The following is a 55,116-nucleotide window of genomic DNA, read 5'->3' as shown; positions in this document are numbered from 1 at the left end:
TCCGGCAAGGGACCCGTCAACGCCGAGGGACTCGACTTCTACGATCGCCTGGTCGACGCCCTCGTCGACGCCGGCATCGCACCGGTGGTGACGTTGTACCACTGGGACACGCCGCTGGAGCTCGAAGCGGAGGGTGGCTGGCTCAACCGGGACGTCGCCGACCGGTTCGCCGACTACACGGCGCTGGTCGCGGACCGGCTCGCCGACCGCGTGGAGCTGTGGATCCCGATCAACGAACCCGCGATGGTGACGTTGCAGGGCTATGCGATCGGTGAGCACGCGCCGGGCAAGACGCTGCTCTTCGACGCGTTGCCGACCGCCCACCACCTGAACCTCGCCCACGGCCGCGCGGTCCAAGTGCTCCGTTCGTACGACGCGCAAGCGGTTGGCACGGCGAACAACCACACACCGGCCTGGCCGGCTACGCCGAACGACGTAGCGGCCGCCGAGGCCTACAGCGAGATCCACAACTGGCTCTACGCCGACCCCGTGCTGTCGGGCCGATATCCGGACGCAGTCGCCGATCTCCTGCCTGTCGCCGGAGGTGACCTGGCCACGATCCACCAGCCGCTCGACTTCTACGGGGTCAACTACTACAACCCCACGCGGCTGAGGTCGCCGTCCGAGGGCAACCCGCTGCCGTTCGAGCTGGTGGAGATCGACGAGTACCCGCGCACCGGGTTCGGCTGGCCGATCGTGCCGTCCGGGTTGGGCGAGATGATCGCCCAGCTGCGCGAACGCCACCCGTCGCTGCCGCCGGTGCACGTCACCGAGAGCGGCTGCAGCTTCCCGGAAGACCTCCACGACGCCGAGCGGATCTCCTACCTGGCCGGGCACCTCGAGGCCGCTCGGGAGGCAGGCGTCCGCGGGTACTTCGTGTGGTCGCTGCTCGACAACTTCGAGTGGGAGGCCGGTTACTCGCAGCGGTTCGGCCTGGTCCACGTCGACTACGAGACGCAGGTCCGCACGCCGCGCGACTCGTTCCACTGGTACCGCGAGGTGATCAGCGGTGGGTGAGGCGCTCGCCGAACCGGTGGTCCCGGTCAGAAGGGGCTGGATGGCCTGGCTCTTCGCGGCGAACCTGGGGCTGTGGCTCGCGATCTACGCGCCCATCCAGGTCCTTCTGCCGCAGCAGGCCGAGCTGCTGGACAAGGCGAACAAGGAGCTGGTGTTCGGCATCGTCACCGGCGTCGGCGCCCTGGTGTCGTTGCTGGTCGTGCCGCTGATCGGGTTCTTGTCCGACCGCACGACCTCGCGGTTCGGTCGTCGTCATCCGTGGACGCTGGCCGGCGCTGCTGTCGGTGCCGCCGGTCTTGCCGTTCTCGCCAACGCGCCGTCGGTGTTCGTCATGACCGTGGGCTGGTGCCTGGTGCAGGCGGGGATCGGCGGCATGCTCGCCGCGCTGACCTCCGCGGTGCCGGACCGCGTGCCCGTCGTGCAACGGGCGCAGGTCGGCGGACTCATCGGCATCAGTCAGATGCTCGGCACGGTGCTGGGCGCGGTCGTCGTGACGTTGCTGGTCAGCGGGCTGACGGCGGGCTATCTGGCGTGTGCTGCCATCGTGGTCGTGGGAGCGCTCTTCTTCGTCTGGCGCACGCCGGACACGCAGCTCATCGCCAAGCCGGTCAAGCCGACGTTCTGGATCTCCCCGCGCGAGCACCCCGACTTCGCCTGGGCCTGGCTCGGCCACCTCATGATCAACCTCGGCAACGCGTTCGGGACGCTCTACCTCCTCTTCTTCCTGGGCGACGTCGTCCACCACCCGTCGCCGGAAGACGGCCTGCTGGTGCTGATGGCGCTCTACGGGGTGGCGCTCGCCGCAGGAGCGGTGCTGTTCGGCGCACGAAGTGATCGTTCCGGGCGCCGCAAGCCGTACGTGTACCTGGCGGCCGTGGTGATGGCGGTTGCCGCGCTGTTGCTGGTGGTCTGGCCCACCTGGCCGAGCGCTCTGATCGCCGCGCCGCTGCTCGGCGTCGGCTTCGGCACGTACTGGGCGGTCGCGATCGCGCTGCTGACCCAGGTGCTGCCGGCGGCGTCCGACCGGGCCAAGGACCTCGGCGTGCTGAACGTGGCCAACGCGCTGCCGCAGGTCATCGCCCCTCTGCTGACCGCGGTGATCTTGGCCGGCCTGGGTGGCTACCGCGGTCTTTTCGCGATGTCGGCGCTGGCGACGGCGCTGGCGGCGGTGTTGATGAGTCGAGTGCGATCGGTGGTTTGATGAAGGTCGAGGGCAAGCGGGTTCTGGTCACGGGAGCGTCCCAGGGGATCGGCGCGGAGGCCGCGTTCCGGTTCGCCGCGCACGGCGCCCGTGTCCACCTTGTGGCCCGGAGCGCTGAGCTGCTGGATCGGCAGGTCGAGCGGATCACGGAGTTCGGCGGCTCGGCGACCGCCCACCCGGCCGATCTCGCCGACGGCGCGCAGATCCGCGCACTCGCCGAGGACGTTCCGGCCCCGGACGTGCTCGTCAACAACGCGGGCGTCGGCCGCTGGCTGTTCCTCGACGACACGCCGGCCGACGAGCTGCAGGCCATGACCGCCGTGCCGTACCTGGCGGCGTTGCTGCTGACCAGGGAGTACCTGGGTGCCATGCGGTCTCGTGGCTCCGGCTGGATCGTCAACGTGAACTCGCCGGTGTCGCGCCTGCCGATCCCGGGTTGCGTGGGCTACCAGTCGTCGCGGTGGGCGCTGCGCGGTCTCACTGCGTCGCTGCGCCTCGACCTGCGGGGGACCGGCGTCGGGATCAGCGAGGTCGTGCCGGGCAAGGTGTCGAGCGAGTACTTCACGAACAACCCCGGCGTGGAGGAGCGGTTCCCGGCGGTCGCCAGGATGATCCCGACGGTCACGCCCGCGCAGTGCGCGAAGGCGATCGTCGACGCGGTGGAGGAGGAGCGCGGCGAGCACCTCTTCCCGTGGCAGCTCAAGGCGTTCGAGATCTCGGGGCGGCTGTTCCCCGGCCTGACCTCGTACCTCGCGTGGAAGACGGGTACGCACCGCTGACAACGGGAACTCCCCGGCCACGGAAACCGAGGGAGGACCCCATGACCGGAACGATCGACGGCCACCGGGTGCGCGACCCGCACGGCCTGCACGCCGACGCCGAGGACCAGGTGCGCCAGGCGGCTTCCGAGGTGCGGCGCCGCGTCGGCGACCAGTACGACGACCAGGTTGTCCAGCGCGCCGTGCGCGAGGCCTACGACGAGATCAGCGACCACGCGAAGATCGAGTCCTTCTTGCCGATCCTCGTCGCGCGGGCGGCCGAGGAGAAGCTCGGAGCACGGCGCTAGTCGCGCAGTCGTGGAAACGGCCCCTGCCTGCGCGGGAGGTGCAGACAGGGGCCGGGGTTGGTGACCGCGGACCGGCGACGGTCGGGGAGGGAAGGTGCACGTCACCGGCCCGCGGGAATCTGTGGAGTCGGGGAGCTGACCGGGGCCCGCGATGTAGCGGTCGGGGGTTCGCACATCGCGGGCCACCGGTCAGCAGGCGGTTTGCAGACCTGGTCGTGTCGGGGGGACGCCAGGTCGGTCGCAAACGCCCGTTAGTGGGCTCGAGCCACCGCGCGGCGGGACCGGGTGACAGGAGGGGTCACCGGGGCCTCGCGCAGGTGGCGAGCCGGGCGCGGGGCGAGTCCGCCCGCGACCAGGTGTTCGTACGCGGCGCGCCACACCGAGCAAGGAGACTTCTGCTGGCGCCAGCGGCCGGAGCATTCAGGGCAGTTGCCCTTCTCGTCCGGCTCGTGCGCTGCCAGCAGAGCACGCCATCCCTCGGTCAGCCGAGGGAGCTCGGATCGGGCCACCGACAGCAGGGACGGGGCGTCAGCGCGGCTCGCCAGCTCCGTGAGCAGGTCGAGGCGTTCCCACACAGCGTTGCGAAGAACCTGTCCGAGGATCGCGTCCATCGAAACGTCACCGTCACCTTTCCGCCTGGTCGGCGGCTTCGCGTAGCGCAGCCCTGAGCTGTACGAGCTGGTCGTGGGACAAGACTGCCGTCTCACCGGGAGGGCCTACCAGGACCACTTGGCCCTGGACCACCTTCACGGTGAGCTGGCGGTCCCGGTCGACCACGTCGCCGCAGCTGATCTGCCACGTCCGACGCTGCCCGGTCGTGCCGCGCCATGTGGAGTCGGTGTCACCCGTCTCCACAATGGAGGTGGAGTACGAGGAGGAGCTGTCCACTATCAGGTCGTTCCTCTCCGTGCTCGTTCGCTTACCGGGATCCAGATTGCGATGATTCATGCCGGAACGGGACGTCACAGCGCTGACCGGTGGGACTCTTACGGTGAGCGGTAAGCGGTGTTCGGCAGGGCCGATCAGCCCCGCCGAAGAGGACTTCTCGGGCTCGGGGACCTGCCCCTAGTCTGCCGATGACGCCCAACGGACTGTGAGGGTGCGCGATGAACACCATGAGTTCCCAGGGCTCTCCGATCCCCACCGAGGTGTGGGACCACCCGGAGATGCGGGACGCGCTGGCGCGACGGGAGATCAGCTCGGTCTACCGGCTGCTCCGGCGGCACGGTGTGTCCCAGCGCCAGATCGCGGCGCTCACGGGCCAGTCGCAGTCCGAGGTCTCGGAGATCCTCAAGGGACGCCAGGTGATGGCGTACGACGTCCTGACGAGGATCGCCGTGGGTCTGGGTGTCCCACGTGGATACATGGGTCTCGCCTATGACGAGACAACGGCAGTGAGGGTGGCCGCAGCCGCGGACTCACCCCATCCTGAGGAGGAAGAGTCGGTGAAGCGTCGGAAGTTCCTCGCGCACGCCGCCGCCGTGACAGTCGGCGCGGCCGTGTTCGGAGCGGACTCCGGGTCGTGGGTTTCCCACCCCACACAGACTCCGGCTCCGGGACGCATCGGCATGACCGATGTGCGCCAGGTCGAAGCGGCGACGCGGGCTCTGCGTGCCCTCGACTACCAGTACGGCGGCGGCTCGTGCCGTGACGCCGTGGTCGCCCAGCTGTCCTGGGGGCAGCAGATGCTCGGCGCCAGCTCCACGGACATCGTCCGCCAGCGGCTCTTCGTCGCCCTGGCCGACCTGCACAACCTCGCCGGCTGGACGTCGTTCGACACGGGCCTGATGGACTCGGCCCGCAACCACTTCGGCCAGGCGCTCGACCTCGCGAAGCAGGGCGACAACGAGGCCCTGATGGCGAACATCCTGTACCGCATGGGCCGCGTCTACCTGCACCAGAACGCCCCCGACGACGCGCTCAAGGTGTTCCAGCTGGGTCAGCTGGCCGCGCAGAACTCCGGTTCCGAACTCGCGGTGGGCATCCTCTGCGCGAACGAGGCCTGGGCCTACGCGAAGATGGGCTCCGACGAGCAGGCGCTCAAGCTGCTCGGCCGCGCGCGCGACGAGTTCTCCCGAGCCGACGTCGCCGAAGCCCCCGCCTGGGCCAGGTTCTTCAACGAGGTCGACCTCTCGTCGATGATCGGCACGGTGCACACGGAGCTGGCCCAGTCGGTGGACGCCAAGTACGCGCGGACCGCGATCCCCTACCTGTCCAAGGCGATCAACAGCTTCGGCGACGACATGGCCCGCAGCCGGTCGTTCAACCTCACCGCGATGTCGATCAACCACCTCATCCAGGGCGACATCGACCACGGCGCCAAGGTCGGTGGCCAGGCGGTCGACCTGTCCGAGGGCCTGAAGTCGGTGCGCACGAAGCAGCGCATGGAGCCGCTGCGCCAGGAGGCCGAGAAGCGCCGCAACAACCCCGAGGCCCGCGAGCTGGCCGAGCGCGTCGCGCGTTTCACCGGCACCGACACCGCGGCCTGAGCCATTTCGTTCGGATCTGTAGCACCACTTTTGGATGGCGTGGGACACGAACCGGTAACGCCAGGACCTCCGCACACGAATGCAGCATCGACGGGCGGGAATTGCACGCCTAATGTGCGGCAGGTCGGGGCGGAGGACGAGGTGCGGCGCGTGAGCATTACCCGGAGGTGGCGTTCCAGGAGAGCGCTGCGGTCCGCGCAGTTGCTCGACGAGGTGGTGGACACCCAGCTGCCACTGCTCGCGGGGTTCGACGAGGAGCGACGGCGCCGATCCGCCGACTACCTCGCGGAGCTCGTGGCGCTGGCGCAGGACTACCGCTACTACGCCAACGGCTGGATCGACAGCCGCGAGCTGGACCGCCGCGGGCAGCGGACGATGAACCGGCTGGCGCGGATGCGCGAGGAATCTTCGGCCCGACTGATCACTGATTAGTCCTTTCGTGGGCAGCTCGTCGCGCTGATCGGACCACTCACCGAGTCCAGCCCGCGTAGGGATGTTTCACGTTGAACATTTGACCGGCCTCACCAGGGCACGGTCCCGGCGTCGTCGAACAGGCCGCCGGTCGGACCGTCCTCGGGCAGCGTCGCCAGCCTGATGGCGACCTTGGCGCCGTTCGCGGGGGTTTCGGTCCCCTGGTGGCCGTTGAGATCGGTCGCCACGTAACCGGGGCAGACCCCGTTGACCTTCATCCCGGTGAGCTCCTTGGCGTACTGGACCGTGACCGCGTTCAGGAACGTCTTCGTCGGCGTGTAGCTCCCGTCGGCGTCGCCGAGTTCCACGCCGGGTGTCGTCTGCAGGGTCAACGACGACAGGTGGCTCGACTGGTTGACGATCCGCGGGTGGGGGGAGCGCTCCAGCAGCGGCAGCAGCGCGTTGGTGACGCGGACGACGCCGATCACGTTGGTCTCCAGCACCTCCCGCAGGCCGTCCGGGCTGACGACCGACGGCTTCGCGGGCCACGCCCCGGCGATCCCCGCGTTGTTGACCAGCACGTCGAGCCGCCCGAACCGTTCCTCCAGCAACGACGCGGCCGAGGTGACGCTCTCGTCGTCGGTCACGTCCAACGGCACGAAGAACGCATCTGCGCCGTTCGCCCGCAGTTTCGTCACCGCTTCCTCGCCGCGCCGACGGTCACGTGCCCCGACCCCGACGCTCATCCCGAGCGCGCCGAGGCCCGCCGCGATCTCGTACCCGATGCCCTTGTTCGCGCCGGTGACCAGCGCAATCGTCTTCTCGCTCATGACTTCGATCATGGTCGGAGGGGCGTTCGAGACCAACACCGCTTCGGTGCCGCAGCGATACCCGGCCGGTATGGATACCGTGGAGGGCGTGGAGACCAGGGAGCTCCGGTACTTCGTCGCGGTCGCGGAAGAGCTGCACTTCGGCCGCGCCGCCGAACGCCTCGGCATCGCCCAGCCGCCGCTCTCGCGCACGATCGCCCAGCTCGAGCACCGGCTCGGGGTCGCGTTGCTGACCCGCACCAGCCGCAGGGTCTCGCTCACGAACGCCGGCGAGGTGCTCCTGGCCGAGAGCAGGGCGATCCTGGGTGCGCTGTCGGCGGCCGAACGACGAACCCGCGGTGCCGCCGAGGACAGACCCTCGCTGGTGCTGGCCTCCAAGGCGGGTGGCACGGGCGAGGTGCTGGCGAAGTTGCTCGACGCGTACGCGGCCGAGCCCGGCGCCGTTCCTGTGGAGGTGCTGCTGTGCGAGTCCAACACCCACCTCGCGCTGCTCGACGGACGCGCTGACGCGGCGTTGCTGCACGAGCCCTACGAGCCGACGGCGGGCCTCGACGTGGAGGTGCTCCACACCGAGGGCCAGGTCGTGGTCATGTCGTCGGCGCACCCGCTCGCGGCCCGGTCAGGGGTGCGGCAGGCCGACGTCGAGGCCCTGCCGGAGCTCGCGCGGTGGCCCGCCCCGGACGGCACCTACCCGGACGGTTCCGGTGTCGAGGTGCGGAACCTGACCCAGTTGTTCCAGATGGTCGAGCTCGGCCGGACGGTCGCGGTGCTGCCCGAGGCCTACCGCACGAGACTGGCCGAAGGGGTGGTCGCGGTGCCGGTGGTCGACGCGCAGAAGGTGACGACGGTGATCGCGTGGCCGCCGCACGCCCGGTCGCGCGCTCTCGCCGACCTGGTCCGGGTGGCGACGGGGTTCAGCTGACGGGCGCGCGGCTCAACACCACCGCGAGGCCGAACGCGACACCCATGATCGTCATCTCGAGGACCGCCCACTGCACGATCGCGGTGACCTTGTGCTGGGAGATCTTCGGCAGCAGCCGCCACCGGATGTGCGCGCCGAGCACGGCGATCAGCAGCGCGCAGACCGCCTTGCCGAGGAAGAGCAACCCGTAGCCGGTGGTGAACATCGACCGCGGGAACGGCACGACCGGGTTGAGGACCAGTTCGAGGAGCCCGTTGAACAGGCCCGTCACCGTGACCACGACTAGGCTGGTCGTGGCGAGCTTCGAGAACTTCGGCAGCGCGATCGCCAGCAGGCCCTTGCGGTGGGCGACCAGCGCCATCAGCGCCCCGAGCCCGCCGGTCCACGCCGCGGCGCCCAGCACGTGCAGCTCCATGGAGACCATCGAGTAGTCGTGGTACTTCCAGTTGGAGGCGTGTCCGGTCACCGGGATCGGCAGCAGGCCGAACATCGAGACGAGGATGCGCAGCTCGGCCGGTACGGACTCGCCGCTGCGCACGGCCATGACACCGAAGACCAGGTACACGAGCGCGCAGGCCGCGCTGAACAGCAAGCCCTTGCCGGCGCCCACGGTCGCGATGTACTCGACGGCGTTGCCGATGCTGACGTTGCTGCCCGGCCGCAGCTCGGCGGCCTGCAGCGCGATGGCCGTCAGCGCGGTGACCACCCAGACCGCGGCGGCGACGACCGCGGCCGGCCGGGCGATCCGCATGACGGGTTCGGTGTGGGTGGGCCGGTCGAAGCCGAGCAGCTTCGGCAGGATCGACAGCCCGACGACGACCGTCGCCGAGACGTCGAGCAGCACTCGCGTGACCGGCAGGCCGTACCGGACCGCCGCCCCGGCGTCGACGACCCCGGCCACCACAACGGGTGGTGCCAGCACGAGGCCGAGCGCGATGCCCGCGAGCGCGCCGGACACCAGTCCGGCGAGCACGCGGTAGGGGGTGGGGGCGGCGGTCCGGACGTCGTTCATGCCTTCGCGCCCCCGCCGCGCAGCGCGAAGAACACGCCGCCGCCGAGCAGCACCACGGCCCCGACGATCCACACCCAGATCGGCAGGCCGTCACCCGAACCGCCGCCGGACGCGGAGTCCGGGTTCGCGGGGGTGGTGGGCGTACCCGTGCCGTCCCTGGTCAGCGTGAACGTCAGCTCACCGGACACCGGGTGGCCGTCGGCGGACAGGATCCGGTAGCCGATCTTGTACTGCCCGGCCTTGCCGAGGGCGTTGACCTTCGCGGACACGGCAGTGTCCTTGATCGTCGGGTCGCCGGGGGCCTCGTAGTGGCCCCCGTTCGCGTCGACGACGGTGATCGTGTTGACCCCCGCGCCGCCCTGCACGTCCTGGTCGAATGTCAGCGTGACGCTCGACGGACCGACCTCCAGCGAGGTCTTGTCCTTCGGGTCGCTGCTGATCAACGCGTTGTGCGCCGCCGCGGGGGCGGCCGTGCCGAGCACGGCCGCACCGGCGAACAGGAACGCGATCAGCGCTCGCTTCATGCCTTGCGCCTCGAACGCAGGATCGCGCCGACGCCGAAGCCGAGGCCGAGCGCACCGACGGCCAGACCGGCGCCACCGAGGTAGCGGGCTGTCTTGTCGGAACCGGCGGCGGACGCCTCGTGCGTGTCACCACCGGTGTTGGCAGCGGGGGTCGTGCCGTGACCGCCGTGGCCGTCGTCACCGGCCTTCTTCGGGGCGAGCTTCAACGCGGGCGCCGGGTGCTCCGGCTCCTTGCCGTCGGCACCGGGGGCCTGCGACCAGTCGACGACCTCGCCGTTCTCGTAGGTCTGCTTGGTCGGCAGGAGCAGCGTGTCCTTGCCCTCCGGCAGCGTGCCGAGCGCGACGAAGAACTCCTGGTACTCGTTGACGCCGATCTTCGTGGCGCCCTCCGCGGTCCAGGTGATCGAGGTGAACGCCTCGGTGACCTCCTTGCCGCCGACGGTCACGGGCTTGTCGAGCTTGCCCTTCACGACCTCGGCCTTCCAGCCGGGCATCGGCTTGGTGCGCACCGACGTGAGCGGCGTGTCCTGCGGCAGCGTCACCTCGATCTTGGTGGTGCCGGCGTTGTCCCGCTCATTCGGGACGCGGAACGCGAAGGTCGCGCGGCCGCCCTGGGTGAACTCCGCGGGCTGGGCGCTGACGTGCGCTGATGCGGCGGTGGGGGTGCCGAGGACGGCGAGTCCGGCAACGGCGAGGACGGCGAGCGTGCGCACGCCGAATCGATTTGTCGACATGAAGTTGTGGCTCCTGATCGCCAAGGGGTTCGGAGGGGAATGCGGATGATCAGGAGTCACAGGGCGGGCCGCGCCGCCGGTTCGCACGGACGACGTCCAGGTAGTGCGCGTTCTGGACGTACGGCGTGCCGGTGAACGTCCGCGCCGGCGTCGCGACCGGCAGCGGCGTGAGCCTGCGGGGGATCAGGCGGGTGACGGCGGCGAACAGCCTGAACAGGGCGTTCTCGGCGTGGAAGAGCAGCAGGCCGGTCAGCGACGCGGCCACGAGGTGTGCCACGACCATGTGCCAGGTCAGCGTGTTGCTGTGCTCGTGGGTGACCCAGGTGAGCAGCAGGTGCTGCGCGAGCTGGGCCGTGCCGAGCCCGGCGATGACCGAGAGCTTCCCGGTGCGCCTGTCGGCGAGCGAGGCCGCCGCGAACGCGATCAGCGCCACCAGCGGAAGCGCGTGGACGAACTCCGTCAGCTCGCCGCCGCCCAGCCCGTGGGCGGTGATCGTGAGCGCCGCGGACGTCGACGCGAGCGCGGCACCGCGCAAGGTGCGCAACTCGCTCGTCCGTGTACTCACGAGGATTGAGGGTAATCGGAGGAGTTTCGACCGGTCCACGAGCGGGTAATCGGGGCCGCATGACCGTTCAATGCGACAGGCCGGGCCGTACCGACCGGGTTGTGTTCGGCGTTGCCGCAGGTCTCACGCTTGCGTTCGTGACCTGGGGAGTCATCGCCACCGAGAGTCTCGCGTCCGCGTCGAAGACCGCGCTGGGATGGATCATCCAGCACCTGGGATGGGCGTTCGTGCTCTCCGCCACCGGCTTCGTCGTCTTCGCCCTCTGGCTCGCGTTCAGCCGCTACGGCAAGATCCCGCTCGGCCGGGACGACGAGAAGCCCGAGTTCAAGACCGTGTCCTGGGTCGCGATGATGTTCAGCGCCGGCATGGGCATCGGCCTCATGTTCTACGGCGTCAACGAGCCGCTCACCCACTTCGTGAAGCCGCCGCCCGGCACCGACGGGGACCCGTTGGAGACCGCGATGGCGACCACGCTGTTCCACTGGACGCTGCACCCGTGGGCGATCTACGCGATCGTCGGCATCGCCATCGCGTACAGCAGTTTCCGCCGCGGCCGGTCCTCGCTGATCAGCTCCGCTTTCGCGCCTCTGCTGGGACGCCGTGCCGCGTCCGGCTGGGGCCGTGCCATCGACGTCATGGCGATCTTCGCGACGTTGTTCGGCTCGGCGGCGTCGCTGGGCCTGGGGGCGTTGCAGATCGGGTCCGGCCTGGAGGCCGCCGGCTGGGGAGGCCAGGTCGGCAAGGGCGTGCTGGTCGCGATCATCGCCGTGCTGACGATGGCGTTCGTCGCGTCCGCGGTCTCGGGGGTCGCGAAGGGCATCCAGTGGCTGTCGAACACCAACATGGTGCTGGCCGTGGTGCTGGCGCTGTTCCTGTTCGTCGTCGGGCCGACCGTGTTCATCCTCAACCTGCTGCCCACCGCCCTCGGTGACTACTTCCGCGAGCTCGCGACGATGGCGGGCCGCACCGCCGCCTCCGGTGGCGACGCGACCCAGACGTGGCTGTCCGGCTGGACGATCTTCTACTGGGCGTGGTGGATCTCGTGGACGCCGTTCGTCGGCATGTTCATCGCGCGGATCTCGCGCGGCCGCACGATCAAGCAGTTCGTGTCCGGCGTGATCCTGGTGCCGTCCGCGGTGTCGCTCGTGTGGTTCGCGATCCTCGGCGGAACGGCGATCTTCGAGCAGCGCGGCGGTGTCGACCTCGCCGGCCAGTCCTCGCCGGAGTCGCAGCTGTTCTCGCTGCTCGGCCAGTTCCCGCTGGCCACCGTCTCGGGGATCGTGGTGATGGTCCTCGTGGCGATCTTCTTCGTGTCGGGCGCGGACGCGGCGTCGATCGTCATGGGCACGCTCTCGCAGCAGGGCACGATCCAGCCCAAGAAGCCCGTGGTGATCTTCTGGGGCGTGACCACCGGTGCCGTCGCGGCGGTGATGCTGCTGGTCGGCGGGTCCAACGCGCTGACGGGCCTGCAGAACCTGACGATCATCGCGGCGCTGCCGTTCATGGTCGTGATGGTCGGGCTGTGCGTGTCCCTCGCGAAGGACCTGCGCTCCGACCCGATGATCCGGCGAGAGGAGCGCGTCGCCGAGGTCATGGAGGAGGTCACCGCGCACCTCGACCCCGGTCAGGTGGTCGAGGAGGCGGCGGTCAGGGCCGTGGCCGAGGTGACCGGGAAGACCCCGGACGTCTCACCGAAGGCCCCGGACGTCAGCGCACGTTCAAACGCCTGAGCAGTTCCTGCTCGAGCATCTCCAGATCCGTCCCGACGGCCCGGTGCGCTGCCTTGCGCCGGGCCGCCGGCATGCGTTCGGAAGCCCGCACCGCGGCGAGCAACTGCGCCAGTCGTGCCTCGGTCTTCGACACCCACTCGGAATCGGAAGTCCGCACACTCTCGAGCGAGTCCGAAAAGCCGACGATCCGCGCGTGCAACCGGGCGCCGTACCCCGAGTACTTCCCGATGTCGGCGACGTCGATGCCGAGCCTGCGCGCCCGGTACCTGTCGTACTGCTCGCTCAAGACCCCAGCTCCGCGGACGATGACCGGGGCCAGCACCGGAATGAGCGCGGGGCCCACCACCTTCGCGACACCGACCAGGTTCCTCGCCCGGCTGGGCGTGAAGCCCGCCTTCGCTTTGCGCGCCATTCGGGTGCTCCTCCTCCGTCACGTGAAACTTACTGTGCAGGTTGCCGACACATCTCCCCGACGCGCGACATACCCTGCATCCTGTGACTTCCCAGGTGCAGCTAGACGCCGGCGTGGTCACTCGTTGTCGGCGGCGGGTGCACCTCGAAAACGATCCGGAAATGCGCGACGCCCCCAAGGCGGCGCTTGATCCGGCTTCGGAACAACGGAAAGCGGACGCGACGAACCACCGTCGCGCGGTGGCGGACGCGCTCGGCCGGATCGCCGGCTCGGACCTCTTCGAGGTGCCGAACGGGCCGGATGTGCGCAGTGCGGACCGGGAACGCGTGACGCTCGCCGCGATGGAGATGGGCGCGCCGTACATCTGGGGCGCCGCGCTGCCGCGTGACGCGCGGGGCGGCCGTCGTGGCGGCATCGACCTGCTGGTCAAGGACACCACGGGGTACGTGCCGGTCCTGGTGGTGCGCCACAAGATCACCGACCCCGGCCAGGGCGCGAAGACCAGCCCGCTGACGTTGCCGCTGCCCGGTGGCAGCCGCACCGACCCGCACCGCAAGGTGCGTCCGCAGCCCCGCGACCAGCTCAGGCTCGCCCACGCCCAGCGGCAGCTGCAGGCGGCCGGCTACGCGAGGGCCGGACGCGCCACCGGTGGCGTGATCGGCATGGACGCCGACGTCGTGCTGTGGCACGACCTGGAAGCGCCGACGTGGCCGGGCGGCCGCACCGCGCTGTCGGAGTACGACGCGCGGTTCAGCGACCGGCTCGCCGTGGCCCTGGCCGCCGCGAACTCCAGGGAGCCGCTGGCCAGGCCCTCGCGGATCGTCGACTGCAAGACGTGCCCGTGGTGGCCGACGTGCGACAGCGACCTCAAGCAGGGCAGGGACGTCAGCCTCGTCGTGCGCGGCGAGGACGCCGTGGCGCTGCGGAAGATCGGTCTGTCCACTGTGGACAAGCTGGCGGAGCTCGACCCGGCGGCGGAAGGTCCGGTCCAGCTCGTCGGCATGCCGTTCGGCGACGCCGTGGTGCTGGCGAGGGCGTGGCTGCGCGACCTGACGCTGGTGCGCCGCGTGCCCGAGATGAACGTGCCGCGCGCGGACGTCGAGGTCGACGTCGACATGGAGAGCTTCGGCGACCTCGGCGCGTACATGTGGGGCTGCCTGCTGTCCGGGAAGGACATCGACGAGGAGCACGGCTACCGCGCGTTCGTCACGTGGGAAGCCCTGCCGTGCGACGACGAGGCGCGCTCGTTCGCCGAGTTCTGGACCTGGCTGACCGGGATCCGCCTGCGGGCCAAGGCGCGCGGGCTGTCGTTCCGCGCCTACTGCTACAACGAGCTCGCGGAGAACCGCTGGCTGCTGGCGTCGGCGGAGAGGTTCGCGGGCAAGCCCGGCATCCCGACGGTCGCGCAGGTCAAGGAGTTCATCAACTCCGACTCGTGGGTCGACCTCTTCGGGATCGTCCGCGAGCAGTTCCTGTGCGCGCACGGCAAGGGCCTGAAGATCATCGCGCCGGTCGCGGGCTTCCGGTGGCGCGACCCGGAGGCCGGCGGCGAGAACTCGATGCGCTGGTACCGGGCCGCGGTCGGGCTGAACGACGACGAGCTCGACGTGGGGCAGCGGCAGCGGTTGCTGGAGTACAACGAGGACGACGTCCGGGCCACCCACAGCCTGCGCGAGTGGATGACCTCGGACGCGATGTCCCGCCTGCCGTACGCCGGAGAGCTCTAGCGCGGTGCCATGCGGAGAGCGCCGTCCATGCGGATGACCTCTCCGTTCAGGTAGTCGTGCTCGATGATCGACAGCGCGAGCTGCGCGTACTCGGCGGGCTGCGCCAGGCGCTTCGGGAACGGGACGCCGGCGGCGAGGCCCGCGCGGAACTCGTCGGAGACCGTGGCGAGCATCGGGGTGTCGACGATGCCCGGCGCGATCGTCAGCACGCGGATGCCGACGCTGCTGAGGTCGCGGGCGGCCGGGAGGGTCATGCCGACGACGCCGCCCTTGGACGAGGCGTAGGCGACCTGGCCGATCTGGCCGTCGAACGCGGCGATCGAGGCGGTGTTGATGATGACGCCGCGGGCGCCGTGCTCGAGCTCCTCGGTCTTGCCCATCGCGGCGGCGGCGAGGCGCAGCACGTTGAACGTGCCGATCAGGTTGATCTCGATGACCTTGCGGTACAGGTCGAGGTCGTGCGGGCCGGTCTTGCCGACCGTGCGGGACGAGGGGCCGATGCCCGCGCAGTTCACCGTGATGCGCAGCGGGACACCGGAGCCCGCCGCGGTGTCGACGGCGGCCTGGACCTGTTCGCCCGAGGTCACGTCCGCGGCCAGGTAGGTGACGTTCTCGACCGTCTCGGCCTTCTCGACGGCGCTCGGCAGGTCGAGCGCGAACACCTGCGCTCCCCGCGCCGCCAGCGCACGTGCGGTCGCGCCACCGAGACCGGACGCGCCACCGGTGACGATGGCCGCGGTACCCGAGATCTCCATGCCTTCACCCTCCTCGAAGCGGACTGCTCGCGAGGAGGTTAACGCTCGTTACCTGGACTTCAACGGTCGGTCCAGTGCAGCAGCGCCACGAGGGGCACCGCTGCCAGGAGCGCGAGGCCGATGAAGATCGTGGCGATCGTCAGAATTCCCATGCCTAGAACTGTGCCGTTCGACCGTGTTCGAAACATCGCCCGCGCCGGTAGACCTCTGGGAGGAGATCCGTGACGGTCGGCTACGACCAAAGTCGCACCCGTCCCTGAGGGTGCTCCGTTCGGGTCTGGGGCATGCGTCACTTGGAGTCACGAAATATAGTTAGCCCCGCGTACCTTTATGGGGTGTTCACCACCCGCCCCGAACTCGTCGGCACCTTCGGCATGGTCGCCTCCACGCACTGGCTGGCCTCGGCTTCGGCGATGGCCGTGCTCGAGGACGGCGGCAACGCCTTCGACGCCGCCGTGACCGCAGGATTCGTGCTCCAGGTCGTGGAACCGCACCTCAACGGCCCCGGCGGCGAGGTGCCGATCCTCTTCTCGGCGGCCGGAGCGGCCCCGCGCGTGCTCTGCGGGCAGGGCGTGGCACCCGCCGGCGCGTCGATCGAGCACTACACCGGCCTGGGCCTGTCGCTGGTGCCCGGCAGCGGTCTGCTGGCCGCCACCGTGCCCGGCGCGTGGGACGGCTGGCTGACTCTGCTGCGTGACCACGGCACCAAGACGTTGCGCGAGGTGCTGGACCGCGCGATCGGCTACGCCCGCGACGGCTTCCCTCTCGTCGAACGCGCCGTGCACACCATCGGGCTGGTCTCCGGCCTCTTCACCGAGCACTGGCCGACCTCGGCCGCGCAGTGGATGCCGGGTGGCGTCCTGCCCGCGCCCGGCGGCCGGTTCCGCAACCCGGCGCTCGCCGACACCTGGGAGTGGCTGCTCGCCGCCGCCGAGGCCGCCGGAGCCGACCGCGAGGCGCAGATCGAGGCCGCGCGCCGGGCGTGGTCGCAGGGGTTCGTGGCCGCGCAAGTCGACGAGTTCTGCCGCTCCTCCTTCCGCGACGACTCCGGGCGTGACCACGCCGGTGTGCTGACCGGTGCCGACATGGCGTCGTGGGAGGCGTCGTACGAGGACGCGCTCATCGTCGACTTCGACGAGTGGTCGCTCGTGAAGGCCGGCGCGTGGACGCAGGGACCCGCCCTGGCGCAGCAGCTGCGGCTGCTGGAGGGGTACGACCTGTCCTACGTGGACGGCAAGCCCACCGCTGAGACCGTGCACCTGGCCGTGGAGGCCGCCAAGCTCGCGTTCGCCGACCGGGAGGCCTGGTACGGCGACGTTCCGGACGTGCCGCTGGAAACGCTGGTCTCCCGCGCCTACGCCACCGAACGCCGGGCGCTGATCTCCGACACCGCGTCCCTCGAGCTCCGCCCCGGCTCGCCCGACGGCCGGGAACCGCTGCTGCCGCAGCACATCATGAGCGGTCCGTCGTCCACGGTCTCCGACCCGACCGGCGCGATCGGGGAGCCCACCGTGGCCCGCTCCGGCGTCACGCGCGGGGACACGGTGCACGTCGACGTCGTGGACCGCTGGGGCAACATGGTCTCCGCGACGCCGTCCGGCGGCTGGCTGCAGTCCTCGCCGACGATCCCGTCGCTCGGCTTCTGCCTGGGCAGCCGCGCTCAGATGTTCTGGCTGGACGAGGGCCTGCCGAACTCGCTGGCGCCGGGCAAGCGCCCGCGGATCACCCTGTCCCCGTCGATGGCGCTGCGCGACGGCCGCCCCGCGCTGGCGTTCGGCACGCCCGGCGGCGACCAGCAGGACCAGTGGCAGCTCGGCTTCTGGCTCGCGCACCGGGCGGGCCTGAACCTGCAGGAGGCGATCGACTCGCCGATGTGGCACTCGAACGCGTTCCCGAGCTCGTTCTACCCGCGTGCCTGGACGCCGGGAGAGCTCGTCATCGAGTCCCGTGCCGGCGTGGACGTCCTGGCTGCGTTGCGAGAGCGTGGCCACCAGGTCGTGGACGCCGGCGAGTGGACCCTCGGCCGGATGTCGGCTGTGTCGAGGGACGCCTCCGACGGACTTCTGCGCGCCGGCGCGAATCCACGCGGCGCGCAGGGGTATGCGGCAGGCCGTTAGACGCCGCGCTTCCGAAAAAGAGGAACGGCGCCCGATTCGAGGGGGAGGGAATCGGGCGCCGCCCCGGTCAGGAAGCGCTGGTCAGATCAGATGTCGAGGTGCGCGAGGCCGTTCAGCGGCTTCCCCGGCTCGCTGAGACCGAGCAGCGTCGAGGCGGGCACGCCGTCGACGTTCTCGATGAGCGCGACCACGTCCGGTTGCTTCCCGTTGATCGCCTGGACCTTGCCGTCGACGGCGGACGTGTCGACCTTCGCGAGGTCGCCGATCGCCGCGACGTCGCCCAGCTGACCACCGAGGTCGGGCTGCGTGTGCGCGGTGGCGTCCGCGATGTCGGCGTGTGCGGTCCCACCCAGGCCGAGCAGGACGGCGGTGCTGCCGAGGGCGACAGCGGCCCCCGCGACGGTCTTCCTGAGGTTCATGGGCGCGAAGGTGTCGTGTTCTGACCCTCTACAGCAAGCTCCGTAACTCGGGCGAGGGAAGTTCTTCATCCTTTGAGGTGCTCGAGATACAGGTAACGCTGTCTTTGGATGTGCGACGACCGCCGCGCCGGAAGTACTACCGAACGTCACTGTTCCGGTCGTATTGAACACAGCGCCGGAAACGGGCAGCACGAATCAACGCCACAAAGCGCGGCGGCTTCGAAACGGGCGGCTAGGCGATCGCGCCGGGCGGCAGCTTCAGCTTGAACGGCAGCGTCGTCACCACGGCCAGGTCGGACGCGGTCGCCTTCATGAGCGAAGGAGCGTTGCGGGCCCCGGGTTCCGGCAGGTCGAGCAGCCGGTCGACGGCCTCGGCCAGCGGGCCCTCGTAGATCCACACGGCCTGGGCCGGGCGGGCCGAGTCGCGGACCGCGGGCAAACGCCCTGCTCGCGCCTCTGTCTCCGACCAGAACAGGATCGAGTCGATGAAGCCTCTGCGCTGCTTGAACGCCATGATGCGGTCGAGCTGCCCGGCGTCGTCCCTCAGGTGGAGGAACTGGAAGCCGTTCTCGCGCAGCTCGATGACCTTGTTCAGTGCGTGGTCCATGGCGCACCTACCCCTGTGGGGTCACCTTAGGGTGACCGATCAGTCGTACGACCCAAAAGGATCGTACGGTAAGTCGATGATCGTCCGTAAGACGTACTCCGAACGAGTATCTCAATTGGTGGACGGTTGTGGCGCAGGGTAATCGTTCCCCTTCTTGGAAGAGGAAACGGCCAGGACGGCCGCTACGGTTCGCGTCAAGAACGCCAAACCGCCCAATGTGACTAGCGTCACTGTGATCCACATGTGTCGCCTCCGAGTGGTGACCTGCACAGGTAGACGTGTAGCACTGCGGGCGGGTTGTACGTACCCGCCACGCCGCAGGTCGGGGTCGGGCAGAATCTCCGTTCGTGGACTTCGAGGTCGTGAAGAAGCAGGCTCTGGACTTCAGGCGAGAGCTGCTCACGCGCAAGGAACAGCTCACCGTCGAGTTCGACTGGTACCCATACGACACGATGGCCAACATCTACCACCTCGATGCCATGCTCACGGGTGAACGAAGGAACCTGTTCGGGCAGGTCGCGGGTGGCACGGTCGCGGACATCGGAGCGGCGGACGGCGACTTCGCCTTCTTCCTCGAGCAGCGGCTGGGGTGCTCCGTCGACCTGATCGACAACCCGCCGACGAACTTCAACGGGGTGCGCGGCGCTCGCCGGATGCGCGAGGAGCTCGCGTCGGGCGTGCAGATCCACGAGATCGACCTCGACACGCAGTTCCGGCTGCCGCGCGACCACTACGACCTCGTCTTCTTCCTCGGGATCCTCTACCACCTGAAGAACCCGTACTACGTGCTCGAGGAGCTCGCGAAGCGCGTCGACCGCCTGGTCGTCTCCACGCGGATCGCGCAGCTCTCGCCGGACCACGAGACCGCGTTCGCGCACCTGCCCGTGGCGTACCTGCTCCACCCGACCGAGGCCAACAACGACGCCACCAACTTCTGGATCTTCTCGGACGCGGGGCTTCGCCGGATCTTCGACAGGACCGGGTGGGCGGTCGAGGACTACGTCACCGTCGGTGTCACGGAAGGCTCGGACCCCGCTCACGCTGACCGCGACGAACGCGCGTTCGCGTTGTTGCGCAGCACCCGCCGATGAACAGCGCTGGAGAACGACTGATGGAGTTGGACCGCCGGATCGAGTGGACCGGGGAGCGCTGCGTTCCGTGGACCGAGGACACGCAGGTGGTGTACGAGCACTACCACCGCTACGCCCTCGCCAGGGACCTCGTCGCGGGCAAGCGGGTGCTCGACCTCGCGAGCGGTGAGGGCTACGGCGCCGCCATGCTCGCCGAGACCGCCGCGGAGGTCGTCGGTGTCGACATCGACGTGCCGTCGGTGGAGCACGCGCAGCTGAACTACGGTGGTCCGTCGCTGAGGTTCGTCGTCGGGTCGATCACCGACCCGGCCGTGCTGGCCGACGCCGGGCAGTTCGACGTGATCACCTGCTTCGAGGCCATCGAGCACGTCACGGACCACGACGGCCTGATGGAGCTGGTCCGGACGCGGCTGGCGCCCGGCGGGCTGCTGCTGATCAGCACCCCGGACACCGAGGTCTACAGCCACCAGCACCACAACTGCAACGAGTTCCACCTCAAGGAGCTCACCGAGCGCGAGTTCGCCGAGCTGTTGAAGGCGGACTTCGCCAACGTGGCCATGTTCCGGCAGAACGTCGCCGTGGGCTCGGTCATCACGTCGGTCAGCTCGGCCAAGGGCTCGCTCGGCGCGCACACCGTGCGGGCCGCCGGGGACACGTGGACCGTCGAGAACGGCCTGCCGCACACCTACCTGGTCGCGGTGGCGTCGCGGGGCAAGCTGCCCGCGCTGCCCTCCGCCGCGATCATGCTCGACCCGGAGCTGTCGCTGGTCGGCCGCGCCACGGCCCGGCTGCGGGCGCTGTACGAGGACAGCCGCGCCGAGGTCGAGCAGCTCAAGGCGACCATCGAGGAGCTGGAGCAGCACCGCCAGACCGAGGAGCGGGACAAGCTGGCCGCGCTGGAGTCGGTGCGGGACTCGCACGCCGAACGCGAACGCCTCGCCGGCGAGCTGCACCAGGCGGTGCGCGCCGCCGACCGGTCCGCGGCCGTCATCGAGTGGATGCAGGACTCGTCCAACGCCCTCGAGCAGCGCGCGGTGCGGGCCGAGGCGGAGGTGCAGCGCCTGCGCAGGGAGGTCGACGAGCAGAACGCGCTGGTGCAGCGCGCGCTCGGCAAGTACCGCAGCGTCGTCGAGAAGGTGGCGCCGCGCGGCAGCACGTTGCGCGACACCTACGAGAAGGCGCTCGGCCGCCAGCCGGGCCCGGTGGAGCAGATCGCCGCGGAGCCGCGGACGCCCGTCGCCGTCCACACCAGCGACAAGCCGCTGGTCAGCATCGTCATCCCGGTGCACGGCAAGTGGAAGTACACGCGCCAGTGCCTGTTGAGCATCAACAGCGTGCACTCCACGGTGCCGTTCGAGGTCATCGTCGTCGACGACGCCTCCCCGGACGACAGCGCGGAGAAGCTCGCCGCGTGCACCGGCATCCGGCTCGTCCGCACGCCGCGCAACCTCGGGTTCATCGGCGCCTGCAACCTCGGCGCCGAGAAGGCCCGCTCCGAGCTGGTCCTGTTCCTCAACAACGACACCGAGGTCACGCCCGGCTGGCTCGAAGCGCTGGTCGAGACCGCGAACTCCGACGACAGGATCGGCCTCGTCGGCGCCAAGCTGGTCTACCCGGACGGCACCCTGCAGGAGGCCGGCGGCATCATCTGGTCGGACGCCACCGGCTGGAACTACGGCCGCAACGGCGACCCGAACGACCAGGCCGTCAACGTCGTGCGCGACGTCGACTACTGCTCGGGCGCGGCGATCCTGGTCCGCCGCGACCTCTTCGAACGCGTCGGCGGCTTCGACACGCGATACGCGCCCGCCTACTACGAGGACACCGACCTCGCGTTCGCGATCAGGGAGTCCGGCCACCGCGTGGTCGTGCAGCCCAAGGCCGTGGTCATCCACCACGAGGGCATCTCGCACGGCAAGGACGTCGCCACCGGCGTCAAGCGGTACCAGGAGCTCAACCGCACGGTGTTCGCGGAGAAGTGGGCCGACGCGCTCACCCGCCAGCTGCCGGGCCCGAGCGAGGCCAACCTCTGGCTCGCCCGCCAGCGCGACAAGTACGACCGCGGCGGCCCGCTGGTGCTGGTCATGGACCACCAGGTGCCCGCCACCCGGATGGACTCGGGGTCGGTGCGGATGCGCGCGGTGCTCGAGGAGCTCGTGGACCTCGGCTGCCGGGTCGTGTTCTTCCCCGCCAACTTCGGCGAACTGCAGCCGGACACCGACGAGCTGCGCCAGCTCGGCATCACCGTGCTGACCCAGCACGAGCGGCAGTGGGAGTTCATCCGCGAGGCGGCCCCCGAGCTGTCGTTCGCACTGCTGTCCCGGCCGAACGTCGCCTGGATCATGCTCGAGGAGCTGCGCACGCGGGCGCCGCAGTGCGTCATCGCCTACGACACCGTGGACCTGCACTTCCTGCGGCTGGAGCGGCAGGCCGTGGTCGCCGAGCGCGACGGGCAGCCCGAAGAGGCGTTCGCGTTGCGCCGCAAGGCGAACGCCACGCGCGAGCTCGAGCTCGGCCTGGTGCGCGCGACAGACGTGACGTTGGTGGTGTCCGAGGCGGAGCAGGAGTTGTTGCGGCAGCAGGTCCCGGACGCCGACGTGCGGGTGCTGTCCAACGTGCACTCCGTCGACTGGACGCCCGTCTCCGTGGGCGGCCGCACCGACGTCGTGTTCATCGGCGGGTACGACCACGTGCCGAACCGGGACGCGGCGCAGTGGCTGGCGAAGTCCATCATGCCGTTGGTGCGCAAGGAGATCCCGGACGCGATGCTGCGCCTGGTCGGGTCCAACCCGACGAAGGAGCTGCTCGCCCTGCACGACGAGGACGCCGGTGTGGACGTGGTCGGCTTCGTCGCCGACCTCGGTCCCGTCTACTCCCGTGCGCGCATGACGGTGGCACCACTGCGTTACGGCGCCGGGGTGAAGGGCAAGATCGGGCAGAGCGTCAGCGAGGGCGTCCCCGTGGTGGGCACGACGCTCGCGCTGGAGGGCATGCACCTCACGCCGGAGCAGGACGTGCTCGTCGGCGACACCGAGGAGGAGATCGCCGCGGCGATCGTCCGGCTGATGCGCGACGACGACCTCTGGTACCTGCTTTCCCGTTCCGCCAAGGAACAGGTCGCCGCCCAGTTCGGACCGCAGGTCGCCCGCGCGGTGCTCGAAGACCTGCTGAAGTAGGCAGGACACGAAAAAGGCCCCGAGTCTCCTCGGGGCCTTTTCCTTGCCGTGCGGCGACTAGCGCACCGTCGGCGGAGCGAACTCGAGCTGGTTCTTCAGCAGTTCCTTGAACTGGGCCTCCGCGCTGTCGCCACCGTCGGTGAAGACCTCCACGAAGACCATCTTGTTGTAGTAGACGTAGGTGGCGCGCAGGACCTTCTTGGCGGGGTCGGTGACGACCTTGACGCCCTTGTACGAGAGGTCCTTGTCCTCCTTCAGCGCGGCCTGGTCCTGCAGGTAGGCGGCGACGACCTTGCTCGCCGCGGCCTGGTCCGTGACCGCCAGGGCCATGATGCTGAGGGTGTTCTTGCCGTCGACCGACGTGCTGAGCGTCGCCTCGGTCATGCCCGCGGCCACCAGCGCGTCGGTCGTCTTGCCGACCAGCAGCTTCTGCGCGGCCAGCTTCGGCAGGTCGAACTGACCGCCACCGGCGCGCTCCGTGCCGGGCAGCGGCCCGTAGATCGAGTCGGCGGTCGCACCGGAGTCCGGCTTCTGCGCGGGCGGGTCCGGGATCGGCTTCACCGTCGGCGTGGCCGACGTCGAGGTCTGCCCGGTCGGCGACTGCCCCTGGTTGTTGTCCTTGTTGCCGCTGAAGAAGAAGTAGCCGGCGACGCCGAGACCCGCGAGGAGTGCCACGACGATCACGATGCCGACGATCTTCTTGCCCTTGCCGGACGACTCGCTGGCCGACTCGAAGACCTCGGGGCCCTGGTTCCACGTCGGCGTCGAGAAGGAGTCGTCACCCGTCACCCACGGAGGGGGCGCCGCGTTGCTCGTCCCGCCGCCCTGCTGCCAGCCGCCCTGGGGGAACTGCTGGGGCTGCCCGTAGTTCGGCTGGGGGAAGCCACCGCTGTTGGGCACCACCTGGGTGGCGTCCGGGTTCGCCTGCCCGCCGCCGTTGTTGACGGACACGACCTGGGTCTTGTCCGAGTTCTGCTGCGGCTGCTGCGGCTGCTGGGCCTGCTGCGGCTGCACCGGCTGGATGTACTGCGTCTTCTCCGGTGGCGGCACCGCCTGCCACTGCTGCGGCGGAGGGGGCGAGAAGGAGCCGCCGCCCTGCTGCCCACGTGTGTCACCGGCGAGCAGCGCGTCGCGCCGCTGCCGGTACTCATCAGCGGACACGCGGCCGCTTGCCAACTCAGCGTCGAGCTTCTGCAGCTCGTCCTGCCAACTCACAGTAGCCCCCTGCTGACGCGGCCTTGATGAAACCGCGCCATTGTCGCACCTGCTCACGAGAGACTTCGGGCTGAGGGTAGTTGGTCCACGCGAATCGATCCCGAACGTTCGCCGATGTGGTTATCCACTCGTAGTAGTGGGATCAGTCGATCATGAATTCACGCCTCTCCGCGCATTCCACCACTTCCCCGAAAGGCCCCTCGCCCCGCCGTTCCCGCCCGCCCACCGCAGGGCATGCGGCAGGGCGCGTTCCACTACGCCGAGAACCACCACCAGCGGTACCTGTGGGACGCCAAGAACCCTTGCGGCTACTGCGCTTTGGGTGGCACGGGCGTTCCGCTCCCGGCGGCTGTGCGGTTCGTTTCCGGCACGTCGGCACCTGGCCGTGGCCCCGGAGACCCCTGCCCGACTCCGGCGTCGACATCCTCACCGGAATCTTCGCGAGCTGCGACCGGGGGACCGCGTGATCAGCAGAAGATGAGCCCGCACGGCCTCGTGGTCGTGGTCGTCGTTGTCGGCCGCGGCCGCGAGGTCGTCGTGGTGGTGACGGGTGGCGCCGCCTGAGTCGTCGTCACCGTCGTGGTGGTCGTGTTCGTGGTGGTCGTCGTGGTCGTCGCGTTGGACGACGAGGACGCTGAGGCCGACGAAGACGACGAAGACGACGAAGACGCTGCGGACGATGAACTGCCCGCCACCGTCTGTGACGGCGTCTCGGTCTGCGTCGGCAGCAGCGACGGGGTGTTGATCAGCGAGACGCGGGCGGGGTCGCCGCCTCCCGGCTGTTGCGAATCGCCCGACGCCAGCGACCCGACATGGGGCGCGAGCACGTAAAACGCGGCGACGACAACGCCCAGGAGAGCACCGGTTGCGAGCCGACCGGGCCCACTCATCGCCGCCAACACCCCGACTGCCTATCCCGTTCACTCGGTTGGGTCAAGGGAACCGGTTGTTTTCGATTCAACCAAAGCTTTGTGAACATCACTTGGACTACGCTCTGTGACAGCAGCGCGATCGTCCTGAAAACCGCCGGTACGCGTCTAGCCGGGGAACTGGTCCGCAGCGGACATGAGCAGCTGCCAATCGCCGTCGGGTAAGACGCGCAGTCGGTCCAGCACCGCGGACATCCTAGCCAGTAACTCAGGGTGATCGGACCAGAAGGAATGATCTACTCTCAGTAGAGCGGCGAGCAGGTCACCGGGGTACAGCGCGACTGATCCGAGAGGATCGCGCTCGACGTGTTCCAGCGCCAGCAGCGCGGTCACGTCGAGGCCCACCTGGTGGGTGACGAGCAGGTGCAGCGATGTCGGTGTCAGCTGTCCCACCGGCAGGTCCCGCAGGGCGCACAGGTCCCGGTAGAGCTGGGTCGACGACGAGTCGGGGCTGCGCCAGTCGTCGTGGCTGAGGTGCGCCAGCGTTCTGTCCCGGTCCACGCACCCATGGTCCTCGCCGGAGGAAGACCTGGCGTGCCGACGGAGGCAACGGTTCGGCATTGGGTGACTGCACGGTCGAGTCCGGCAGCACGGCACTCGCGGCCTCACCGACGCTCAGCGAGTCCCGTCCGAGCAGCCGGAGCAGCACGCCACCTCGTCGTCCGCGTGGGGAGACCGCAGCACGTGGCAGTCCCACCCCATCGCCGACAACGCGACCCGCACGTGGTGCAACACGGCTCCGCACGCGAGCGACGCCGTCTGGTCGGTCCGTGTCGTCACGAGCTCGCGTCACGGCTGCGCGAGGTCCTTCGCGGCCACCTCCACCACGGCGGACACGGTCATCGCGGCGCCACGGGCGAAGTGCTCGCCGTAGGCCTCTTCACCGAGGGCCTGCCGGCACAACGCCACGCACTGGTCGTGCGAGGCCGCGAAGTTCGCCGACCTGAACAGCGGCAACCCGACCGACCGCCACACGCGGTCCGCGCCGCCCAGCACCAGCGCGGCGTGCGCGGGATGGCCGGTCACCGCCGCGATCAGCGCCAGCAGCTCCACCGACACCGCGATGCCGAGCAGGTCGTCGAACTTCGCCTTGATGTGCAACGACGACATCGCCAGCGCACGGGCCTCGGCAACGTCTCCGCGTCCCATCGCGACGATCGCCAGGACGTACAACGCGTACGCGCGCGCCCACAGCTCACCGTTCTCCTCACACACGGCCCGAGCTTCTGCGCAGATCTCCGCCGCACGGTCGAGTTGGCCGCTGAACGCCACTGTGATGGCCAGCGCCACCTTCGCCATGATCACGTTGCTGTCCAGGTGCCCCAGTTCGGCGTGACGCCGGTCGGCTTCCGACAGCAGTTCCGCGCCCAGCGGCAGGTCGTCGTCGAACACCGCCGCCGCACCCCGGACGCAGGTCGCGAAGACGTCGGCGTCCTCGTCCCGCAGCCGCGCCGCCTCGCTGCGGCACGTCTCCAGCAGCGCCGGCACCGCGGAGGTGTTGCCCTGCAACGTCGCCACGTACCCGTTGACCCACAACGCCTTGCAACGCGCCTTCGACGGTTCGGTCTCGAGCGACAGCGCCCGGTCCAGCCAGTGCCGTCCCTCGGCGAACCGACCGCAGCCGACCCAGTGGAACCACAGCGTCGCCGCCAGCCGCAGACCGGCGTCGGCCTCGCCCGGCGTCGTCAGCGAGTGCTCCAGCGCCGCCCGCAGGTTGCCGCGTTCGGCCGTCATCGCGCCGACCGTCGCCAGCTGCCGTGACGTGAACCAAGCCCGTTCACCTTGTGCCGCAAGGTTTGCGTAGTAGTCGCGATGGCGGATCTTCAGCCGTTGCTCTTCGCCGCTCGCACGCAGCCGCGTCTGCCCGAACTGGCGCATCGTCTCCAGCAACCGATAGCGCGCAACGCCGACGTGTTCTTCGCGCTGCAGCACGGATTTTTCGACCAGCCCGTCGACCGCGTCGAACATGAAATCCGCGGTCAGCGCGTCGTCCGAGCACACCGCCTCGGCCGCGGCGAGGTCGAAGCCGCCGACGAACACCGACACCCGCGCCCACAGCAGCTGTTCGCGCGGCGAGCAGAGGTCGAAGCTCCACTCCAGCATCGCGAGCAGCGTCCGGTGCTGGGGCAACGCGGTCCTGCCGCCGCCGGTCAGCACCCGGAACCTGTCGTCGAGCCGTTCCAGCAGCCGCGCTGGTGTGAGCGCTCTCATCCGCAACGCCGCCATCTCGATCGCGAGCGGGATGCCGTCCAGCCGCCGGCACAGGTCCGCCACCGCCTGCTCGTTGGCATCCGTGATGACGAACGAACCGGGAATCGCGGCGTCGGCGCGTCGGGCGAACAACGTCGCCGCGGGATGCGGAACGGACAACGGCGCCACGGACAGCACCTGCTCGCCGTACACGCGCAGCGCGCGCCGGGACGTGGCGATGACACGGAGCTTCGGTGCCGCCCGCAGCAACGTGTCGACCAGGACCGCGCAGTGGTCGACGACGTGCTCGCAGTTGTCGAGCACCAGCAACGCGTCCCGGTCGGCGAGGAACTCCGTGAGCACGGTCAGCTGCCCCCGCCCGGTCTGGTCGACCACGCTCAGCGCCTCGGCGACGGTGTGGGGGACGAGCGCCCGGTCGCGCAACGCCGCCAGCTCGACCAGCCACGCGCCGTCCGGCGGCTGCTCGGCGCGGGCGACGTGCAGGGCCAGCCGGGTCTTGCCGACACCGCCGACGCCGATCAGCGTGACCAGCCGGTGCTGCCTGATCAGGTCCGTGACGTGCTCGGTTTCCGGGCGGTCGACGAAGCTCGACCGGTCGGCCGGGAGGTTGCCGCGCACCGGCACCACCACCCGTTCCGGCAGGTCGAGACGCGGGTCGGCGGTCAGCACCGCCTGCTCGAGGTCGCGCAGCCGCGTGCCCGGCTCGATGCCGAGCTCGTCGGCCAGGACGGCGCGCGCCCGCTGGAACGCCGCCAGCGACTCGGCCTGCCGCCCGCAGCGGTGCAGGGCGATCATCAGCTGCTCCCACAGCCGTTCGCGGAACGGGTGCCGCTCGACCAGCGCGTTGACCAGCGGCGCCACCGCGGCGTGCTCGCCCAGCGCGAGGGAGGCGTCCATCAGGTCCTCGGTCGCGTCCATCCGCAGGCCGACGAGCCGCGCGGACTCCTGGCGAGTCCACTCGCCCGGCCGGCAGTCCGCGAGAGGGTCGCCCGTCCACAACGCGAGGGCCTCGCGCAGCATCTTCGCCGACTCCGACGGCTCATCGCTGTGCCGTGCTGCTGCGACGAGCGCCTCGAACCGTGCCACGTCCACGGTCTCCGCCGACGCGTTCAGCACGTAGCCCTGCTCGCGGGTCGTGATCAGCTCGCCGAGCCCGGCGTCGCGGATCTGCCCGCGCAGCCGCGCGAGGAGGCTGTGCAGGGTCTTCGTCGCGCTCGCCGGTGCCCCGTCCGACCAGAGCGCGTCCACGAGCGCACTCCTCGGCACCGTTTCACCCGGGTTCAGCGCCAGCCGGGCCACCAGCGTCCGCTGCCCCGCGCTGCTGAGCTGAACCGCTCCGTTCGGACCGGTGAGTTCGAGCGGTCCGAGCAGCCGGATGATCACGTTGTTCGTCCTGTCGTCAGCCCCCGACAAAGGCTGGAACCGCGCCAAGATAGCGCAATGGAATTCGACCCGAGAATCAACGCGCGGCGGGTGACCGCATACGCCGACCTGTGCGCCGTGCTGGCTGATCCGGTGACGTTCTCCTCCCGGAACTCGGCAGGTCCGCAGCTCGCGGCCGTGGCGGCGCTGCTGCCGCCGGAGCAGCGGCGATTGTTGGAATTGATGTCCTCGCTCAACACCGCGGACGGCGCCAGGCACGCCCGAATTCGCGGAGCGGCGAACCACGAATTCACTCAAACGGCCGTGCGCCGAATGGCTGACCCGATCAGGAATCGTGCGAGGGCGCTGCTCGACGAACTGGAGGAGGAAGTCGACTTCGTCGGCGATTTCGCCGCCCCGTTCGCGCTGGGCGTCGTCGCGGACGTGCTCGACGTGCCGGACGCGGACTTCCCGCTGTTCCGCGAGATCGTGGCGCCGGTGCTGGACCTGACGAGCGGCGAGGAGGTCAGCGCACGGGTCCTCGGGCCGTACTTCGCCGCGATGGGAGAGTTCCGCGCCTACTTCGGGCGCTCGAACGCGTTCCGCGGAGGACAGCTGTCGGAGCAGGAACGGCTGGCGCTGTGCCTCGCGGTCGTCGTCGCCGGCACCGACTCGACCACGAACATGCTGGCCAGCGCGGTCCTGCGGCTGGACGTACGGGAGCGCCGATCAGGCGGAGTGGTGGAGGAGGTGGTGCGCCTCGACTCCCCGTTGACCGGCTTCTTCCGCACGGCGACGCGCCCGGTGGTGATGGGCGGCGTGCAGGTCGGGGAGGGTGAGCACCTGTTCCTCGACTACGCGGCGGGCAACCGCGACCCGGAGGTGTTCACCGAGGACTTCGACCCCGGCAGGCCGTCCGTGCCGGCGCACCTGGGCTTCGGGCACGGCCCGCACCACTGCCTCGGCGCCCAGCTGGCGCGCCTGCAGGGCCGGATCGTCGTCGAAGAGCTGCTCGACCGCTCGTGCGAGGTGGCCGAGCAGCCCGGCGACGTGCGCTACCGCAGGCACCTGATCAGTCATGGGCCCGCGGAGCTGAGGTTCAGACCAGGGCAGCGTCGAGGGTGATGTTCTCGACGGCCGCGAGCGCCTTGGAGACCGGGCAGTTCGCCTTGGCGCCCTCGGCGGCCGCGACGAAGTCCTCCTGGGACAGGCCCGGCACGGAGGCGCGGACGGTCAGGTGGATGCCGGTGATGCCGACGCCCGCCTGGAACGAGACCTCCGCCTTGGTGTCGATGGAGGTGGGCGGCGTGCCCGCGCCGGTCAGGCCGTGCGAGAGCGCCATGGAGTAGCAGGAGGAGTGCGCGGCGGCGATGAGCTCTTCGGGGCTGGTCTTGCCGCCCGCCTCCTCGGCGCGCGCCTTCCAGTCGATGTCGAAGCTGCCCGAGCCGGAGGTGGCGAGGCTGACGTTGCCCTTGCCCTCGACGAGGGAGCCTTCCCAGTGCGCGTTTGCCGTCTGCGTGATGGCCATGGTCTCCGAGTCCTTGTCGAACGAGCTCGATCAGGGTGATGCGAGCGAACGGCTCCACCCTTTCACGGCTCGGCCTGGAGATCACCCCGTGAACCACCGTGCGGGACTGGAGAGTCCCCTGTGTGAACGTCGTGCTGCCGCCGCGGGTCGTCGCCGGGGACCGGGTCCGCCTCGTGTCACCGGCGAGCTGCCCGAGCGAGGAGGTCCTCGCCGAGTCCGTGCGGGTGCTGGAGAGCTGGGGACTCGTCGTCGAGGTGGGCGAGCACGCCCTCGACCGCCACGGCTACCTGGCTGGCCGCGACGCCGACCGGCCGGCCGGCCTCGACGACGCCTACCGCGATCCCGGAGTGCGGGCGGTGATCGCCACCAGGGGCGGCGCCGGCGCGTACCGCATCGCCCACGACCTCGGCTTCGACGCCGTGCGCGCCGATCCCAAACCGCTGGTCGGGTTCAGCGACATCACGAACCTCCACCCGGCGCTGTGGCGGCACTGCCGCGTCACCGGTGTCCACGGGTTCCTGGCGGGCGCGCGCTCGGCGGCCGCGACGCGGTCGTTGCTGATGGACGGCGAGCCCGTCGTGCTGCACCGCGACCGGGAACGTCGTCGGCGGGCACCTCGGCACCCTCGCCTGGTCCGTCGGCGCCGGACTGCCGAGCCTGGCCGGCGCGGTCCTGTTCCTGGAGGCCCCGCGCGGTCGGGCTGGGGCACGTCGACCGGCAGCTGACGCAGCTCCTCCGGTCGGGGTCGCTCGCGGGACTGCGCGGGGTCGCGCTCGGCCGGTTCCCGGGTTTCGAGGACTTCGCCGACCGCGGCTGGACGGTGCTCGACGTGCTGCGCGACCGGCTGGAGCCGCTGGGCGTGCCGCTGATCGGCGGCATCGACGCCGGCCACGGCGACGACCCGCTGTCGTTGCCGCTGGAACCGGTGGCGGAGCTGGACGCCGACGCGGGCACGCTCACGGTGGGGCCCGCAGTTCGCTGAAACGGAAGAAGTCCGGCACCCGAGGGATACCGGACTTCTTCCGAGAGCGGATGACGAGACTCGAACTCGCGACCCTCACCTTGGCAAGGTGATGCGCTACCAACTGCGCTACATCCGCACTGCCTTACGGGGGAGAACTATACAACAGCCTCAAACCGCGTCCTGCGAGGGGGGTGCCAAACCGGCCAGCAGTTGATCTACCTCGGACAACTGCTCCTTGGGCCACCGCCACTCCCACAGCGCCCGCACCTTGGGCAGCACGTCGACCGGGAGCCACGCGGCGACCTCCTCGCGGAGGTCCCAGTCGTCGAACACGTGCTCGTAGAAGCTGATCAGCGCCGCGTTCCCCAGGAACTGCTCCGGCTGGTGGAAGCACCAGTGCGCGAACCCGTACGCGCGCCGCAGCACGTCGTCGTCCTGCTCGCGGTGCGCTTCCTGGGTCAGCTGGCAGAGCTCGGAGAAGAAGACGTGGCAGGACCATTCCCCGGCTTCGGCGACAGCCCGAAGTTCCGGCACCAGAGCCGAAGCGCGTTCCCGCCAGTCCACCACGCACGTGACGATAGTCGCTCGATCTTCTCCGGCCGACCGCACGACGCCCACCTGTGACCGTCCTGTCACCGATCGCGTTGCGCTGAACAGCCCACGACTAACGGATGGTCTTGTATATCGACCTGTTCTCGACCAGGAGCAGTTCTGGCCCCTTGTGGCATGTTGAGGCCTGTGATGGTCGACGAGAACGAGGTCGACCGGGACCTGCTCGCCAGGGTGCGCGAGGGAGACGACTCGGCCTACGGCGAACTGTTCTCCCGGCATGCGGACGCGATCCGCCGCTTTTCCCTCAGGCACGTCCGCGAGGCGGCCGAAGCCGACGATCTCACCGCCGAGGCGTTCTTCCGCATGCTGCAGGCGATCCGCCGCGGCAGCGGTCCGACGGACCACGTCCGCACCTACCTGCTGACGGTCGCCCGCCGCGTCGCGTGGGAGTGGAGCGGGCGGCGCCGGGACGTGCCGGTGGAGGACGAGGAGCTGGGCCGGCGCGTCGAGCCGGTGAGCGACAACGCGAACAGCCGGGTCGAGCACAACCTCATCACCAGGGCTTTCTCCAGCCTGCCGGAACGCTGGCGGGTAGTGCTGTGGCGCGTCGAGGTGGAGGGCGAACGCCCCGCCACCGTGGCACCGCACTTCGGACTCTCGCCCAACGCCATGTCGGCGTTGGCCCGCCGTGCGCGCGAAGGCCTGCGTGCGGCGTATCTGCAGGCGCACCTCGCCGCCGACGACGGGCGTTCGTCGTGCGCGGCGATCCGGTCGAAGCTCGGCACCTACACGGCCGGCGGGGTCCAGGGCGTCGAGGAACGCCGGATCCGCGCCCACCTCGACACCTGTGCGTCGTGTTCGCAGCTGCACGCCGAGCTGAACGAGGTCTGCGCGACGCTGCGCGCCAACGCGGCGTTCCTGGTCGTGCCGGCGGCGCTGGGCCTCACGTTCGCCGGGAAGGTGCTGCTCACCAAGGCGAAGATGGCCCTCGCGGCGGCGAGCGTGGCGACGATCGGCATGGTCGGCACGATGGCCGCGGTGTTCAACGGCGGACCGGGCGTCGCGGTGCTGCAGCCGGACCAGAACCCGGTGATCGCCATGGACCTGTCGGGCTCGACCAGCTCCGAGCACAGCCGCGGCCTCGTGGTGGCCGACCCGCCGCCCGCGCAGGAGCCGCAGCGGGAGAAGCCGCGCGAGAACGTGGTCAACCCCGGTGGACAGCGGCAGGAGACCGTGCGCAAGACGCAGTCGTCCGTGCCGGTCCCGCCCTCCGAGGCGCGGCGGGCACCGCCGGTGGAGCGGGCGGAGACGGTCGTCGAGTCGTCCGGGGAGGCCGGGGTCGCGAGCACCGCGGCGACGACGTCGCGGGAGATCCAGTCGCTCAACGCGCCGGTGACCTCGTCCAGCCCGTCTTCCTCCCAGCCGTGCTCGTCCCCGCGGACGACGGTCACGACCGCCACGCTCTACCCGACGGAGCCCCGGCAGAACTGACGGTGACGATCAAGCCGGGCGAGTTCACCCACAAGGCTCGGCCCGCGCCAGGTACGGTTTGACCAAGACCGACCGAGCGTGGGAGACGGGTACATGACGCGGCTGGTGCGCGGTGCGGACGGGCGGATGTGGACGGTCCACAGCCGCATCGAGTGGCGCAACCCGCTGGAGTCCGACGACTTCGAGCACGACGTCAGCGGTGGTGCTCTGCCCGGCATCATGATGGCGGGCATGCTCGCCGTGATGGTGGTCGTGCTGATCGCCTGGACGCCGGAGCAGGTCGTCGTGCCGGCGTGGCTGATCCTCGCGCTGATCTTCCTCTTCGCCTTCTTCCCCGTCCGCTGGGCGCTGCGCCGTCCGCACACCCTGGTGGCGGAGAGCAAGGCCACGGCCGACGAGCTGCCGCCCGAGAGGTGGATCGGGCAGGTCAGGGGCCCGCTCGCGGTGCGCCAGGAGGCCTCCCGCGTCGCCCGCACGATCGAGATGCACTCGCTGCCGGACGTCGAAGGCCCGTTGCAGCCGGTCGACTGATGCGACACTGGACCGGTGCCCGAGCTACCCGAGGTAGAAGCACTGGTTCACCACCTGCGTGAACACGCTGTCGGCCGCACCGTCCACCGCGTCGACGTGGCGTCGCTGCAGGTGTTGAAGACGTTCGACCCGCCGTGGACAGCGCTGCACGGCCAGGAGGTCGTGGCCGCGCACCGGCACGGCAAGCACCTCGACCTGGAGGTCGCGGACGGCCTGCACCTCGTCGTCCACCTCGCGCGCGCCGGCTGGCTGCGCTGGGCGGACACCATGGCCGCGCCACCGCCCAAGCAGGGCCGGGGGCCGCTGGCGCTGCGCGTGCACCTCGGCCCGCCCGGTCAGGGTCCCGGGTTCGACCTGACGGAGGCGGGCACCAAGAAGGGGCTCGCGGCGTGGATCGTGCGCGACCCGAAGACGATCGCGAGCGTCGCGAGGCTGGGCCTCGACGCACTGGGGATCACCCGCACGCAGCTGGAAGACCTGTTCGCCAAGCGGACCGAACGGCTCAAGACGGCGCTGACGGACCAGAGCCTGATCGCGGGCATCGGCAACGCCTACTCCGACGAGATCCTGCACATGGCGCGGCTGTCGCCGTACGCGACGGCGGGCAAGCTGAACGACGAGCAGCTCGACCACCTGCACGAAGCGATGCTGAGCACCCTGACCGATGCGGTCGCGCGGTCCGTGGGGCAGGACGCGGCCCGGCTCAAGGGCGAGAAGCGGTCGGGCCTGCGGGTGCACGCGCGCACGGGCCTGCCGTGCCCCATCTGCGGCGACACGGTCCGTGAGGTGTCGTTCGCGGACAAGGCGTTCCAGTACTGCCCGACCTGCCAGACCGGCGGCAAGCCCCTGGCCGACCGCCGACTGTCGCGGCTGCTCAAGTGATGACGAGGACCTCCAGGGTGCGGGGGCCGTGGACCCCCTCCACCCGGTTGAGCTCGATGTCGCTCGTCGCCGACGGGCCGCTGATGAACGTCAGCGGCCGGGTGGGCTCCAGCCGGTGCAACGCCTCCGGCACCGACGCGGCGATCTGGTCCGCCCGCACGACGCACAGGTGGTGGTCGGGGAGCAGCGTGAGCGCACGCCGTCCCTGCGCCACACCGCCGTCGAGGACGATCGTGCCGGTGTCCGCTATCGCCACCGCGCACCCGGTGAGCACGCCGTCCGACCGGTCGAGCTCCTCGATGGTGAGCGGCTCGTGCAGCCACTCCACGCCGTCGACCAGCCACTCGGCCGGGACGTCCGGCGGTACGACGATCCTCTTGCCGCGCAGGCGGTCGAGCGCCTCGGGAACGTCCGTGACGACGTGCACGACCGCGCGGTAGTCGGCGACCCGTTCGGCGAACAGCTCGACGCCGCCCGGTCCGGTGTCGCGGTACCCGCGGACGACCGGTTCCGCCGCAGGCACTCGTGCGTCTCGGATGCGCTGCAGGATCTCCTCCCGAGCACTAGCCACGGTTCCTCCTCCACCAGGCGCGGAACGACTCGGACGGCGGCGCGGGCGCGTCACGGGACGACGTCCACCTCGAACCGGGCCACGGCAACGACGTGATGCGCCCGTCCCTCGCCAGGAACCGTGCCAGGGCACCGGCTCTCTGCGCCTTCTCGTAGCGCGACGCCTCCTTGAACATCCACGCGGCGGCGGCCATCGCGACGGACTCCGCCGTGCGCCCCTTGGCCTCCACGGCCTCGGCGCGCAGGTGCGTGAGGACGGACGGGATGTCGATGCGCACCGGGCAGACCTCGAAGCACGCGCCGCAAAGTGAAGAGGCGTAGGGGAGTGAGGCCGCCTGCGGGTCGCGCATGTCGCCAACCAGCTGCGGTGTCAGGATCGCGCCGATCGGTCCCGGGTAGACCGAACCGTACGACTGGCCGCCGGTGCGTTCGTAGACCGGGCAGACGTTGAGGCACGCCGAGCACCGGATGCACCGGAGTGCCTGACGCCCGACGGAGTCCCGCAGCGTCGCGGTGCGCCCGTTGTCGATCAGCACGAGGTGGAACCTCTGCGGGCCGTCGCCGGGCGTCACGCCGGTCCAGACGCTCGTGTACGGGTTCATCCGCTCCGCGGTCGAGGAGCGGGGCAGCAGCTGCAGGAAGACCTCGAGGTCCTGCCACGACGGCACGAGCTTCTCGATGCCCATCACCGTGATCAGCGTGTCCGGCAGCGTCAGGCACATCCGGCCGTTGCCCTCGGACTCCAGCACCACGATCGACCCGGTGTCGGCGACGGCGAAGTTCGCGCCCGAGATGGCGACCTTGGTGGTGAGGAACTTCTCGCGCAGGTGGACCCGTGCCGCCTCGGCGAGGTCGGCCGGTTCGTCGGACACCTCGACGCCCATGCGGCGCTGGAAGATCTCGCGGATCTCCGAGCGGTTGCGGTGGATCGCGGGCACCAGGATGTGCGACGGGCGGTCGTCGCCGAGCTGCACGATCAACTCGGCGAGGTCGGTCTCGACGGCGTGCACGCCGCCCGCTTCGAGGGCCTCGTTGAGCCCGATCTCGGCCGTGGCCATCGACTTGACCTTGACGACCTCGGTCGCCTGTTCCTCCCGGCACAGGTCGAGGACGATCCGGTTCGCCTCCTCGGCGTCCCGTGCCCAGTGGACGACGCCGCCGCGGGCCGTGACCGACTCCTCGAGCTGCACGAGGAGGGTGTCGAGGCGCGCCAGGACGTCGTTCTTGATCTGCTCGCCGGCGACCCTGAGCTGTTCCCAGTCGGTCATCTCGGCGACCGCGGCGGCCCGGCGACCGCGGATGGTCCCGGTGGCCTTGCGCAGGTTCTGCCGCAGCTGCGTGTCGGCCAGCGCCTTGTGCGCGGCCTTCGGGAACGTCGGGCTGCCGAGCCACGTCACCGGGTTGCGAGCCACGGGTCCTCCTCCGTCGAAGCCAGGATCTCCGCCAGGTGCACCGGCCGCACACCCGTGCGCAGCCGCGAGAGCCCGCCGCCGATGTGCATGAGGCAGGAGTTGTCGCCCGCGCTCACCACCTCGGCCCCGGTCGAGAGCACGCACGTCATCTTGTCCGCGAGCATCGCCGTGGACGTCTCGGCGTTCTTCACCGCGAACGTGCCGCCGAAGCCGCAGCAGTGCGTCGAGTCCGGCAGCTCCACCAGATCGAGTGCCTTCACGGCCCTGAGCAGCGCCAGCGGCTTGTCCCCGACGCCCAGCATGCGCAACGAGTGGCACGTGGGGTGGTAGGTGACGCGGTGGGGGAACCACGCGCCGACGTCCGTCACGCCCAGCACGTCCACGAGGAACTCGGCGAGTTCGAACGTCCTCGGCGGGGACTCACCCAGAGTGGGGTGGATCTCCCTGACCATTCCGGCACATGACCCGGATGGCGCAACGACGTGGTCGTAGCCGGCGAAGACGTCGGTGTACTTGCGGGCCAACGGCCTCGCGTGCTCCCGGTAGCCGGTGTTGAAGTGCATCTGGCCGCAGCACGTCTGGTCGAGCGGGAACTCGACCGAACAGCCGAGTCGTTCCAGCAGACGCACCACGGCACGTGCCGTCTCGGGGAAGAACGTGTCCGTCAGGCAGGTCGCGAACAGAGCCACTCTCACCCGCACACCCTCCCCCCAAATTCATCGGATGTCTACCCGGAGCGGTGGACCGTACGGGCGTACGGTGGGCGCGCCTCTTGCTATAGGGGCGCCCCACAGCACAGCATGTGCACCGTGGGCGACCTGTTGACCGAGCGTGCGGTGCTCGGTGTCATCGCGACTCTGGCTGTTTTGGGCCTCTTCGTGATGCTGTGCCGCGCTCGACGCGTCAGCACCTCCGTCGAGGACGCCGTGATGGACATGCTCGACCGCATGTCCAAGGCGTCGAGCGACCTCCGCGCGGGCCTGACCCAGGAGGCCGCCGACAAGGCCACGCCCCACCTGCGCGAGATGCTGCGGTGCGTCGCGGTTGCCATCACCGACGAAGAAGGCACCGTCCTGTCGTGGGACGGCGGCGCGAACGACCACTACGAGTACCTCCGCGACACGGTGGCGCGAGCCATCAACAACTGCCACAAGGAACACGTCGACCACCGCAAGCTCGGCTGCGAGCTGCAGGGCCCGTGCTCCCTGCACAGCGTTGTCGTCGTGCCGCTCGTCGTCGAGGGCGACGTGGCCGGCACGCTGATCGTGGTGTCCGGCGTGGCCTCGAAGCGCCAGATCCGCATGGCCGAGGAGACCGCCCGCTTCGTCTCGACCCAGCTGGAGCTGGAGGTCGTGCAGAAGCAGCGGCAGGCCCTCGCCCAGGCCGAGGTGAAGGCGCTGCGGGCGCAGATCTCGCCGCACTTCGTCTACAACGCCCTGAACACGATCTCCTCGCTGATCCGCACCGACCCGGCGCACGCCCGTGAGCTGCTGCAGGAGTTCGCGGAGTTCACGCGCTACTCGTTCCGCACCGACGGCCTGTTCACGACGCTGTCGGACGAGCTGACCAACATCGACCGCTACCTCACCATCGAGCAGGCCAGGTACGGCTCGCGGCTGACCGTGCGCCTGCGCATCGCCCCCGAGGTCCTGCAGGTCGTCCTGCCGTTCCTCGTGCTCCAGCCGCTGGTCGAGAACGCGGTCCGCCACGGCCTCGCCAAGAAGCCCGGCGGCGGCATGCTCACCATCACCGCCGAGGACAACGGCAGCGAGGCCCTGATCAGCGTCGAGGACGACGGCGTCGGCATGGACCCCGATCGCCTCGACGACATCAAGGACGCCCACCAGACCGGCGCGCACGTCGGCATCGGCAACATCAACGACCGCATGCGCACGGTGTTCGGCGTCGAGTACGCCCTGGTCGTCGAGACCGCGCCGAACGCGGGCACGAAGGTGATCCTCAAGGTGCCGAAGTTCGCCCGCAACGTGCTGCCGAACCTGAACCTGGGCAACCAGCTGACGGACGAGCCGATGACGAGCGAGCAGCCGGCGATCCGCGCCTGACAGCCGATCCAGCGCGTTCGCGCCCTCAGAAAGTTGCAGGGTCAAACATGCTCAACCCGGACGTTCGCCCTGCCGATTGTGGTGGTGACCAATGAACAGCCGGTCCACGAGCAACCAGGGCCGGCCGCGAGCAAAGGCCATTCATCCAGTGCAGGAACAACAAGCACCCGAACGCGTCCGCGTCTGCATCAAGTGCACCGCGAAGGGGATCAACAGCTGCAAGTGCTGACGGGGCTCAGCGCGCCGCGACCGCCAGGGTCGTGATCAGCACGACGGCGCACACGCTCCAGCTCACCCACATCCAGTAGATGTGCATGGGTGTCGGCCCGGCGGCGTTCTGCCTGCCCCGGTCGTCCCACCACTCGACATAGCGTTCGAGCCAGCGGATCGGGTTGAACGTCACAGCCCGAACCTAGCACCAGAACAGCCACTTCCTGTGTTCCAGGTCACGCGGGAGCGACCGGCCGCCGTCGAGGGTCCCGCGTGTCCTCGAAACGCACGTACTGTCGAGTACATGAGCGTCACGGACAAGATCGCTGCCCGTCTCCCGAGGGTCATGGACCGCGGCGAACGGCCTCCCGTCGTCGCGGCGGTGCGGTTGCACGGGGTCATCACCCCGCAGTCCTCGCCCGTCGCGCGCAACACGATCAGCCTCCAGAACGTCGAGTCGGCGATCAACCGCGCGTTCGACAACGAGCGGCTGATCGCCGTGGCGCTGCTCATCAACTCGCCCGGCGGCGCGCCGACGCAGTCCGCGCTCATCGCCGAGCGCATCCGCGAGCTCGCCACCAAGAAGCACGTGCCGGTGCTCGCGTTCTGCGAGGACGTGGCGGCGTCCGGCGGCTACTGGCTGGCGTGCGCGGGCGACGAGATCTACGCGCACGGCACGAGCCTGGTCGGTTCGATCGGCGTCGTGAGCGCGGGTTTCGGGCTCAACGGCCTGCTGGACAAGGCGGGCGTCGAGCGCCGCGTCTACACCGCGGGCGAGAACAAGGTGCGGCTCGACCCGTTCCAGAGGGAGAAGCCCGAGGACGTCGAGTGGCTCAAGGGGCTGCACGCCGACCTGCACGAGCAGTTCAAGGCGTGGGTCACCGAACGGCGGGGCGCCAAGCTCCAGACCGGGGAGGACCTCTTCAGCGGCGAGGTGTGGACCGGCAGCAGGGCCCAGCAGCTCGGGCTGGTCGACGGCATCGGCACCATCCGCAGCGTCGTCGCGAAGCGCTTCCCGGACGCCGAGCTGACGATCGTCGAACCGCGCAAGCCGTTGCTGGCCAAACTGGGGCTCGCCGGTGCGTCCACCCGATCGGGCGATCTCGTGGCGCAGGTGCTGGCCAGTGTCGAGGAACGTGCTCGCTGGTCCCGATTCGGGCTCTGAGCATCAGTTCGGTTTCGCAGGGCGTGTCGACACCTGCCCCGGCGTAGACACGACCGCACATTGGTGGGCAAGATGCCCGACACAGTGAGTACCCCAGAAAGAATGCCGTCCGACAACGCCGGTCTCCTCGTCCTCGCAGTCGATGACGAGGCTCCCGGCCTGAGCGAGATCAAGTTCCTGCTCGAGAGCTCTCCTCACATCCGGCGGGTCCTCACGGCGTTCGACGCCGCGGAGGCCCTGCGCATCCTGAGGGGTGACTACGAGCAGGAGGTCATGGCGAGGACCAAGGCCGGGCTGCCGCCGGTCGACGCGGTGTTCGCCGACATCAACATGCCCGGGCTCTCCGGCATGGATCTCGCACGGGTGCTCAGCGCGTTCCGCCACCCGCCCGCGCTCGTCTTCGTGACGGGGGTCGAGGAGCGCGACGCCCTCGTGACGGCGTTCGACGTCGGTGCGCTCGACTTCATCAACAAGCCGATCAACGAGGAGCGCGTCCTCAAGGCGATCTCGCGGGTCGCCGACCGGGTGGGCCGCACGTCGGCCCCGGCGGCACAGGCGAGCCAGGCGGCGCAGAACGCCGCCGAACCGACCGATGACGAGGTCATCCCCGTCGAGCTCGGCGGCACCATCAAGCTCGTGCCGCGCGCGTCCGTGCGGTACGTCGAGGCGCAGGGCGACTACGCCCGCCTGCACACCCAGGACGGCAGCCACCTGGTGCGCATCCCGCTCGCCCAGCTCGAGGAGCGGTGGGCCAACGCGGGGTTCGTGCGCATCCACCGCTCGTACCTGGTGGCGTTGCCGCTGGTGAGCGAGCTGCGGATGACGGCGAACGGCTACGCGGTCGTCATCGGCACCGGTGAGGGTGCCAAGGAGCTGCCGGTCAGCCGCCGGCACACCAAGGAGCTCAAGGAACGGATCGTGCGACCGCCGAAGAGCGGCTGGTGAGCAGGCACGACGCGGGGAAGCCCGAGCAGCCCGCCCGCGACGCCTGGCTCGGCGAGCAGGGCCGCAAGCCGCGCCGGCGCAGGGTCGTGCTCGCGGACTCCACGAAGAAGAGCGGCAAGGCCCTGCGCACGATCATCGAGCTGGAGGAGCAGACCAGCGTCGGTGAGAAGCTGGTCCGCGACCTCATCCGCCAGCAGCTCAAGTCGGCGTTCGGGCTCGCGTTCGCGGTCCTGTTCGGCATGTGCCTGCTGCCGATCACCTTCTACCTGGTCCCGCAGATCGGGGACCTGGAGTTCCTCGGCATCCCCGTCCCGTGGCTCGTGCTCGGTGTCGCGCCCTTCCCGATCCTCTACGGCGTCGGGTGGGTGTTCCGCAGACAGGCCGAACGGCACGAGCGGGACTTCGTGAACATGGTCGACCGCTGACGTGACCGCCACCGTCTACAGCCTCACCGCCATCGTCTTCATGGCGATGGTGACGTTCCTGCTCGGCTACGTCGGGTCGCGCAAGGCGAACACCACCCCGGACTTCCTGGTGGCGCGCCGCGCGATCCCGGCCAGCCGCAACGCCGCCGCGATCTCCGGCGAGTACCTGTCCGCGGCGTCGTTCCTCGGCGTGGCCGGGCTCGTGCTCAAGGACGGCGTCGACGCGCTCTGGTACCCGGTCGGCTTCACCGCGGGCTACCTCGCGCTGCTGCTGTTCGTGGCGGCGCCGCTGCGGCGATCCGGCGCGTACACGTTGCCGGACTTCGCCGAGGCCCGGCTGGGGTCGGTGAACGTGCGGCACTTCAGCACGTTCTTCGTGGTCTGCATCGGTGTGCTGTACCTGGTGCCGCAGCTGCAGTCCGCGGGCCTGACGCTGACGACGATCACCCGCCTGCCCGCGTGGCTCGGCGGCCTGGTCGTCACGGCGATCGTGGTGGTCAACGTGCTCGGCGGCGGCATGCGCGCGATCACGCTGGTGCAGGCGTTCCAGTACTGGGGCAAGCTGTTCGCGATCGCCGCGCCGACGTTCGTGCTGTTCGTGGTGTTCCTGGCCTCGCCGAACCGGGCCACGCAGCCGCTGTCCGACGAGGGTGTCGTCCGGTTCCCGCAGGCCGAGACGATCACCGTGGCCGAGCAGGTCGTGAAGGTCCGCGTCGACGAGCCGCTGAGGCTGCGGGTGAGCGGCCAGATCAACGGCAGGGACGCGGACGGGCCGGTGTTCTGGGGCCGCGGGGTCTACGAGCTCAGCCCCGGCACGACGATGGAGTTCACCGCGGGCAGCCCGGTGCCGGTGGTCGAGGGCTCGCCGACGACGAACGAGGCCTGGTCGCGGCCGCAGACCGGCGGCATCTCCGAGCTGGTCAGGACGTACTCGCTGATCTTCGCGACGTTCCTCGGCACCATGGGCCTGCCGCACGTGCTGGTCCGCTTCTACACCAACCCCGACGGCAAGGCGGCCCGCCGCACGGCGCTGCACGTGCTCTACCTGCTGGGCCTGTTCTACCTCTTCCCGACGGTGCTCGGCGTGCTGTCGAAGCTCTACCTGCCGCAGCTGCTGGTGAACGGCAAGACCGACGCGGCGGTGCTGATGCTGCCGGAGACGATGCTGCCGAACCTGGGCGGGCAGATCCTCGGCGCGATCGTCGCCGCGGGTGCGTTCGCGGCCTTCCTGTCGACCTCGTCGGGACTCGTCGTGTCCGTCGCCGGTGTGGTCTCCACGGACATCCTGCCGGGCAAGGTCCGTGACTTCCGGTGGGCAACGGTGTTCACCGGAGCCGTCGCGATCGCGCTCGCGGTGGCGCTGCCGCGCTCCGACGCGTCACTGACGGTGGCCATGTCCTTCGCGCTCGCGGCGTCCACGTTCTGCCCGCTCCTGGTCCTCGGCATCTGGTGGCGCGGGCTCACGTGGGTGGGCGCGGTCTGCGGGCTCGTGGTCGGCGGCGGCCTCGTGATCAGCGCTCAGGTCGTGAGCGTCGTGAGCTCCTACACCGGGCGCTGGGCGCCCGCGTTCATCACCCAGCCTGCGCTGATCACGGTGCCGGTGGCGTTCGCGATCATGATCGTGGTCAGCAAGGGGACCCGCAGGCGGGTGCCGGCGGACGTCAGCCAGATCCTGCTCCGGCTGCACGCGCCGGACCCGCTGGGCTTCATCCGGGACCGCGACGTCGCCCGCTTCGGGACCGCCGAGGAGAAGGCCCGGATGGCCGAGGGCAAGCGCAGGGGAGCTGGACGCGCACGGTAAGTAGCCGACTCGAACGGGTGAAAATTAATCACTCGAATCGGTGAACGGTGAACTAGGTCACGCTCAGTGCTGTTCGTCTACGGATACTGACCGTTCGCCGCATCACCCGACTGCTGGGCGCAACGGCACGAACGGAGTCTTACCTGAGTGACTCAAGTCTCCATACCGTTCTCGACCAAGAACGGACCGCACCTGGAGGCATTACGTGCACGTCACGTTGCGGACACCTACGACGAGTACCGCGAGGAGGGGCCTGTGAGCACCGTCGATCACACCCCGTCCGAGTCGGCCCCGGACGCGCAGAAGTGGGCCGACGTCCAAGCAAGCGATGACTTCGTCGAACTGAAGCGCCGGCTCCTCAAGTTCGTCTTCCCCGTCTCCGGACTGTTCCTCGCGTGGTACCTGCTGTACGTGCTGCTCGCGGACTACGCGCACGGCTTCATGTCCACCAAGGTGCTGGGCAACATCAACGTCGGGCTCATCTTCGGCCTGCTGCAGTTCGTGTCGACGTTCGTCATCACGACGCTCTACGTGCGGCACGCGAACAAGAACCTCGACCCGCTGGCGGAGAAGCTCCGCAACGAGATCGAGGGAGACGGCAAGTGAACGAGTCCAGCCCGATCCTCAACATCAGCATCTTCGGCGTCTTCGTCATCGCCACGCTCATCGTGGTGATCCGGGCGAGCCGCAACACGAAGACCGCCGCGGACTACCTGGCCGCCGGCCGCGCGTTCACCGGTCCGCAGAACGGCATCGCGATCGCCGGTGACTACCTGTCGGCCGCGTCGTTCCTCGGCATCGCGGGCGCCATCGCCCTCAACGGCTACGACGGCTTCCTGTACTCGATCGGCTTCCTGGTGGCGTGGCTCATCGCGCTGCTGCTGGTCGCCGAGCTGCTGCGCAACACCGGCAAGTACACCATGGGCGACGTGCTGAGCTTCCGGATGCGCCAGCGTCCGGTCCGCGCGGCGGCGGCCACGTCGACGATGGCGGTCTCGTTCTTCTACCTGCTGGCCCAGATGGCCGGTGCCGGTGGTCTCGTCGCCCTGCTGCTCGGCATCACGGGCACCGGCGGCCAGGCCCTCGTCATCGCCGTGGTCGGCGCCCTGATGATCGCCTACGTCCTCATCGGCGGCATGAAGGGCACCACCTGGGTGCAGATCATCAAGGCGGTCCTGCTGATCGCCGGTGCCGGCATCATGACCGTCTGGGTGCTCGGCAAGTACGGCTTCAACCTCTCGTCCCTGCTCGGTGCCGCGGTCGACGCCGCCCCGAAGGCGGGCGAGAAGCTGCTCGGCCCCGGCCTGCAGTACGGCAAGACCGGCACCAGCAAGCTCGACTTCCTCTCGCTGGCGCTCGCCCTGGTGCTCGGCACCGCGGGTCTGCCGCACATCCTGATGCGCTTCTACACCGTGCCGACGGCGAAGGAAGCCCGTCGCTCGGTCGTCTGGGCGATCTGGCTGATCGGCATCTTCTACCTGTTCACGCTGGTCCTGGGCTACGGCGCCGGTGCGCTCGTCGGTCCGGACAAGATCAACGCGGCGCCCGGCAAGGCCAACTCGGCCGCCCCGCTGCTCGCGCTGGAACTGGGTGGCCCGATCCTGCTCGGCCTGATCGCGGCGGTCGCGTTCGCGACGATCCTCGCGGTCGTGGCGGGCCTGACGATCACGGCGTCGGCGTCGTTCGCGCACGACATCTACGCCAACATCATCAAGAAGGGCCAGGCGGAGGACAAGGACTCCGAGGTCAAGGTCGCCCGCATCACCGCGATCGTCATCGGCCTCGTGTCCATCGGTGGCGGCATCATCGCCAACGGCCAGAACATCGCGTTCCTCGTGGCGCTGGCCTTCGCGGTCGCCGCCTCGGCGAACCTGCCGACGATCCTCTACTCGCTGTTCTGGAAGAGGTTCAACACCTCGGGCGCGCTGTGGAGCATCTACGGCGGTCTGTTCGTGACGATCACCCTGATCATCCTGTCGCCCGCCGTCTCCGGCACGCCGACCTCGATGTTCAAGAACGCCGACTTCGACCTCTTCCCGCTGTCGAACCCCGGCATCGTCTCGATCCCCGTCGCGTTCCTGCTGGGCTACATCGGCACGATCCTCTCGAAGGACAAGGCCGACCCCGCCAAGCAGGCCGAGATGGAGGTCCGCTCCCTCACCGGCGCGGGCGCCGAGAAGGCGATCGCGCACTAGTTCGTCGTCTCCGGAAACGGGCCGTCCTCAGCGGGGCGGCCCGTTTTTCGTGCGTGCAACCCGGCCGGTGCCGGCCGCGTATTGATTGTGAACGCGGCGGGAGCATGGGGGACACCGGAGTGCGGCGAGACGAGGAGTTCTCGGAGTTCTTCACGAGCAGGTTCGACTGGGCACGTCGCACGGCGTACGCGTTGTGCGGCGACTGGTCGGAGGCGGAGGAGCTCGCGCAGAACGCATTTGTGAAGGCGTACGCGAAATGGCCGAGCATCAGGCGCGAAACGGCGGAGGGCTACGTCCGCACCATCGTGACGCGCCTGTTCCTCGACAGCAGGCGTCGCGGCCGCGAGCGCGAACGCCCGGTCGCCGACCTGCCGGAACACGGCGTCGGAGGCGGTTTCTCCGACCCCGACGCCCGGCTGCACGCGGCGCTGCGACAGGTGGCGCCGAAACAGCGGGCCGCTCTCGTGCTGCGTTTCGTGCACGACCTCTCCATCGAGCAGACGGCGGCCGAGCTCGGCTGCTCGGTGGGCAACGTCAAAAGTCAGACGGCCAGGGGCTTGGCGACGCTCCGCGAGGCGTACGGCGAGCCCGTGAACTCGGAGCGTGATCGATGAACGTCGAAGACGAGCTGCGCGGAGCTCTCAACGTCTCCGCACCCCCTCCCACGACGACGCTGGACGTCGTCCTGAAGCGCGGCCGGCGCCGCGTGTTCGCCCAGCGGGCCGGCGCGCTGCTCGGCGTGGTCGCGGTGGTCGCCGGCATCGGCATCGGTGCCACGACGCTGAACCAGGCCGCACCGGACCCCGCACCGGCCGATCAGCCGGACTACGGGCCTGCCACCGTGGAGCACCCGCTGACGTGGCCGCGGGTCAACACACCGGCCCAGCAGCCGTACGGCACGTGGACGCCGGCGTCCACCGCTCCTCCACCGGCCGGTCGTCCGGTCCTGCGGTTGCCGCAGTGCAACCCGCGGTCCCGGAACCTGAAGTTCTCGGTGCCGACCGGTCTCCTGAAGGTGTCGGACAACGTCGTCTCCTCGTGGATCGCGGCGGTGCGGCAGCAGTTGCCGGAGAAGCAGGTCGCCGAGCTGACACCGGGTGTCGGCCGGGAGGAGTACGACTTCGACGTGACCGACAGCGGTGGCACCGGCAGCATCCGGATCACCGCGGGCAGGTTCACCGGCCCCGCTCTGCAGTACGCCGACGACAACGTGTGGGGCAGCGGCGACTGTGAACCGCCCTACCGCACGGTGCTGGCCGACGGCACGCTCATCCAGCTCCACTCCGTGCACCCGTTCGAGCCCTTCCAGACGCTCGTGCAGACCATGTTCGTGTACCGGCCGGACGGCCTGGTGATCCAGCTCGACCTGATGAACTTCGGCAGCAAGGACAAGCGTCCCGACCCGGTGAGCCAGAGCTCCTGGGAGCGGATCGGCGCCGGGAGGCCCGACCTGCCACTGACCGAGGAGCAGTTCGCGAGGCTTGGGCCCGCCATCGCGGGGGTGGCCTAGGAGGTGGACCCGTGCCGGAGGTTCACGTCCGTGCAACCTCCGGCATGGGAACATCTACGGCGTGACTGTTCCAAGCGTGGAGATCGCCGACGTTCCGGCGCAGCTGCCCGAGGGCGCCGTCCTGCTGGACGTGCGCGAGCAGGACGAGTGGGACGCCGGCCACGCACCCGGCGCGCTGCACATCCCCATGAGCGAGATCGCCGGCCGTCTCGAGGACGTGCCGAACGACGTGCAGCTCTACGTCGTGTGCCGCGCCGGTGGCCGCTCCGCCCGCGTGACCCAGTACCTCAACCAGAACGGCTGGGAGGCCGTCAACGTCGAGGGCGGCATGCAGCACTGGGAGGCCGCCGGCCGTCCGCTCGAGGGTGGCGTCGACGGCATGGAACCCGAGGTCATCTGATCGTGCAGCCGTTGCAGCCGATGCGCGTGGACTGGGTGGCGACCCCGCCACCCGGTGCCTACCCACAGCCGCAGTCGAGGTCGCAGCGGCTGTCCTACGGCGGACCGCCGGCCTACCCGGTGCCGCCGCGCTGGGGCTTCCCGCTGCTCGCGTGGCGCTGGCCCACGGCCGTGCCCGGCAGGGTCGAGCGGGCCGACTCGGTCGACGGCGTGCGCCGCCTCGGCAGGACCGCGCAGAACTCGCTCTGGCTGCTCGCCGCCGTCGCCGTCTGGGCCGCGTTCTCCGAGGTCTGGCGGTACGTGCTGGTCGCCATGAGCCGCTTCGGCGCGCTGTCGCCCGGCGTCGTCAGCGCGTCGGACGCGATGGTGGTGTCCTCCTCGGCCATCGTGATCTGCGGCTGCGTGCTCTCGCTGGTCCTCACGCTGCTGTGGGTGCGGCGCACGCGGAACGTCGCGGCGACGCTGGTGGGCTACGGCCCGTCCCGCTCGGACGGCGAAGCTCTGCTCGGCCTGGTCGTGCCCGGCGTCAACCTCGTCGTCCCCGGCTCGGTGCTGGCCGAGCTCGAACACGCCGTGACCCGCAGGCCCGCTGACGAACGCCCCCGCCCGTCGAAGCTCCTGCGCTGGTGGTGGGGCTTCTGGGTGGGCTCCGGTCTGCTGTTCGCGATCACCGTCCTGTGGTCGTTCCGCGACAGCACCCAGGCGCTCGCGGACGGCGTGCTGCTGCACGCGTTCGCCGACCTGGTGCTCGTCGGCGTCGCGGTGACGACGGCGTTGGTCGTCCGCCGCACCACCACGCTGCTGCTGCCGGTGGACTCGGCGTCCGTCCGGCTGTTGCGGGTGGTGGAGGTCAAGGACGCCCCCGAACCCCCGCTGCGGTCCGTCCGCGCCTCCGGCTCGCCCCGCTGATCGTTCAGCCGGCGTTCGCCCTGCCGGACCTGCCGGCGCCGTGCCGCCAGTGCCAGGTTGGGTGGATGCGGACACTCATCGGGGCCCTGGTGATCGCGCTCGTCGCACCAGGCGTGGCCCAGGCGCACCACCGGGACTTCGACCTCCAGGCGCACCGCGGCGGCATCGGCCTGACCGTCGAGAGCACGCTCAAGGCGTTCGGCAAAGCGCTCGAACTGGGCGTCACCACCCTGGAGCTGGACATCCAGATCACCAGGGACGGCCGCGAGGTCATCACCCACGACCGCAAGACCAACCCGGCGAAGTGCCAGGACACCGCGCCCGCCTTCCCGGATGACCCGGCGTTCCCCTACGCGGGCAAGTACGTGAAGGACCTGACGTTCGCGCAGGTGCGCACCCTCGACTGCGGCAGCACGAGGTGGTCGCAGTACCCCGGCCAGGAACTCTCGCCCGGCGCCCGCATGCCCACCCTGCAGGAGCTCTTCGACCTGGCCCGCCGCCACCGGGCGTGGGGCGTCCGCTTCAACATCGAGACCAAGGTCGAAGCCGCCGCACCCCACGAAACGGCCCCGCGCGAACAGTTCGTGCACCGCGCCGTCCACGAGATCCGCCGCTCCGGCTTCCTGCGGAACGTGACCGTCCAGTCGTTCGACTGGGGCACCCTGATGCGCCTGCGCCAGGTCGAACCCCGCATCCCGCTGGTGGCGCTGACCCAGCCCGAGATGCTCCGCCCCGGCTCACCGTGGACGGGAGGCCTGGAACTGGCGAACTTCGGCGGCAGCGTGGCCCGCGCCGTGCGCAGCTTCGGCGCCCACGCCCTGTCCCCGGTGCACGGCAACCCGCAGAACGGCAAGGTCGGCGACCCCGGCTACGTCCCGTTCACGACGAAGGAGTTGGTCCGGGACGCCCACCGCCACGGGCTCGAAGTGGTCCCGTGGACGGTGAACGACCCGGCGACGATGCACAAGCTGATCGACGACGGGGTGGACGGCATCATCACCGACTACCCGGACCGGCTGCGCGTCGTGATGAAGGAGCGCGGCTTCAAGCTCCCCAGGCGGTACTAGCCCATCGAGATCGGGCCGGCCGCCCGGTCACCCGCCGTTGCCGAGGGACAGGGAGTGCAGGCCGCGGATGACGAACTCCGCGCGGCGGCCCGGTTCCTCGGCCAGGACGGCGCCGGGCAGCTTGCGGTGCAACGCCGACAGCGCGGCCTCGACCTCGATGCGGGCCAGAGGCGCGCCGAGGCAGTAGTGGATGCCCATGCCGAACCCGAGGTGCTGGTTCTTCTCGCGGCCGATGTCCAGCACGTCGGGGTTCTCGAACACCAGCGGGTCGCGGGCGGCGGCACCGAGCAGGGCGGCGATCTTCTCGCCCGGTTCGACGACGTGACCGGCGATCTCCACGCGTTCGGTGGCCGTGCGTTCGAAGAGCTGCAACGGTGAGTCGAAACGGATGAGCTCCTCGACGGCCGTGGGCATCAGCTCCGGCGAGAGGCGCTCCCACTGCGAACGGTGCTGCATCAGCGCGTTGACGCCGTTGCCGATGACGTTGACCGTGGCTTCGTGGCCTGCCATCAGCAGAAGGACGGCCGTGGCGACCAGTTCGTCCTCGGTGAGCCTGGCGCCGTCGGTGTCGGTGACGGCCACGAGGTCGGACACCAGGTCGGAGCCGGGGGAGACGCGGCGCAGCGCGACCAGCTCGCGCAGGTAGGCGACGAACTCGGCGGCGGCGCGTTCGGCGGCGGCCTGCTGGTCGGCGGGGAGGCCGTACTCGTACATCTTCACGATGGCGTTCGACCACGGCTGCAGCAGGTAGCGGTCCTGGCCGGGCACGCCGAGCAGCTCGGCAATCACCTCGACCGGCAACGGCGCGGCCACGTGCGCGAGCAGGTCCGCCTGGCCCTGGTCGGAGATCTTGGCGACGAGCTCGTCGACGAGGCGGTCGGCCAGTTCGGCGACCCACGGGCGCAGGCGCTCGACGTGGCCGCGGCCGAACGCGGCGGCGACCAGGCGGCGCAGGCGGGTGTGCGTCGGCGGCTCGTTCTCCAGCAGCGAGTTGCGGTGCAGGAGGTTGAACGCCAGGAACTGCTCGACCGGCTTGACGTCCGACCAGATCCGGCCGAGCGACCGGTGCCGCAGCACGGCCGAACAGGCCGCGTGCGAGACGGCGACGGCGACACCCAGCTGCTCGTGGTGATGCACCTCACCGGCTTCGCGCAGGGCGGCGAAGGCCGGGTACGGGTCGGCGATGAAGGCGGGATCGCGCTGGTCGAACGTCACAAGGCGGGACGGTAAGTCGCGATTCGCGATTCGTCCACGCAGATTTGATTGATGACTCAAATTGTTGCGAAGCAACTATCGTTCCGCTTGTGCAGCTGCCTTCGCTCGTCGCGCACCGTGGCGCGTCCACCGACCGTCCCGAGCACACCATCGGCGCCTACGAACTCGCGCTCGAAGAGGGCGCGGACGGCCTTGAATGCGACATCCGGTTGTCACGGGACGGCGAGATCGTGTGTGTGCACGACCGCACGCTCTCCCGCACGTCCAACGGCCGTGGCACGGTCAGCGCGCTATCACTCGAACAGCTGAAGGCGTACGACTACGGCAGCTGGCACCGCCACGGGCAACCCGCCGGGCTGCTCGTGCTCGACGAGCTGCTGGAGCTGGTCAAGGGCACGAACGTGCAGCTCTTCGTCGAGACCAAGCACCCGGTCCGGTACCGCAACGACGTCGAACGCAAGCTCGCCGAGGCGTTGCGGAGGCACCGGCTCGACGCGCAGATCGTCATGATGTCGTTCTCCCCGACGGCCGTGAAAGCGTTCCGCGACCTGGCTCCGGACGTCCGCACGGTGCTGTTGCTCGACCGCCTCGGCCGGTACCGCGGCGGCGCGTTGCCGTCGTTCGCCGACTACACCGGGCCGGGGGTGCACCTGCTGCGCAACGACCCCGGATATGTCGACCGCGCGCGCAAGGCGGGCCACGAGACGTACGTGTGGACGGTGGACAGCGCCGAGGACATCGCGCTGTGCCGTGACCTGGGGGTCCGCTACCTCGCGACGAACGCCCCGGCGAACACCCGCCGCCTGCTGACGGCTAACTTGGCGACCTGACCAAGCCTGAACACGAGGAGGGGCCGAGGTGGCCAAGCGGACCGCGGTCAAGGACGCACCGAAGGACGGGATCAACCCGAAGCAGCCCTGCCCGTGCGGCTCCGGCAAGCGCTACAAGGCCTGCCACGGCGCGCCCGGTGGCGCGACCGACGTGATCGTGTCCCGGCCGTTCGAGGGCCTCGCCGCCGAGTGCGAGCTGATCGCGCTGCGCGAGTTCGTGCCGTCGGCGGTCGTGAAGCTGCCGGTCAAGGACGGGCGCGAGGTCACGCTGGCCACGGTGCTGCCGATGGCGGCCGCCGGTCTGATCCGCGGCGACGACGTGCCGTTCGTGGGCCTGCAGGTCCAGACGCGGTCCGGCGACATCAGCCGCGACCTCGCGCGCGCGGTGCAGTGGGCGCAGCAGGCGAAGACCGGTGACGTGCTGCCGGTCGTCGGCCCGGACAACGGCGAGAACCCCGGCCGCCTGCAGGACCTCCTCGACCCCGAGGCCGAGATCACGCCCGAGCTGCACACCGACTTCATCTGGTGGATGCCGGAGGGCACCGAGCCGACCGGTGACGTCGCGCTGTCGCTGGAGCGCGCGAACGCGGCGATCCTGCCGACCGAGCGCCTCGACGCCCCCGGTGTGAAGGCCGCCTACTGGGTGGACGCGGGCGACAAGGCGCACCTGCGCTGGGTCCGCCCGGAGCCCGAGGAGGAGCTGCTGACCGCGATGGCCCGCCTGGCCGCCCGCGGCGAGCTCGACCTCGGCGAGGGCTCCCGGTACGCCGGTTCGTTCCGCGCGCACGGCCTGCTCGTGCCGGTCTGGGACCTCGACCGCGAGATGCACGCCCGCGAGTGGGCCGAGCCGGCCGAGGCCCTCGGCCAGCGCCTGCTGGAGGCCCTGGCCTCCGACGAGCCGCTGAGCGACGCCGAGCGCCGTGCCCGTGAGGGCCTGCGGGGACGTCAGATCACCCTGCGCTAGTCCACAGGTTGTCCACATAGTTGTACACAGGGAGCTGTGGACAGGTGCTGCTGCACATCATCACGACGGCCGGCTGGGCTGCTGCCCGGTCGGCCGGCTCCATCACGCCCGCCGAGGGCGAGGAGTTCGTGCACTGCTCCGACCGCGGTGTCGTGCACGTGACGGCCGGCAAGTTCTTCCACGGGCAGACCGGGCTTTTGTTGCTGGTAATCGACCCGGAGCTGATGGACGTCCCCGCCAGGTGGGAGGCGGTGCCCGACTCGCCGCTGTGGTTCCCGCACGTCTACGGCCCCATCCCGGTGACGGCGGTCCGGGAGGTCCACGACTTCCCGCCCCGGCCGGACGGCTCGTTCGTCCTGCCGGAAGCCGTCGCGACCCCCTGATCCCGCGAGGCAACCGCTTCGCCGTCTTGCGCGTGCACACCCCGGGGCAGTTTGCTTCGGGGAGGGGGCCGTGCCGTGACGGCGGTGCTGCAGCGGGGACCAGCCGCCGAGCGGGGCGGGGGGAGAGCGGAAGCCGTGGGGGATTTCGCGGAGTTCGTGCGCGCGTCCATGCCGGGGCTTCTGCGTTACGGCCACGCTTTGACGGGAAATCCGCACGACTCCGCCGACCTGGTGCAGTCCGTGCTGGAGAAGGTCGGCTCGCGCTGGGCCGCGGTGCAGCGCAAGGGCGACGACCCGCTCGCGTACGTCCGCCGCGCGATGGCGAACACCCACATCAGCGTCTGGCGCCGTCGCCGCCGGGAGAACCTCGTGGCGGAGATCCCGGACAGCGGTGCCGTGGCACCGGAGCTCAGCAGGCTCGAGAACGAACCTCTCTGGCAGGCCCTGCGCGAACTTCCGCCGCGACAGCGGGCGGTGGTCGTGCTCCGCTACTACGAGAACCTCTCCGAGGCCGAGATCGCGGACGCGCTCGGGATCTCGTGCGGCACGGTGAAGAGCCAGAGCAGCAAGGCGATGGCGAGTCTGCGGGCACGCCTGGGAAGGGACTGACCGGTGGGCGATCTCGACGACGACCTGCGCAGGCTGTTCGGCGACGACCGGCTCGACGTCCACCCGGCGCCGGACGCGACCGACGCCGTGCTGCGCGGTGCGCACCGGCGCCGCCGGCGGCGTGCCGCGACCTCCAGCGCGTTCCTCGTGGTCGCGCTGGTCGGCGTGGGGCTCGGGGCGACCCAGCTCCGCACGCTGTCGCACGACGACCCCGCCGACGAACTGCTGGAGACCGCCACCTCCACCTCCACCGCCTCCACGACCTCGCTGCCGCCGTCGACCAGCACGGTCGCCGCGCCCGGCTCCTCGAGCCGGGCGGCCACCCCGCCGGCCTCCAGCGGCGGCGCCACCACACCTCCGGGCACCGGGACGGGCAAGCCGCGGACGACGACGCCGTCACCACCGCCCCCACCGCCCGCGGAACCGGGCAGGCTCGGCGCGCTGCTGCTCGGGATGTCCGAGGCCGACGCGCTGGCGACCGGCGCGTTGATCGAGCCGAGCAGCCCGGCCGACCAGGAGAACCGGTGCACGGCCTACGCCACCCGGTCGGTGCCCGACAGCGACGCCGTGGTGATCTCACCGGCCAAGGGGATCGTGCGGATCACCCGGCCGAGCACGGCCAAGACGCAGAGGAACGTCGGCGTCGGCTCGACGGTGGCCGAGGTGAAGGCCGCCTACGGCGGCGCCACGCAGAGCGGGACGACCGTGCTCGTGCCGATGGCCGCGTCGCCTTCGTGGTCGTACGTCTTCACGACGAACGGCACCACGGTCACGATGGTCCACATGCGGCTGGCCGCCCACGACTGCCCGACCGCCTGAGAATTCTCCGGGCCACCGTGTCGAGATCCGCGTTGCGGCGTCGTCCCCGTGGTGACAGTGGCCAGGATGGGTCGCAACAGCACCTAGGGAGATTCCAGAGATGGCGAAGTACCTGCTGCTCAAGCACTACCGCGGCGCCCCGGAGCCGGTGAACAACGTGCCGATGGACCAGTGGTCGCCGGACGAGATCACCGCGCACATCGACTACATGAACGCCTTCGCGGACAAGCTCAAGACCACCGGTGAGTTCGTCGACGGTCAGGCTCTCGCGCAGGAGGGTGCCTGGGTCCGCTACGACGGTGAGGGCAGGCCGCCCGTCACCGACGGCCCGTTCGCCGAGACGAAGGACCTGATCGCGGGCTGGATGGTCATCGACGTCGACAGCTACGAGCGCGCGGTGGAGCTCGCCGGTGAGCTGTCGGCGGCACCGGGCAAGGACGGCAAGCCGATCCACGAATGGCTCGAGGTCCGCCCGTTCTACGGCACGCCGCCGACGATCACGGAGTGATGGTGGACGAGGCACTGCTCAGGAGCCTCACCCCGGCCGTGCTCGGCATCCTCGTCCGCCGCGGAGCAGACTTCGCGGCGGCCGAGGACGCCGTGCAGGACGCGCTGGTCGAGGCCGTCCGCGTCTGGCCGGACGACCCGCCGCGCGACCCGAAGGGCTGGCTGGTCACGGCGGCCTGGCGCAAGTTCCTCGACGCCACCAGGGCCGAGAAGGCGCGGCGCCGGCGTGAGGACCTCGTCGACGCCGAACCGGAGCCGGGGCCGGCACCGACGTCCGACGACACGTTGCAGCTCTACTTCCTGTGCGCGCACCCGTCGCTGACGCCGTCGTCGGCCGTCGCGCTCACGCTGCGGGCGGTCGGCGGTCTCACGACGCGCCAGATCGCCCAGGCCTACCTGGTGCCGGAGGCGACGATGGCCCAGCGCATCAGCCGTGCCAAGAAGACGGTCTCCGACGTGCGGTTCGACCAGCCCGGCGACGTCGCCACGGTGCTGCGCGTGCTCTACCTGGTCTTCAACGAGGGCTACTCCGGCGACGTCGACCTGGCCGCCGAGGCCATCCGGCTCACCCGGCAGCTCGCCGCCGTCGTCGACCACCCGGAGGTCGCCGGCCTGCTCGCGCTCATGCTGCTGCACCACGCCCGCCGC

Annotated in this window: 60 protein-coding genes and 1 tRNA gene (2 of these 61 cut by a window edge); 38 read left to right on the top strand and 23 right to left on the bottom strand. The window is 70.1% G+C overall.

Annotated elements, in window-relative coordinates:
• The 4 genes in view from BLQ91_RS28975 to BLQ91_RS28960 are tightly spaced (at most 41 nt apart) and all read left to right on the top strand, a layout consistent with a single transcriptional unit that may run on beyond the window.
• Positions 1 to 1,017, top strand: the 3' portion of a protein-coding gene (locus tag BLQ91_RS28975; RefSeq protein WP_090101835.1) for a GH1 family beta-glucosidase. The gene continues 231 nt to the left of window position 1, outside the view; the window shows 1,017 of its 1,248 coding nt (coding positions 232–1,248); the start codon falls outside the window, past its left edge; it ends in the stop codon at positions 1,015 to 1,017.
• A gap of 40 nt (positions 1,018 to 1,057) precedes the next feature.
• Positions 1,058 to 2,218, top strand: coding sequence for an MFS transporter (locus tag BLQ91_RS28970; protein WP_090101960.1), 1,161 nt, complete (start codon positions 1,058 to 1,060; stop codon positions 2,216 to 2,218).
• A complete protein-coding gene (locus BLQ91_RS28965; RefSeq protein WP_090101833.1) occupies positions 2,218 to 2,997 on the top strand; it encodes an SDR family NAD(P)-dependent oxidoreductase in 780 nt (259 codons plus the stop codon). Before BLQ91_RS28970 ends, BLQ91_RS28965 begins: the two co-directional genes overlap by 1 nt.
• A gap of 41 nt (positions 2,998 to 3,038) precedes the next feature.
• Positions 3,039 to 3,284, top strand: coding sequence for a three-helix bundle dimerization domain-containing protein (locus tag BLQ91_RS28960; protein ID WP_090101830.1), 246 nt, complete (start codon positions 3,039 to 3,041; stop codon positions 3,282 to 3,284).
• A 251-nt stretch (positions 3,285 to 3,535) separates the two neighbouring features.
• Here the strand turns inward: BLQ91_RS28960 and BLQ91_RS28955 are convergent, their stop codons facing one another.
• Positions 3,536 to 3,895 (bottom strand): hypothetical protein, encoded by a 360-nt coding sequence (locus BLQ91_RS28955; protein ID WP_030480258.1) that lies wholly within the window; start codon positions 3,893 to 3,895, stop codon positions 3,536 to 3,538.
• A 13-nt stretch (positions 3,896 to 3,908) separates the two neighbouring features.
• Positions 3,909 to 4,232 (bottom strand): hypothetical protein, encoded by a 324-nt coding sequence (locus BLQ91_RS28950; protein WP_245733874.1) that lies wholly within the window; start codon positions 4,230 to 4,232, stop codon positions 3,909 to 3,911.
• A gap of 158 nt (positions 4,233 to 4,390) precedes the next feature.
• On the opposite strand from BLQ91_RS28950, the gene BLQ91_RS28945 reads away from it, so the two are divergent.
• Both BLQ91_RS28945 and BLQ91_RS28940 read left to right on the top strand, forming a co-directional pair.
• On the top strand, positions 4,391 to 5,773 hold the full coding sequence (locus tag BLQ91_RS28945) for a helix-turn-helix transcriptional regulator (RefSeq protein ID WP_090101828.1): 1,383 nt from the start codon (positions 4,391 to 4,393) through the stop codon (positions 5,771 to 5,773).
• 150 nt (positions 5,774 to 5,923) lie between these two features.
• Complete coding sequence (locus tag BLQ91_RS28940; RefSeq protein WP_090101956.1) at positions 5,924 to 6,205, top strand: hypothetical protein; 282 nt, start codon at positions 5,924 to 5,926, stop codon at positions 6,203 to 6,205.
• Positions 6,206 to 6,294: 89 nt separating this feature from the next.
• Here BLQ91_RS28940 and BLQ91_RS28935 read toward each other — a convergent pair whose 3' ends face one another.
• Complete coding sequence (locus BLQ91_RS28935) at positions 6,295 to 7,014, bottom strand: SDR family oxidoreductase (RefSeq protein WP_218130448.1); 720 nt, start codon at positions 7,012 to 7,014, stop codon at positions 6,295 to 6,297.
• Positions 7,015 to 7,102: 88 nt separating this feature from the next.
• On the opposite strand from BLQ91_RS28935, the gene BLQ91_RS28930 reads away from it, so the two are divergent.
• Positions 7,103 to 7,936 (top strand): LysR family transcriptional regulator, encoded by an 834-nt coding sequence (locus tag BLQ91_RS28930; protein ID WP_090101954.1) that lies wholly within the window; start codon positions 7,103 to 7,105, stop codon positions 7,934 to 7,936.
• Here the strand turns inward: BLQ91_RS28930 and BLQ91_RS28925 are convergent.
• The 4 genes from BLQ91_RS28925 to BLQ91_RS28910 are packed head-to-tail and all read right to left on the bottom strand — an operon-like array spanning position 7,929 to position 10,771.
• Entirely contained in the window at positions 7,929 to 8,948 is a 1,020-nt protein-coding gene (locus BLQ91_RS28925; RefSeq protein ID WP_090101824.1) for a copper resistance D family protein, read from the bottom strand. The genes BLQ91_RS28930 and BLQ91_RS28925 overlap by 8 nt on opposite strands.
• Positions 8,945 to 9,472 carry a copper resistance CopC family protein gene (locus BLQ91_RS28920; RefSeq protein ID WP_090101822.1) on the bottom strand — a complete coding sequence of 176 codons (528 nt, stop codon included), beginning with the start codon at positions 9,470 to 9,472 and terminating at the stop codon, positions 8,945 to 8,947. The genes BLQ91_RS28925 and BLQ91_RS28920 overlap by 4 nt, the downstream gene beginning before the upstream one ends.
• Positions 9,469 to 10,206 (bottom strand): YcnI family copper-binding membrane protein, encoded by a 738-nt coding sequence (locus BLQ91_RS28915; RefSeq protein ID WP_090101952.1) that lies wholly within the window; start codon positions 10,204 to 10,206, stop codon positions 9,469 to 9,471. The genes BLQ91_RS28920 and BLQ91_RS28915 overlap by 4 nt, the downstream gene beginning before the upstream one ends.
• Positions 10,207 to 10,255: 49 nt before the next feature.
• Positions 10,256 to 10,771 carry a hypothetical protein gene (locus BLQ91_RS28910; RefSeq protein WP_143022853.1) on the bottom strand — a complete coding sequence of 172 codons (516 nt, stop codon included), beginning with the start codon at positions 10,769 to 10,771 and terminating at the stop codon, positions 10,256 to 10,258.
• A 59-nt stretch (positions 10,772 to 10,830) separates the two neighbouring features.
• Here BLQ91_RS28910 and BLQ91_RS28905 point away from each other — a divergent pair, with 59 nt between their 5' ends.
• On the top strand, positions 10,831 to 12,501 hold the full coding sequence (locus BLQ91_RS28905) for a BCCT family transporter (RefSeq protein WP_090101817.1): 1,671 nt from the start codon (positions 10,831 to 10,833) through the stop codon (positions 12,499 to 12,501).
• On the opposite strand, the gene BLQ91_RS28900 is transcribed toward BLQ91_RS28905, so the two are convergent.
• Entirely contained in the window at positions 12,479 to 12,913 is a 435-nt protein-coding gene (locus BLQ91_RS28900) for a DUF6474 family protein (protein WP_090101815.1), read from the bottom strand. The two genes, BLQ91_RS28905 and BLQ91_RS28900, sit on opposite strands and share 23 nt — an antisense overlap.
• 83 nt (positions 12,914 to 12,996) lie before the next feature.
• Between BLQ91_RS28900 and BLQ91_RS28895 the strand changes: the two genes are divergently transcribed.
• Positions 12,997 to 14,640: a TM0106 family RecB-like putative nuclease gene (locus tag BLQ91_RS28895; RefSeq protein ID WP_090101813.1), complete on the top strand. Its 1,644-nt coding sequence runs from the start codon at positions 12,997 to 12,999 to the stop codon at positions 14,638 to 14,640.
• Here BLQ91_RS28895 and BLQ91_RS28890 read toward each other — a convergent pair.
• Complete coding sequence (locus BLQ91_RS28890; protein ID WP_090101812.1) at positions 14,637 to 15,395, bottom strand: SDR family NAD(P)-dependent oxidoreductase; 759 nt, start codon at positions 15,393 to 15,395, stop codon at positions 14,637 to 14,639. The two genes, BLQ91_RS28895 and BLQ91_RS28890, sit on opposite strands and share 4 nt — an antisense overlap.
• Before the next feature lie 335 nt (positions 15,396 to 15,730).
• Here BLQ91_RS28890 and BLQ91_RS28885 point away from each other — a divergent pair, with 335 nt between their 5' ends.
• Positions 15,731 to 17,512 (top strand): gamma-glutamyltransferase family protein, encoded by a 1,782-nt coding sequence (locus BLQ91_RS28885; RefSeq protein WP_090101810.1) that lies wholly within the window; start codon positions 15,731 to 15,733, stop codon positions 17,510 to 17,512.
• 86 nt (positions 17,513 to 17,598) lie between these two features.
• Here BLQ91_RS28885 and BLQ91_RS28880 read toward each other — a convergent pair whose 3' ends face one another.
• Both BLQ91_RS28880 and BLQ91_RS28875 read right to left on the bottom strand, forming a co-directional pair.
• Positions 17,599 to 17,931: a hypothetical protein gene (locus BLQ91_RS28880; RefSeq protein ID WP_090101808.1), complete on the bottom strand. Its 333-nt coding sequence runs from the start codon at positions 17,929 to 17,931 to the stop codon at positions 17,599 to 17,601.
• 232 nt (positions 17,932 to 18,163) lie between these two features.
• Positions 18,164 to 18,538, bottom strand: a complete 375-nt coding sequence (locus tag BLQ91_RS28875) for a hypothetical protein (RefSeq protein ID WP_090101806.1) — start codon at positions 18,536 to 18,538, stop codon at positions 18,164 to 18,166.
• 347 nt (positions 18,539 to 18,885) lie between these two features.
• Between BLQ91_RS28875 and BLQ91_RS28870 the strand changes: the two genes are divergently transcribed.
• Both BLQ91_RS28870 and BLQ91_RS28865 read left to right on the top strand, forming a co-directional pair.
• Complete coding sequence (locus BLQ91_RS28870) at positions 18,886 to 19,629, top strand: class I SAM-dependent methyltransferase (RefSeq protein WP_090101804.1); 744 nt, start codon at positions 18,886 to 18,888, stop codon at positions 19,627 to 19,629.
• Between the two features lie 20 nt (positions 19,630 to 19,649).
• Positions 19,650 to 22,805 (top strand): glycosyltransferase, encoded by a 3,156-nt coding sequence (locus tag BLQ91_RS28865; RefSeq protein ID WP_090101802.1) that lies wholly within the window; start codon positions 19,650 to 19,652, stop codon positions 22,803 to 22,805.
• A 57-nt stretch (positions 22,806 to 22,862) separates the two neighbouring features.
• On the opposite strand, the gene BLQ91_RS28860 is transcribed toward BLQ91_RS28865, so the two are convergent.
• On the bottom strand, positions 22,863 to 24,020 hold the full coding sequence (locus tag BLQ91_RS28860) for a hypothetical protein (protein ID WP_090101800.1): 1,158 nt from the start codon (positions 24,018 to 24,020) through the stop codon (positions 22,863 to 22,865).
• Between the two features lie 579 nt (positions 24,021 to 24,599).
• On the opposite strand from BLQ91_RS28860, the gene BLQ91_RS28850 reads away from it, so the two are divergent.
• Entirely contained in the window at positions 24,600 to 24,851 is a 252-nt protein-coding gene (locus tag BLQ91_RS28850; protein WP_090101797.1) for a hypothetical protein, read from the top strand.
• A 206-nt stretch (positions 24,852 to 25,057) separates the two neighbouring features.
• Here BLQ91_RS28850 and BLQ91_RS28845 read toward each other — a convergent pair whose 3' ends face one another.
• The 3 genes from BLQ91_RS28845 to BLQ91_RS28840 form a co-directional block, all read right to left on the bottom strand.
• Positions 25,058 to 25,450, bottom strand: a complete 393-nt coding sequence (locus tag BLQ91_RS28845) for a contact-dependent growth inhibition system immunity protein (protein WP_090101795.1) — start codon at positions 25,448 to 25,450, stop codon at positions 25,058 to 25,060.
• Positions 25,451 to 25,564: 114 nt separating this feature from the next.
• Positions 25,565 to 25,729, bottom strand: a complete 165-nt coding sequence (locus tag BLQ91_RS41655; protein ID WP_176959996.1) for a hypothetical protein — start codon at positions 25,727 to 25,729, stop codon at positions 25,565 to 25,567.
• Between the two features lie 9 nt (positions 25,730 to 25,738).
• A complete protein-coding gene (locus BLQ91_RS28840; protein WP_143022852.1) occupies positions 25,739 to 28,543 on the bottom strand; it encodes an AfsR/SARP family transcriptional regulator in 2,805 nt (934 codons plus the stop codon).
• 57 nt (positions 28,544 to 28,600) lie between these two features.
• On the opposite strand from BLQ91_RS28840, the gene BLQ91_RS28835 reads away from it, so the two are divergent.
• Entirely contained in the window at positions 28,601 to 29,647 is a 1,047-nt protein-coding gene (locus BLQ91_RS28835) for a cytochrome P450 (protein ID WP_090101791.1), read from the top strand.
• Here BLQ91_RS28835 and BLQ91_RS28830 read toward each other — a convergent pair.
• On the bottom strand, positions 29,622 to 30,050 hold the full coding sequence (locus BLQ91_RS28830) for an OsmC family protein (RefSeq protein ID WP_090101789.1): 429 nt from the start codon (positions 30,048 to 30,050) through the stop codon (positions 29,622 to 29,624). The two genes, BLQ91_RS28835 and BLQ91_RS28830, sit on opposite strands and share 26 nt — an antisense overlap.
• 122 nt (positions 30,051 to 30,172) lie before the next feature.
• On the opposite strand from BLQ91_RS28830, the gene BLQ91_RS28825 reads away from it, so the two are divergent.
• The gene (locus BLQ91_RS28825; RefSeq protein ID WP_245733873.1) at positions 30,173 to 30,775 is read left to right on the top strand and encodes an LD-carboxypeptidase; all 603 of its coding nucleotides are present in this window, start codon (positions 30,173 to 30,175) and stop codon (positions 30,773 to 30,775) included.
• Positions 30,751 to 31,032 (top strand): S66 peptidase family protein, encoded by a 282-nt coding sequence (locus BLQ91_RS42930; protein WP_245733886.1) that lies wholly within the window; start codon positions 30,751 to 30,753, stop codon positions 31,030 to 31,032. Before BLQ91_RS28825 ends, BLQ91_RS42930 begins: the two co-directional genes overlap by 25 nt.
• Positions 31,033 to 31,077: 45 nt before the next feature.
• On the opposite strand, the gene BLQ91_RS28820 is transcribed toward BLQ91_RS42930, so the two are convergent.
• Together BLQ91_RS28820 and BLQ91_RS28815 are read right to left on the bottom strand one after the other, a co-directional pair.
• Positions 31,078 to 31,150: transfer RNA gene (locus tag BLQ91_RS28820), tRNA-Gly, on the bottom strand.
• A gap of 32 nt (positions 31,151 to 31,182) precedes the next feature.
• Positions 31,183 to 31,581, bottom strand: coding sequence for a DUF7674 family protein (locus BLQ91_RS28815; RefSeq protein WP_090101951.1), 399 nt, complete (start codon positions 31,579 to 31,581; stop codon positions 31,183 to 31,185).
• 159 nt (positions 31,582 to 31,740) lie between these two features.
• On the opposite strand from BLQ91_RS28815, the gene BLQ91_RS28810 reads away from it, so the two are divergent.
• From BLQ91_RS28810 to BLQ91_RS28800, 3 genes are all read left to right on the top strand, one after another.
• Positions 31,741 to 33,057, top strand: a complete 1,317-nt coding sequence (locus BLQ91_RS28810) for a sigma-70 family RNA polymerase sigma factor (RefSeq protein ID WP_245733872.1) — start codon at positions 31,741 to 31,743, stop codon at positions 33,055 to 33,057.
• Positions 33,058 to 33,150: 93 nt separating this feature from the next.
• On the top strand, positions 33,151 to 33,588 hold the full coding sequence (locus tag BLQ91_RS28805; protein ID WP_090101785.1) for a DUF983 domain-containing protein: 438 nt from the start codon (positions 33,151 to 33,153) through the stop codon (positions 33,586 to 33,588).
• A gap of 15 nt (positions 33,589 to 33,603) precedes the next feature.
• Complete coding sequence (locus BLQ91_RS28800; RefSeq protein WP_090101782.1) at positions 33,604 to 34,470, top strand: Fpg/Nei family DNA glycosylase; 867 nt, start codon at positions 33,604 to 33,606, stop codon at positions 34,468 to 34,470.
• Here the strand turns inward: BLQ91_RS28800 and BLQ91_RS28795 are convergent.
• From BLQ91_RS28795 to BLQ91_RS28785, 3 genes are read right to left on the bottom strand one after another with little or no spacing between them, the layout of a single operon-like run.
• Entirely contained in the window at positions 34,463 to 35,041 is a 579-nt protein-coding gene (locus tag BLQ91_RS28795; RefSeq protein WP_090101780.1) for a LutC/YkgG family protein, read from the bottom strand. The two genes, BLQ91_RS28800 and BLQ91_RS28795, sit on opposite strands and share 8 nt — an antisense overlap.
• The gene (locus BLQ91_RS28790) at positions 35,034 to 36,452 is read right to left on the bottom strand and encodes a LutB/LldF family L-lactate oxidation iron-sulfur protein (protein WP_090101778.1); all 1,419 of its coding nucleotides are present in this window, start codon (positions 36,450 to 36,452) and stop codon (positions 35,034 to 35,036) included. Before BLQ91_RS28790 ends, BLQ91_RS28795 begins: the two co-directional genes overlap by 8 nt.
• Positions 36,434 to 37,141 carry a (Fe-S)-binding protein gene (locus tag BLQ91_RS28785; RefSeq protein ID WP_090101776.1) on the bottom strand — a complete coding sequence of 236 codons (708 nt, stop codon included), beginning with the start codon at positions 37,139 to 37,141 and terminating at the stop codon, positions 36,434 to 36,436. Before BLQ91_RS28785 ends, BLQ91_RS28790 begins: the two co-directional genes overlap by 19 nt.
• A gap of 111 nt (positions 37,142 to 37,252) precedes the next feature.
• On the opposite strand from BLQ91_RS28785, the gene BLQ91_RS28780 reads away from it, so the two are divergent.
• Positions 37,253 to 38,515 (top strand): sensor histidine kinase, encoded by a 1,263-nt coding sequence (locus tag BLQ91_RS28780; protein WP_090101773.1) that lies wholly within the window; start codon positions 37,253 to 37,255, stop codon positions 38,513 to 38,515.
• 235 nt (positions 38,516 to 38,750) lie between these two features.
• On the opposite strand, the gene BLQ91_RS41650 is transcribed toward BLQ91_RS28780, so the two are convergent.
• The gene (locus BLQ91_RS41650) at positions 38,751 to 38,918 is read right to left on the bottom strand and encodes a hypothetical protein (RefSeq protein ID WP_166048541.1); all 168 of its coding nucleotides are present in this window, start codon (positions 38,916 to 38,918) and stop codon (positions 38,751 to 38,753) included.
• A gap of 111 nt (positions 38,919 to 39,029) precedes the next feature.
• Between BLQ91_RS41650 and BLQ91_RS28775 the strand changes: the two genes are divergently transcribed.
• The 11 genes from BLQ91_RS28775 (at position 39,030) to BLQ91_RS28725 (ending at position 49,141) form a co-directional block, all read left to right on the top strand.
• The gene (locus BLQ91_RS28775; RefSeq protein ID WP_090101771.1) at positions 39,030 to 39,890 is read left to right on the top strand and encodes a S49 family peptidase; all 861 of its coding nucleotides are present in this window, start codon (positions 39,030 to 39,032) and stop codon (positions 39,888 to 39,890) included.
• 102 nt (positions 39,891 to 39,992) lie between these two features.
• Positions 39,993 to 40,835 (top strand): LytR/AlgR family response regulator transcription factor, encoded by an 843-nt coding sequence (locus tag BLQ91_RS28770; RefSeq protein WP_090101768.1) that lies wholly within the window; start codon positions 39,993 to 39,995, stop codon positions 40,833 to 40,835.
• Positions 40,832 to 41,260 (top strand): hypothetical protein, encoded by a 429-nt coding sequence (locus BLQ91_RS28765; protein WP_090101767.1) that lies wholly within the window; start codon positions 40,832 to 40,834, stop codon positions 41,258 to 41,260. Before BLQ91_RS28770 ends, BLQ91_RS28765 begins: the two co-directional genes overlap by 4 nt.
• 40 nt (positions 41,261 to 41,300) lie before the next feature.
• Positions 41,301 to 43,061 carry a sodium/solute symporter gene (locus tag BLQ91_RS28760; RefSeq protein ID WP_176960006.1) on the top strand — a complete coding sequence of 587 codons (1,761 nt, stop codon included), beginning with the start codon at positions 41,301 to 41,303 and terminating at the stop codon, positions 43,059 to 43,061.
• A gap of 255 nt (positions 43,062 to 43,316) precedes the next feature.
• Positions 43,317 to 43,667 carry a DUF485 domain-containing protein gene (locus BLQ91_RS28755; protein ID WP_090101764.1) on the top strand — a complete coding sequence of 117 codons (351 nt, stop codon included), beginning with the start codon at positions 43,317 to 43,319 and terminating at the stop codon, positions 43,665 to 43,667.
• A complete protein-coding gene (locus tag BLQ91_RS28750; RefSeq protein ID WP_090101763.1) occupies positions 43,664 to 45,256 on the top strand; it encodes a solute symporter family protein in 1,593 nt (530 codons plus the stop codon). Before BLQ91_RS28755 ends, BLQ91_RS28750 begins: the two co-directional genes overlap by 4 nt.
• 104 nt (positions 45,257 to 45,360) lie before the next feature.
• Positions 45,361 to 45,870 carry a SigE family RNA polymerase sigma factor gene (locus tag BLQ91_RS28745; RefSeq protein ID WP_090101762.1) on the top strand — a complete coding sequence of 170 codons (510 nt, stop codon included), beginning with the start codon at positions 45,361 to 45,363 and terminating at the stop codon, positions 45,868 to 45,870.
• Complete coding sequence (locus BLQ91_RS28740) at positions 45,867 to 46,766, top strand: hypothetical protein (RefSeq protein WP_090101761.1); 900 nt, start codon at positions 45,867 to 45,869, stop codon at positions 46,764 to 46,766. Before BLQ91_RS28745 ends, BLQ91_RS28740 begins: the two co-directional genes overlap by 4 nt.
• 61 nt (positions 46,767 to 46,827) lie before the next feature.
• On the top strand, positions 46,828 to 47,166 hold the full coding sequence (locus tag BLQ91_RS28735) for a rhodanese-like domain-containing protein (protein WP_090101760.1): 339 nt from the start codon (positions 46,828 to 46,830) through the stop codon (positions 47,164 to 47,166).
• Between the two features lie 2 nt (positions 47,167 to 47,168).
• Positions 47,169 to 48,074 (top strand): DUF4328 domain-containing protein, encoded by a 906-nt coding sequence (locus BLQ91_RS28730; RefSeq protein WP_245733871.1) that lies wholly within the window; start codon positions 47,169 to 47,171, stop codon positions 48,072 to 48,074.
• Positions 48,075 to 48,139: 65 nt separating this feature from the next.
• Entirely contained in the window at positions 48,140 to 49,141 is a 1,002-nt protein-coding gene (locus tag BLQ91_RS28725; RefSeq protein WP_090101759.1) for a glycerophosphodiester phosphodiesterase, read from the top strand.
• Between the two features lie 27 nt (positions 49,142 to 49,168).
• On the opposite strand, the gene BLQ91_RS28720 is transcribed toward BLQ91_RS28725, so the two are convergent.
• A complete protein-coding gene (locus tag BLQ91_RS28720; protein WP_090101758.1) occupies positions 49,169 to 50,356 on the bottom strand; it encodes a cytochrome P450 in 1,188 nt (395 codons plus the stop codon).
• A gap of 89 nt (positions 50,357 to 50,445) precedes the next feature.
• On the opposite strand from BLQ91_RS28720, the gene BLQ91_RS28715 reads away from it, so the two are divergent.
• From BLQ91_RS28715 to BLQ91_RS28685, 7 genes are all read left to right on the top strand, one after another.
• A complete protein-coding gene (locus BLQ91_RS28715) occupies positions 50,446 to 51,186 on the top strand; it encodes a glycerophosphodiester phosphodiesterase (RefSeq protein ID WP_090101757.1) in 741 nt (246 codons plus the stop codon).
• A gap of 28 nt (positions 51,187 to 51,214) precedes the next feature.
• Positions 51,215 to 52,150: a DUF5926 family protein gene (locus BLQ91_RS28710; protein WP_090101755.1), complete on the top strand. Its 936-nt coding sequence runs from the start codon at positions 51,215 to 51,217 to the stop codon at positions 52,148 to 52,150.
• Between the two features lie 44 nt (positions 52,151 to 52,194).
• On the top strand, positions 52,195 to 52,533 hold the full coding sequence (locus BLQ91_RS28705) for a DUF952 domain-containing protein (protein ID WP_090101753.1): 339 nt from the start codon (positions 52,195 to 52,197) through the stop codon (positions 52,531 to 52,533).
• A 135-nt stretch (positions 52,534 to 52,668) separates the two neighbouring features.
• Entirely contained in the window at positions 52,669 to 53,142 is a 474-nt protein-coding gene (locus BLQ91_RS28700) for a SigE family RNA polymerase sigma factor (RefSeq protein ID WP_342670671.1), read from the top strand.
• A gap of 3 nt (positions 53,143 to 53,145) precedes the next feature.
• Positions 53,146 to 53,961, top strand: coding sequence for a hypothetical protein (locus BLQ91_RS28695; RefSeq protein WP_090101751.1), 816 nt, complete (start codon positions 53,146 to 53,148; stop codon positions 53,959 to 53,961).
• Positions 53,962 to 54,061: 100 nt separating this feature from the next.
• The gene (locus tag BLQ91_RS28690) at positions 54,062 to 54,469 is read left to right on the top strand and encodes a YciI family protein (RefSeq protein ID WP_090101749.1); all 408 of its coding nucleotides are present in this window, start codon (positions 54,062 to 54,064) and stop codon (positions 54,467 to 54,469) included.
• 2 nt (positions 54,470 to 54,471) lie between these two features.
• Positions 54,472 to 55,116, top strand: the 5' portion of a protein-coding gene (locus tag BLQ91_RS28685) for an RNA polymerase sigma factor (RefSeq protein WP_090101948.1). Its footprint extends 486 nt past the window's final position; the window shows 645 of its 1,131 coding nt (coding positions 1–645); its start codon is at positions 54,472 to 54,474; the stop codon falls past the right edge of the window.

Source organism: Lentzea jiangxiensis (genome assembly GCF_900104175.1).
GTDB classification, from domain to species: domain Bacteria; phylum Actinomycetota; class Actinomycetes; order Mycobacteriales; family Pseudonocardiaceae; genus Lentzea; species Lentzea jiangxiensis.
Note: the sequence above shows the minus strand (reverse complement) of the source record. Positions and strands in the feature narration are given on the sequence as shown.

What these genes read in the sequence shown, in the direction of transcription:
- BLQ91_RS28970 (WP_090101960.1), top strand. Translation starts at nt 1,058, where the DNA reads ATGGCCTGGCTCTTCGCGGCGAACCTGGGGCTGTGGCTCGCGATCTAC.
- BLQ91_RS28965 (WP_090101833.1), top strand. Translation starts at nt 2,218, where the DNA reads ATGAAGGTCGAGGGCAAGCGGGTTCTGGTCACGGGAGCGTCCCAGGGG.
- BLQ91_RS28960 (WP_090101830.1), top strand. Translation starts at nt 3,039, where the DNA reads ATGACCGGAACGATCGACGGCCACCGGGTGCGCGACCCGCACGGCCTG.
- BLQ91_RS28955 (WP_030480258.1), bottom strand. Translation starts at nt 3,895, where the DNA reads ATGGACGCGATCCTCGGACAGGTTCTTCGCAACGCTGTGTGGGAACGC.
- BLQ91_RS28950 (WP_245733874.1), bottom strand. Translation starts at nt 4,232, where the DNA reads ATGAATCATCGCAATCTGGATCCCGGTAAGCGAACGAGCACGGAGAGG.
- BLQ91_RS28945 (WP_090101828.1), top strand. Translation starts at nt 4,391, where the DNA reads ATGAACACCATGAGTTCCCAGGGCTCTCCGATCCCCACCGAGGTGTGG.
- BLQ91_RS28935 (WP_218130448.1), bottom strand. Translation starts at nt 7,014, where the DNA reads ATGAGCGAGAAGACGATTGCGCTGGTCACCGGCGCGAACAAGGGCATC.
- BLQ91_RS28925 (WP_090101824.1), bottom strand. Translation starts at nt 8,948, where the DNA reads ATGAACGACGTCCGGACCGCCGCCCCCACCCCCTACCGCGTGCTCGCC.
- BLQ91_RS28920 (WP_090101822.1), bottom strand. Translation starts at nt 9,472, where the DNA reads ATGAAGCGAGCGCTGATCGCGTTCCTGTTCGCCGGTGCGGCCGTGCTC.
- BLQ91_RS28915 (WP_090101952.1), bottom strand. Translation starts at nt 10,206, where the DNA reads ATGTCGACAAATCGATTCGGCGTGCGCACGCTCGCCGTCCTCGCCGTT.
- BLQ91_RS28905 (WP_090101817.1), top strand. Translation starts at nt 10,831, where the DNA reads ATGACCGTTCAATGCGACAGGCCGGGCCGTACCGACCGGGTTGTGTTC.
- BLQ91_RS28900 (WP_090101815.1), bottom strand. Translation starts at nt 12,913, where the DNA reads ATGGCGCGCAAAGCGAAGGCGGGCTTCACGCCCAGCCGGGCGAGGAAC.
- BLQ91_RS28890 (WP_090101812.1), bottom strand. Translation starts at nt 15,395, where the DNA reads ATGGAGATCTCGGGTACCGCGGCCATCGTCACCGGTGGCGCGTCCGGT.
- BLQ91_RS28880 (WP_090101808.1), bottom strand. Translation starts at nt 17,931, where the DNA reads ATGAACCTCAGGAAGACCGTCGCGGGGGCCGCTGTCGCCCTCGGCAGC.
- BLQ91_RS28875 (WP_090101806.1), bottom strand. Translation starts at nt 18,538, where the DNA reads ATGGACCACGCACTGAACAAGGTCATCGAGCTGCGCGAGAACGGCTTC.
- BLQ91_RS28865 (WP_090101802.1), top strand. Translation starts at nt 19,650, where the DNA reads ATGGAGTTGGACCGCCGGATCGAGTGGACCGGGGAGCGCTGCGTTCCG.
- BLQ91_RS28835 (WP_090101791.1), top strand. Translation starts at nt 28,601, where the DNA reads ATGGAATTCGACCCGAGAATCAACGCGCGGCGGGTGACCGCATACGCC.
- BLQ91_RS28830 (WP_090101789.1), bottom strand. Translation starts at nt 30,050, where the DNA reads ATGGCCATCACGCAGACGGCAAACGCGCACTGGGAAGGCTCCCTCGTC.
- BLQ91_RS28810 (WP_245733872.1), top strand. Translation starts at nt 31,741, where the DNA reads ATGTTGAGGCCTGTGATGGTCGACGAGAACGAGGTCGACCGGGACCTG.
- BLQ91_RS28805 (WP_090101785.1), top strand. Translation starts at nt 33,151, where the DNA reads ATGACGCGGCTGGTGCGCGGTGCGGACGGGCGGATGTGGACGGTCCAC.
- BLQ91_RS28780 (WP_090101773.1), top strand. Translation starts at nt 37,253, where the DNA reads ATGTGCACCGTGGGCGACCTGTTGACCGAGCGTGCGGTGCTCGGTGTC.
- BLQ91_RS28775 (WP_090101771.1), top strand. Translation starts at nt 39,030, where the DNA reads ATGAGCGTCACGGACAAGATCGCTGCCCGTCTCCCGAGGGTCATGGAC.
- BLQ91_RS28770 (WP_090101768.1), top strand. Translation starts at nt 39,993, where the DNA reads ATGCCGTCCGACAACGCCGGTCTCCTCGTCCTCGCAGTCGATGACGAG.
- BLQ91_RS28760 (WP_176960006.1), top strand. Translation starts at nt 41,301, where the DNA reads ATGGCGATGGTGACGTTCCTGCTCGGCTACGTCGGGTCGCGCAAGGCG.
- BLQ91_RS28745 (WP_090101762.1), top strand. Translation starts at nt 45,361, where the DNA reads ATGGGGGACACCGGAGTGCGGCGAGACGAGGAGTTCTCGGAGTTCTTC.
- BLQ91_RS28740 (WP_090101761.1), top strand. Translation starts at nt 45,867, where the DNA reads ATGAACGTCGAAGACGAGCTGCGCGGAGCTCTCAACGTCTCCGCACCC.
- BLQ91_RS28725 (WP_090101759.1), top strand. Translation starts at nt 48,140, where the DNA reads ATGCGGACACTCATCGGGGCCCTGGTGATCGCGCTCGTCGCACCAGGC.
- BLQ91_RS28690 (WP_090101749.1), top strand. Translation starts at nt 54,062, where the DNA reads ATGGCGAAGTACCTGCTGCTCAAGCACTACCGCGGCGCCCCGGAGCCG.